A 56,287-nucleotide genomic window follows, 5' to 3' on the forward strand; every position below is an offset into this window, starting at 1 on the left:
GGAAGCCGCCGCCGTGGGCCCACAGGATCGCGCCGCCGAGCTCGCCCTCGGGCCGGTAGGCGCGGACGGGCACGGGCCCGTGCGGGCCGTCGACGGCGGTGTCCTCGACGGCGAGTCCGCTGGTGTCCCACGGCCCTTCGGCGAACGGCTCGCCTTCCCCGCTGAAGACGGCGGTGAAGTAGGGGTGGACCGGCATGGGGGCCTCCGTGGTGTGGCGCGTGGTGCGGCGGGTTGGGTGCGGTCAACTTATACCGCGTGAGACCGCTTTCCGCGGGGGCGGGTCAGGGGCCGAGGTGGATGAAGCGGGCCCAGTAGGCGGCGTCGCGCGGCTCCTCGGCGCGCAGGGCGCGGACGGCCTCGTGCAGGGCCCGGGCGGATCGGGCCGGGTCGATCCGGCCGTCTTCGATCACCTGCGTGTAGAAGTGCTCCGCGATCGCGGCGGCGGCGCCGTCGAAGACGGTCCACAGGGTGCCGACGACGTGGGGCCATCCGGCGTGGAGCATCGCGGCGGCGACGTTGACGGCCTCCTCCAGGTGCACCGCTCCCCCGGTGGCGGTCTGGCAGGCGGAGAGGAACGCGAGGCTGCGGGGCCGGGCGGGCAGGTCGGCGACGTCGTCGGCGCGGATGCGCCCGGCGGTCTGCCAGTCGTAGGGGACGAGGCCGCCCGCGGCGGGGTCGGCGAGGTCCTGGACGCCGTGGGTGGAGAGGTGGACGACGGCGTGGGCGCCGAGGGCCTCGATCATGGCCGTCCGGGTGGCGTCGGCGTCGTGGAGGGCGGCGACGTCGCCGCCGAGGAGGCCGGTGAGTTGCCGCCGTTCGCGGTCGACGCCGGGGAGGGTCGCGAAGCCGCCGGGCGTGTTCGGGATGGAGACGAGGAGCGCGGGCCCGGTGCGGCCCGGCGGGGTCTGGGTCCGGGCGTGGGCGAGGGCCCGGAGGGTCGGGGTGTAGGAGGAGACGGCGCGGCCGAGGACGGTGCGGCCGTCGTCGGTGTGGTGGTGTCCCGCGGCGTGGATCGGCAGGAGGGTCAGGGGTCCGGTGGGGCTCCACCAGATCCGCGGCAGCGGGCCGGGGCCGGGCGCGAATCCGAGGTGGTCGAGGACGGGTGCGGCGACGTGGCTCCAGAGCCATTCGAGGACTGTGTTGGCCTGGATCTCCAGTTCGGGGTCGCGGCGCGGGCCGCGGTTGCGCTGGAGCGCGGTCAGGTAGCGGTTGGTCTGCTCGGTGAGTTCGGCGTGCGTGAACGGCAGCGGCAGGCTCGTGACGCCGGTGTCGGCGGCGATGAGGGCGTCGCAGCGCCAGCGGCTGGCGTTGAGGACGACCACGGGTCCGGTCCCCGGGGGCGGCAGGAGCCGTTCGAGGGCCGGTGCGGCCATGAACTCCGCGGGGTGCGGGAGGGCCGGGCTGGCGGGGAGCGCCCGGATGCGTTCCAGGAGGGCGTCGAGGCGGCGGGCGGCGTCGTAGGAGGCGCGGTGGGCCCGGTCCGGTTCCAGGAGGCGGTCGGCCTCGGGTCCGCGGAGCGCGGTGAGGCAGTGGTCGAGTTCGGCGGCGAGCCCGGGGTGGGCGGCCTGGAGGCCGGTCGGGTCGGATCGGCGGTCGAGGAGCTGGCCCCACCGGACGCCGCGGCCCTGTTCGAGGAGGCGCACGGCTTCGGCGGGGTCGCCGGTGGCGAGGGCGCAGGCGGCGGCGTCCATCGCGAGGATCGCGGCCTCCTGTTCGAGGAGGTGGCGGCGGTCCGCTTCGGACAGGCCGTGCCAGGCGAGGCGCGGGAGCAGGCCGACGGCGGTGCGCAGCAGCGGGAGCGCGGCCTGCGGGTCGTCTTGGTGCATCAGGAGTCTCGCGGCGGCGTCGGCGGCGCGGATGCGCAGCGCGGGCGGGCCCGCGGTGTCGGCGGCCGCGGCGGCGAAGGTCTCGGCGGCGGCCAGGTCGTCGTCCCGTTCGGCCAGGACCCTGCCCAGCAGCCAGAGCATGTTGCCGCGGGCCGCGCTCCACTCGGGGGTGAGGTCGAGCGCTTCGCGCACGAGGTGTTCGGCGCGGTCGAGGTCGCCGGGGTCGCCGAGGGCGAGGTGGCGGCGGTGCACCAGCTCGGCGAGGTCGAGTCGGAAGATCGCGGCGGCCCGCTCGCGGCCGGGCGCTGCGGCGACCGCCCGCTCCATGAGCGCGACGGCGGCGTGCAGGTCGGTCTCGTCGCCGGAGTCCTGGAAGCGCACGAAGTGGGCGTTGGCGAGGACGGTGAGGCGGCCGGGGAACTCCTTGTGGCCTGGGGAGGTGAGCGAGACCGACTCGCGGCCCAGATCGATGGCGGCGGCGAGCGCGTCGGGGTCGCCGAACCGGTGGTGGCGTACCAGGGACACGGCGGTGAGCTCGTCCAGGGCCGCGGCGCGCCTCGGCTCGCTCGGCGGGGTCAGCGCGACCGCCGCTTCGGCGGCGCGCACCGCTTCATCGAGGTCGCGGGCGTCGGCGTTGAGGGTGAAGCGGGTGCGCAGTGCGGTCGCGAGGTGGGTGAGCCTCGCCGGTTCGCTGGTGGCCCCGCCGGTCGGCGCCTCCGCGGCCAGGCGCGCGGCCGCCACGGCGGCGTCGGCGCGGTCGAGGTCGCCGGTCGCCTCGGCGGACTCGCGGAGGGTCATCGAGTAGTCCATGAGGGCGTCGGCCCGCCGGAAGTCGAACTCGCCCAGGGCGTCCACCGCCGCGCCGCCCGCGGTGACGGCGGCTTCCAGGTCGGACGGTTCGCCGGTCTCACCGAAGACGGCCCGCAGCGCGTTCGCGGCGTTGCCGAGCACCACCCCGGCCTCGGGCTGGCCGTCGGCGAGGAGGTCCACGGACTGCCGGGCCAGCGCCACCGCCTCGGTGAGGTCGGCGGGGTCCCCGGCGATGTGGTGGCGGGTGCGCAGCGCGTTGACGAGGCTGGACATGCGGACGGCGAGCATCGGCGTCCCGGGCGGGGTCGTCGCGACGGCGTGCCGTGACGCGTCCACGGCGCGGTCGAGGTCGGCGCTGTCGCCGCCGATGCGGTAGCGGGTGAACCGGGCGTTGGCGAGTTCGGAGTGCGCCCGCGCCTCGTCCTGCAAGGGGCCCTGGGCGATCAGGGCCTCCAGGAGGCCCGCTGCGGTGTCGGCGTCGGCGAGGGACCGGGCCCGCATGGACCTGATGGCGAGGGCGTCGGCCAGGAGCAGCGCGAGGAGTTCGGCGAGCTGCGGCTGCGCGCTGAAGGCCGGCGCGGCGGCGCTCCAGGCGTCGACGGCCGCGTCGAGGGAGTCCGGGTCGCCGGTGGCCTCGTAGCGGGCCTGGTGCATGGTGCCGAGGTTGAACAGCGCGGGGTTCGGGTCGGTTTCGCCTGCGGCGCAGGCGAGCCAGGCGGCGATGGCGTCGTCGATGCGGCCGGTGTCGCGGCTCCCGTCGGCGCGGCGGTGCAGGGTGAGCGCGAGGTCGAACCGGTAGGCGCGGGCCTGCGGGTCGTCGTCGGGGGCGGCGGCGACGGCGGCCCGGAAGCAGTCGATCGCCGCGTCGAGGGTGCTGCGGCCGTGTGCGTCTCGGGCGAACTCGGCGAGGCCGCGCCGCCACCAGCGGTGGGCGAGGCCGGGGTGGTCGGGCGGCGCGAGTTCGAGCCAGCGCCGCCCGGTCTCGGCGGCTTCGGCGGCGTCGTCGGGGTCTTTGACGAGTTCGCATCGCCGCCACAGGGCGTCGGCCAGCGCCGCGAGCCGGTCGAAGCCGTCGGCGTCGGCGACGCGCAGGTAGGCGGCGGCGAGGTTGGCGGCGGCCGGGTCGGCGGTGTCGGCCGCGTACGCGTGGAGGGCGGCCAGCCTCAGGAGGCGTTCGCGCTGCGGGTCGTCGTCGTGGTCGATGAGGCCGCGGAGCGCCTGGGGGACGGCGGCGGGGTCGATCTGGCCGATGACCGCGAACATGCCTGCGGCGCTTGCCGCTTCGCCGCGTAGGAAGTGGAACAGGGCGATGGCGAGGGAGGCGCGGAGGGCGGTGGGGAGGTCGGTGATGCGCCGGAGGCGCAGTTCGGCGGCGAGGGCGGCGGCGCGCTCGTCGACGGGGTCGCCCGGTTCGCCGGAGACGGCGGCGGTGAGCTGGTCGATCAGGGCGGAGACCGGCGTCATGCCCGACCCCTTTCGTTCGGGAGTCCTTCCAGGCTAGGGGATTCGGGCGGGCCGTGCTCGCTACGATGGGCGGATGGCAAGTGACGCCGAGGCATCGCCTCCCGACACCGATCCCGTCCCGGCCGGGTCGGTCCCGCCGGAGCCCGCGGCGGGGACGCGGCCGCCGCCGGACGCGTCGTGGCTGCGGACCGACGAGGTCAGGGGTTCGGGCGCGGAGGGGTCGGACATGGCGCTCGACCGCCGGGAGCGGCCGGAGGGATGAGCGACGCGGCGCAGGGGCAGGTGTACACGGAGTACATCGCGGCCCAGTTGGCGGGCGAGCACGGGCGGCGGGTGAGCCTCCAGGCGAGGTCGCAGTGGCTCGTGAGCGCGGCGGCGGTGCTGCTGACGCTCATGACGGGCGTGGTCCTGTTCGCGCCGTTGGAGGTCGAAGGCGGCGCGCCCGGGTGGCTCCGGGCCGGGTACCTGGTGTCGCTGGCGGCGCTCGTCGTCGCCGCGGCGGCGGGGATCTGGGCGGGCCGGGCGTACCGGTACGAGGTGGCCGCCGAGGCGACGCTGTCGGCGATGCTCCGGGAGCACTGGGGCGACCATCCGGTGGACGCGGGGAACCTGGTGGGGCGCCTCCAGGTCGCGGAGCTGATCTCGCTGCGGCACGGCAACAACCTGATGGCGCGGTGGGTGCTGGCCGGGCAGGTCGCGCAGCTGGTGTTCCTGGCGCTGTTCACGGCCTGCGCGGTCCTGGACGCGGCCCTCGCCCGGTAGCGGCGGGAGCGTGCGCCCCCGCCGCGGCGCGGGTTCACCAGTCGACGTGGCCGAGGCGGTCGGTGAAGGTCGCGGTGGGGCCGTCGGCGTCGAGGAGGGCGAGGCGGATGAACGGGTCGGAGCCCTCGGTGACGGTGAGCTGGCCGCGGTGGCCGTTCATGTCGGTGGCGGCGAACTTCCCGGTGGCGACCTCCCCGGGGGTGACGGCGTTGAACTTGATGCCCGGGAACGCCTGGGCGTAGCGGACGGTGAGCATGTTCAGGGCGGCTTTCGAAGTGGTGTAGGCGAGTTCGTGCATCTTGGAGACGGCCTGGCCCGGGTCGGTGACGACGGCGAAGGACCCGGCGGCGCTGGAGACGTTGACGACGCGGGGGTTGTCGGCGGCCTGGAGGAGCGGCAGGAACGCGTGGGTGACGCGGACCGGGCCGTACACGTTGACCTCGAAGGCGGGTACCAGGTCGGCGGGCAGGGCCTCGCCGGGGTGGACGATCGCGCCGGGCGACCCGGCGTTGTTGACGAGGACGTCGAGGTGGTCGGCGTGCTCGCGGACGAGGCGCTCGGCGGCGGCCACGGACGCGTCGTCGGTGACGTCGAGCTGCACGAAGACGACGTCGATCCCGTCGGCGGCGAGCGTGTCGGCGGCGGCGCGGCCGCGGGCCTCGTCGCGTGAGCCGAGGAAGACCTTCCAGCCCTGGGCGCCGAGGCGGCGGGCGGTCTCCAGGCCGAGGCCCTTGTTCGCGCCGGTGACGAGCGCGGTTTGGATGATCGGAGTTTCCATGGCTACCATCTGCTTCCTGTCGGGGTTGCTCTCACTGCTCTGACGGATCGCAGCGGAGGAACCAGACGGATGCGCGAAGAAAACATCTCGGCTCTTGAGTTCGAGGGCCACCGGCCGCATCTGCGGGCGGTGGCGTTCCGGATGCTCGGCTCCCTCAGCGAGGCCGAGGACGCGGTGCAGGACGCCTGGTTGAAGGCGTCGCGCGCGGACGTGTCGGAGGTCGAGAACCTCGCGGGGTGGCTGACGACGGTGACGGGCCGGGTGTGCCTGGACCTGCTGCGGTCGCGGCAGTCGCGGCGCGAGGACCCGTTCGACGGCGAGGAGCCGCGGGTGCGCCTGGGGCGGCGGGCCGACCCGGAGGAGGAGGCGGTGCTCGCCGACTCGGTGGGCCTGGCGATGCTGGTGGTCCTCGACGCCCTGTCGCCGGTGGAGCGGCTCGCGTTCGTGCTGCACGACCTGTTCGCGGTGCCGTTCGCGGAAATCGCGCCGATCGTGGAGCGCAGCCCGGAGACCACGCAGCGGATCGCGAGCCGGGCCCGCGCCCGCGTCCGCGGTACCACCGCGGTCGACGGCGACCTGGCACGGCGGCACCGGGCGGTGGAGGCGTTCCTCCAGGCCGCCAGGGACGGCGAGTTCACCACGCTCCTGACGCTGCTGGACCCGAGCGTGACGCTGCGCCTGGACGAGGCGGCGATCCGGCTCAGCGGCGGCGCGGACCTGGTCGGCGCGCGGGCGGTCGCGGAGGCGTTCTCCGGTCAGGCGCGCCTGGCGCGGGCCGTGCTCCTGGACGGCGAGGTCGCGGTGGCCGTGGTGCCGCGCGGCAACCTGCTCATGGTGTTCACGCTCCGCTTCGAGGGCGACCGGATCGCGGAGATCCGCGCGATCGGCGACGAGGCGGCGCTCACTGCGCTCGAACTCCACGTCCCCTAGATTCACTGCATGACCGAACACGACGGCTACTTCGTCCGCCTCGACCAGAGCGCGGACGCCGCGCGTTTCCGGCCCACGCCCCACACCGGCGGCGCCTGGAACACGCGCGAGCAGCACATCAGCCCCATGAACGGGCTCATCGTCCACGAGGTGGAGCGGTTCTGCGCCGGGCGCGGCCCCGACGGGATGGCGGTGAGCCGCATCAGCGTCGACATCCTCGGGGTGCTCACGCTGGACCCGTTCGACGTCGAGGTGGCCGTGGTCCGGCCGGGACGCACGATCGAGCTCCTGGAGGCCACGGTGGTCTCGGGCGGGCGCGCGGCCGTGCGGGCGCGGGTGTGGCGGGCGGTCGTGCTCGACACGGAGAAGATCGCGGGCGGCGAGGACGCGCCGCTGCCCGGACCCGAGACGGCCGAACCGGTCGACCTGGAGCGGGTCTGGCCCGGCGGGTACATCCGCTCGATCGAGGCCCGCCCGGTCGGCACGCCGCGGCCGGGGCGGATCACCGTGTGGATCGGCGCGAAGGTCCCGGTGGCCGCGGGCGAGGACGCGAGCGCCCTCGCGCGGCTCGCGGGCCTGGTCGACACCGCGAACGGCGCGGCCGTGCGCGAGAGCCCCGAGGCGTGGCTGTTCCCGAACGTGGACTTGACGATCCACCTGTTCCGCCAGCCCGTGGGCCGGTGGCTCGGCCTGGACACCACGGTCGTCTTCGGGCCCTCGGGCCTGGGCACGACCTCCAGCGCCCTCCACGACACGGCCGGGCATTTCGGGCACGCGCAGCAGACGCTCACGATCCGCCCCCGGCCCGCCTCAGCGTGAGCGCGTAGGCCCGGGTACGACCCAGGTACGACCCGGGCCTCCCGAAGACCCGCGTCCAGGCCCACGCGGTGAGAGGTTCCCGTCCGTAGCGTCGTTCCCATGAGGCCGCGAGCAGAACGCGGCGGTGAAGGGAACGAGGGAACCGCGATGATCGAGGCACGCGAACTGACCAAGCGCTACGGGGACAAGACCGTGGTCGACCGGCTGAGCTTCACCGTGAAGCCCGGCGAGGTCACCGGGTTCCTGGGCCCCAACGGGGCCGGGAAGTCCACGACCATGCGGATGGTCCTGGGCCTGGACGCCCCCACGGCCGGGCGGGTCACCGTCAACGGCCGCGCCTACGCGGGGCACGGCGCCCCGCTCCACGAGATCGGCGCGCTCCTGGAGGCCAAGTCGGTCCACCCCGGGCGCTCCGCGGTCGGCCACCTGACGGCCCTCGCCCAGACCCACGGCATCGACCGCAAGCGCGTCGACGAGGTCATCGACCTGGCCGGGCTCGGCAGCGTCGCCCACAAGCGGGTCGGCGCGTTCTCCCTGGGCATGGGCCAGCGCCTCGGCATCGCCGCCGCGCTGCTCGGCGACCCGGAGGTCGTCATGCTCGACGAGCCGGTCAACGGGCTCGACCCCGAAGGGGTGCTGTGGATCAGGAACCTCCTCAAGTCCCTGGCCGCGGAGGGCCGGGCGGTGCTCCTGTCCTCGCACCTGATGAGCGAGACCGCGCAGATCGCCGAGCACCTCATCGTCATCGGCCGCGGGCGGCTCCTCGCCGACACCACCGTGGACGCGTTCGTGCGGGCCACGGGCACCGGCTCGGTGAAGGTGGGGTCCGACGAGGCCGCGCGGCTGCAAGCGCTGCTGGCCGGGCCCGACGTCACGGTGACCGCCTCGGACGAGACGGAGCTGCTGGTGTCGGGGCTGCACGCGCGCGAGATCGGGCGGATCGCGCTGCGCCACGGGGTGGCGCTGCACGAGCTGACGCCGCTCGGGGCCTCCCTGGAGGAGGCGTTCATGGACTTGACCACTGACGAGCTGGAGTACCGCAGTGCCCCGGCGGACGGAAGGAGCGCGCGATGAGCGCCATGACGATCGAACGCCCCGCGGAGGGCGGGCGGGAGCGCACGAGGGTGCGGCCGGTGCGGTTCGGCCGGGTCCTGCTCTCGGAGACGACGAAGTTCCGGACCATCCGGTCCACATGGATCTGCCTGTCGCTGGGCCTGGTCCTGCTCGGCCTGTTCGGGTCGATCGGCGCGTTCACCTACGACGGCGCCGGCGTCACCGACGGCCCGCCCGGGATCTCGGGGCGGCCGCTCGACGCGGTGAGCCTGGCGGTCATGGGCCTGTCGTTCGCGTCGCTCGTGGCGGGCGTGTTCGGGGTCCTGTCGACCGCGGGCGAGTACTCGACGGGGACGATCCGCTCGACGCTGGCCGCGGTCCCGAAGCGCCTGCCGGTGCTGTGGGCCAAGGCGATCCTCGCGGGCGGCGCGGTGTTCGCCGTCAGCGCGGTCGGGGTGCTCGCGGCGTTCCTGATCGGCTCGGTCGGGCTCGACGGCGAGGCGATCTCGCTGTCGCTCACCGACGACGGGGTGCTGCGGGCGCTGTTCGGCGCGGCCCTGTACCTGGGGCTCGTGGCGGTGTTCGGGGTGGCGCTGGGGGCGCTGCTGCGGTCCCCGGCGGGCGGGATCGCCGCGCTGGTGAGCGTCCTGCTGATCCTGCCGGGCCTGGCGATGCTGCTCCCCGACTCCTGGTACGACACGCTGAACCCGTACTTCCCGTCGAACGCGGGCGGCGCGGTCTACGCGCTGACGGAGACCTCCGACCGGCTCTCGCCGGGCGCGGGGATCGCGGTGTTCGCCGGATGGGTGGCGGTGACGCTCGCCGCGGCGGCGCTGCGGCTCAAGAAGACCGACGTGTAGCCGCATGAGGCGGGCCGCCCCGGGGAGACACTCCCCCGGGGCGGCCCTTTTGCCTGTTAAGCGACGAGGTTCGCGGCGAGGTCGGTGCCGAGGAACAGGCGCGGGGCGCCGTCGAGCGTGACGGTGGCCTTGCCGCCGCTGACGGCCACCGCGGAGCGCTGGCCGATGCAGTCGACGCGGGTCAGGCTCGTCCCGGCGGCCTTGACGGACAGCCCGGTCTTGGTGGGCCAGTGGTCCTCCCACACCTCGGGGGCGGCGAAGTCCCGCCCGGCGGGGTCGTGGTCGGTGTTGAGGACGTAGCCGTCGGCGCGGTGCCACAGGACCGCGGCCTCGCCCGCGGGCGTGTCGAACAGGAGGCCCTTGGCGAGCGGGTCGGCGAAGGCGAGCCAGCCGCGCGGGGTGGCCTGGTCGAGTTCCCTTGCGGCCGTGGCGTACGCGAGGAGCGAGGGCTTGAGGCTGGTGTCGCGGTTGACGAGCCCGAAGTGGTACTCGACGTCCTCGGGGTTGGCGACCTGCGGCTTGCCCAGGACCGAGTCGTGGAACTGGTACCAGCAGACGTTGCGGATGCCTTCGGCCTTGGCGAGGGCGAGGGTGAGGAAGACGTTCTCGGCGGCGGCCCGGTAGGTGTCGTTCCACCAGCCGTTGGGGCGGGTGCAGGCGTACGCCTCGGTCAGCCAGACCTCCTTCTCGCCGTGGACCGCCATGAGCGCCTGGAGCCTGCGCAGGCCGCCGAGGAAGTTCCAGTACGTGCCGGTGGGGCCCTCGTCCCAGTCGTCGCCGGAGGGGATGTAGTCGGGCGTGAAGTTGCCGCGCCCGGGGTGGTAGGCGAACCCGTCGATGAGGTCCCAGCCGCCGCCCGCGATGAAGTTCTCGACCCACGGCTCGTCCATGCCCGCGAGGCCGTTGTTGAGGAGCTTGACGTCGGCGCCGATCGAGGTGACGTAGTCGCGGACGGGCCGGATCGCCTTGTCGATGTACGCCTGGGCCGCCTGGCCGGTGTTGAAGGGCCGGTTGAGCTCGTTGCCGACCTCGAAGTACTCGGCCCCGGCGGCGACGGCGATGTCGGTGTTGACCTGCGCCCACGTGGCCGCGGCCTCGGCGTCCACGGTGAGGTCGGGTTGCAGCTCGACGTTGTGGGCCATGCCGCGGGCGTCGAACTCGGCGGGCGGCAGGCCGGGCCCGCCGTCGTAGGCGATGCGCACGCGGTTGACGCCCGCGAGCTGCCACAGGTCCATGAGCGCGTCGGCCGAGGGCACCTGGAGCCACGGGTAGTTCGCCATGCCGAACATGCTCTCGGACCCGGACTGGTAGGAGTGTGCGCCGAGGACGGCGATGTTGGTGCGCGCGAACGCCTCCTGGCCGCCGTAGGAGGCGGCGACCTCGGCGGTGGCGATGCCCGCGGCCGAGGTGGGCACGCTGATGACGTGGTCCCACGTGCCGCCCGCGGGCACGGACCCGGTGAGGTTCCCGAAGGTGAGCCGCGTGCCGTTGAAGTCCTTGACCCACCAGTCGAGGTCGACGGCGCGGGTCGTGTTGGAGCCGTTGGCGACCTGGACGTGGAGGCTCGCGGTCGCCCCCGCGGCGGCCCAGAGGTTGAACGGCTGCTCGGTCCAGATCTCGATCCCGAGGTCCTGGGCGGTGCCGATGGACGCGGTCGCGGAGGGCCGCTTCGCGCTGAAGAAGAAGTCGGCGGTCGAGACGATCGAGCCGTCCGATTGGGCGACGCCCGGGGCGTGGATCCAGGTCGCGTTGGTCCATGCCTGGCGGGAGTCGGCGAGGAGGAACATGCCGTGGAGCGCGCCCCAGGTGGAGGCGTGGGCGATGCCGGTCGTGTGCTCGTAGGGGATGCCGCCGCCGGTGTCGCGGACCCACTCGGTGACGGGCACGTACGCGTCCGCTTCGGTGGGGGCCTGGACGGCGCGGCTGAAGAGGAACCCCTCGGGGATGAGGGTGGCGGGGCCGGTGACGTGCCATTCGAGGTGCACGCGGTTGGTCGCGACGGTGAAGAGGCCGTACACGGCGACCGCGCCCGCGGCGGCGGGCATCGTGTAGTCCATCCGGATCGCGGGGGTGCCGTCGGCGAGGGCGGTGAGGACGGGGGTGCCGCCGGTGGAGAGCTGGATGCCCGCGGCGGTGTCCTTGATCTGGAACTTCGATCCCGCCGAGCGGGTGGTGCCGTTCCCGTCGCGGATCGCGAGGCGACCGCCCACGGAGGCGAGGATGCTGACGCCGCTCGCACTCAGCTGGACGTCGCCCTCGGCGGCCCAGGCTTCGACGGGGCTCGCCTCGGCCGCGAGCAGCACGCCCGCGGCGAACGTGGCGCCGAGGAGGCCGCGCCGGGTCAACTCTGATCGGTCAGACGTCATCGTCTGTCTCCCATGCTGGTTCTGATAATTCGCATTATCTGCGAGTGCCGCTCATCGTGCCGGGCCGGGCGCTGGCGTGTCAAGGGGTCTTGCGGATTTTGATGTTACGTATTATCGTTCCGAGGACCGCGCTGCTAATGCGCATTATCGAGATCGATGGGACAACGACAGATGACAGGGAAGCCCGGCAAGGTGACGCAGCGCGAGATCGCGCGCATCGCCGGAGTCAGCCAGACGACCGTCTCGATGGTGCTCAACGACCGGGACGGGTCCAACATCCGCATCCCCGACGCCACCCGCGAGCGCGTGCGCCGCGCCATCGAGCAGTCCACGTACGTCGCCGACCCCGCCGCCCGCCGCCTCGCCGGTCTCGACAACAAGATCCTCGGGGTCTTCACGTACGAGTCGGCGCTGACGCCCGAGTCCATGGACTTCTACGGCCCGCTGCTCAACGGCATCGAGCGCGCCGCCGAGAGCCTCGGCTGCGACCTGCTGTTCTTCACCTCCTCCCCCGTCGAGGAGGGTCGCAGGCGCCTGTTCCACCGCAACACGCGGCTGCGCCTGGCCGACGGCTGCGTCCTGCTCGGCCAGCAGATGGACGGCGAGGACCTCGAACGGCTCGTGGCCGAGTCGTTCCCGTTCGTCGCCGTCGGCCGCCGCGACGAGACCGACGCGCCCGTGCCGTACGTGGGGATCGACTACGGGTCCCTCACCGGGCGGCTCTTGGACCGCGCCGTCGAGCTGGGCCACGAGAAGGTGCTCTACCTGCACCGGGACCTGAACAGCCCCACCGCGAGGGACCGCCTCTCGGCGATCGGGCGGGCCCCCGGCGCGCTCGCCGTCGCCCCGTTCGCCGTCGGCGCGGACCTGTCGGACCTGCCGCAGGTCGTGGCCCGCTCCGGGGCCACGGCCGTGTTCGCCGAGGACGCCTTCCTCATCGAGGACGCCGCCCTGGTCCTCGGCGGGGCGGGCGCGGGACTGTCGCTCGCGGCCCTCGCCGAAGTGCGCGGCCACCGCATCGGCGGGCGCGCCCTCTCGGGCTTCCACACCCCGCGCCAGCAGGTCGCGGCCGAGGCGCTCGCGCTCCTCCAGCAGCTCATCTCCGCCCCCGCGGAGGAGCACGGCGGCATCGAGATCCAGCGGCTCCTCCAGGGCGAAGTGGCGTTCGGCGAGACCCTGACCGTGCGCGGCGGTGCCCGATGACGCACCTGAAGACCGACATCGCGGTCGTCGGCGGCGGGCTCGGCGGCGTCGCCGCGGCCCTCGCGGCCCTGCGCCGCGGCCGCCGGGTCGTCCTCTCCGAGGAGTACCCGTGGCTCGGCGGGCAGCTCACCAGCCAGGCCGTGCCTCCCGATGAGCACGTCTGGGTCGAGCAGTTCGGCGTCACCGCCACCTACCGGGCGCTGCGCGAGGGCATCCGCGCGTACTACCGCGACGCCTACCCGCTAACCGACGAGGCCCGCCGCGACCCGCAGCTCAACCCCGGGCGCGGGCGCGTCAGCCGCCTCTGCCACGAGCCGCGCGCGGCCCTCGCGGTCATCACGAAGATGCTCGCCCCGCATCTGTCGAGCGGGCGCCTCACCGTCCTCCAGCCGCACGTGCCCGTCGCGGCCGAGACCGTGGACGGCATCGTCCGCTCGGTCACCCTGCGCGACAAGGACACCAGGCACGACACGGTCGTGGAGGCCGCGTTCGTGCTCGACGCGACCGAGACCGGGGACCTCCTCCCCCTCACCGGCACCGCGTACGTCACCGGCGCCGAGGGCCGCGACGAGACCGGCGAGCCCAGCGCGCCCGCGACGGCGCAGCCGGAGAACATGCAGTCCATCGCCTGGTGTTTCGTGTTCGACCACGTCGAGGGCGACCACACCATCGAGCGGCCCGCCGACTACGACCACTGGCGGTCCCTGGCCCCCGCCTTCTGGGGCGACGCGATGCTCTCGTTCACCGCCCCCAGCCCGCGCACGCTCGAACCGGAGACCCGCACCTTCCACGTCAACCCGCCGTACGACACCGTCGGCGGCAAGGAGGCCCACGGGGACGACCCCGGCGACCTCGACCTGTGGGTGTTCCGCCGCATCGCCGCGCGCGAGACGTTCCTGCCCGGCAGCCTCGACAGCGACATCGTGCTCGCCAACTGGCCGCAACTGGACTACCTGGGCGGCAACGTCATCGACACGCCCGACCGGGACGTCCACCTGCGCGCCGCCAAGGCCCAGTCGCGGGCGTTCGTGTACTGGCTCCAGACCGAGGCCCCCCGGCCCGACGGGGGTACCGGGTGGCCCGGGCTGCGCCTGCGCGGCGACGTCGTCGGCACCGGCGACGGCTTCGCGCAGGCGCCGTACATCCGCGAGTCCCGGCGCATCCGCGCGATGCGCACCGTCGTCGAGCAGGACGTGGCGGTCGCCGTCCGCGGCCACGGCCGCCCCGCCCGCTTCGAGGACTCCGTGGGCGTCGGCATGTACCGCATCGACCTGCACCCCTCCACCGGCGGCGACAACTACATCGACGTCGAGTGCGCCCCCTTCGAGATCCCGCTCGGGGCCCTCGTCCCGGTCCGGACCCGCAACCTCCTGCCCGCCGCCAAGAACATCGGCACCACGCACATCACCAACGGCGCCTACCGGCTCCACCCCGTCGAGTGGAACGTCGGCGAATCCGCCGGCGAGCTCGCCGCGTTCTGCCTCGACCGCTCCCTGCATCCCGGGGACGTCCTCGCGAAACCCGAACTGGTCCGCCGGTTCCAGGCCGCCCTCACCGAGGCCGGCGTCGAAATCCATTGGCCCGAGATCATCGGCTACTAAAAGGAACACATCATGCCCACGACAGCAAAGAAGCTGGTCAGCGCCCTCGCATTGGGAACACTCGCGACCACGGCCGCCTGCGGCGGCGGCACTGAAGCCGCCACGGAGGACATCGAACTGCGCATGTCCGTCTGGACCTCCAACGAGGACCAGCTCGCGCTCTTCGACTCCATCGCCGACGCCTACATCGCCGACCATCCCGAGATCAAGTCGATCACGTTCGAGAGCCTCCCCTTCGAGGAGTACAACACCACCCTGACCACCCAGATCGCGGGCGGCAACGCCCCCGACCTGGCGTGGATGGGCGACCTCTCGGCCGACCTCATCGACTCCGGCGCCCTGGTCCCCCTCACCGAGACCCTTGAGGGCACCGAAGGCTGGGACTACGGCGACCTGCTCCCCAGCGTCACCGGCGAGTTCAGCCGGGACGGCGAGCTGTACGCCTACCCGTTCTCCAACTCCCCCTTCGCCCTGTACGTCAACACCGACCTCCTCGCCGAGGCCGGGCAGACCCTCGACCCCGCGGGCCTCACCTGGGACGAGGTGTCGGAGATCGGCGCGGCCGTCCACGACGCCACCGGCAAGGGCGGCTTCGTCGTCAACGACTTCAACTACTCCTCGTGGAACACCCTCGCCACCGTCTGGACCGGGTTCGGCGCCAGCGCGTGGAACGAGGACGGCACCGAGTGCGGGTTCGACAGCCCCGAGATGACCGAGGCGTTCACGTTCCTGCACAAGGCGATCTACACCGACGAGTCGATGCCCGGCCCCGGCACGACCGCCGACTTCTTCGCCGGTGACGCGGCCTTCGCGGTCGCTCAGGTCTCGCGCGCCGGGAACCTCGACGGGTCCTTCGCGTACGACATCGCGCCGCTGCCCGCGGGCCCCGCGGGCGACTACTCGGTGATCGGCCAGGCCGGCATGGGCGTCCTCGCCTCCAGCGCGAACGCCGAGGCGGCCACCGGGTTCCTCGCGTTCCTGACGAACCCGGAGAACGCGGCGCAGCTCGCCCAGTACTTCCCGCCGCCGCGCCAGTCGCTGCTGACCGGCGAGGCCCTCGCGGCCAACAACGAGAAGTTCACGGCCGAGCAGCTCCAGACCGTCGTGGTCGACCAGATCGCCGACGCGGTGACCCTGCCGAACCACACGAACCCGGCCGAGATCGCGCAGAAGGCGAAGACCGAGCTCGACGCGATGTGGGCGCCGGACGCCGACATCCCGGGCGTGCTCGCCTCGGTGTGCTCGGCCATCGACCCGCTGCTGGTCGCCGGGTAATGGCGATCGGCACCCGATCCGCTCCCGGGACGGCCTCGGCCGCCCCGGGGGCTCCCGCGCGGCGCGGGCGGTGGTGGACGCTGGGCCGCGCCGACGCGGCCGCGGGCTACCTGTTCATCGCGCCGCAGCTCCTCGGCGTGCTGGTGTTCGTGATCGTGCCGGTGGGGCTGGCGGTCTGGTACAGCCTCAACGACTGGAACATCTTCACCGGGGAGCTGACGTACGTCGGCGGCGGCAATTACCAGGCGGCCCTGGACGACCCGGCGCTGCCGAGCGTGCTCGGCGCGACCGCGGTGTTCTCCGGCGGCGTCGTGGCGCTCAACATCGTGCTGGGCCTGGCGCTGGCGGTGATGCTGAACCGGCGGTTCAAGGGCGCGGTGCTGTTCCGGACGCTGTTCTTCTCGCCCGTGGTGGTGTCGGTGGTCGCGTGGACCCTGGTGTGGGGGTTCCTGCTCCAGGACAACGGCGGCGTCAACGGGGTGCTCGCGGCGGTCGGCGTGGACGGCCCGAACTGGCTCCAGAGCGGCCCGACGGCGATGGTCGCGGTGACGTTCACGCAGGTGGTGCGCAGCGTCGGCATCAACATGGTGTTGTTCCTGGCCGCGCTGCAAGGGGTTCCCGGGGAGCTGTACGAGGCCGCGCGCCTCGACGGGGCGGACGCGCGGCGGATCTTCTTCAAGATCACGCTGCCGCTGATCTCGCCGACGCTGCTGCTGACGGCGATCATCACGATCGTGGGGGCGCTCCAGTCGTTCGCGCAGATCGCGGTGCTCACCGAGGGCGGGCCGGGCCTGTCGACGACGGTGCTCGTGTACTACGTGTTCCAGCAGGCGTTCAGCTTCAACGACATCGGCTACGGCTCGACGCTCGCGCTGATGCTCCTGACGTTCGTGATGGTGCTGACGGTGATCCAGTGGCAGCTGCGCAGGAAGTGGGTGTTCTATGAGGACTGACGCTCCCGCGGCCCGGTTCGGGCCGCTCGCGCGCCGGATCGCGCTGTACGCGGCGCTGGTCGTGCTCGCGGTGCCGTTCGTGGTGCCGACGCTGTGGATGGTCGCCTCGTCGTTCAAGCCGCTGAGCGAGATCTTCGCGTCCCCGCCGTCGTTCTTCACCGACTCCCCCACGGCGGCGGCCTACAGCGAGGCGTTCGCGTTCCAGCCGTTCGCGAGGCAGTACTTCAACAGCGTGTACATCGCGCTGACGGTGACGGTGCTGGTGCTGCTGGTGTCGGCGCTGGCGGGGTACGCGTTCGCGCGCATCCGCTTCCCCGGCCGGAACCTGCTGTTCGTGGTGGTGCTCGTCGGGCTGCTCGTGCCGAGCGAGGTGACGATCGTGCCGCTGTTCCAGATGTTCAAGCAGGCGGGGATGGTGAACACGCACTGGCCGCTGATCCTGGTGACGGCGTTCGCGGCGCCGTGCGTGCTCGCGACGTTCATCATGCGGCAGTTCTTCATCGCGCTCCCGGTGGAGCTGGAGGAGGCCGCGCGCCTGGACGGCCTGGGCCGCTTCGGGATCTGGCGGCGGATCTGCCTGCCGCTGGCGAAGCCCGCGCTGTCGGCGGTGGCGATCCTGACGTTCCTGTCCTCGTGGAACCTGTACCTGGAGCCGACGGTGTACCTGACGTCGCCGGAGCTGTTCACGCTCCCGCAGGCGCTCACCCGGTTCACCGACCCGTACGGCGGCGAGATGTGGAACACGCAGCTCGCGGCGGCGACGATGACCGTGGTGCCGGTGCTGGTGGTCTTCCTGATCGCGCAGCGCCAGTTCGTGGAGAGCCTGGCCCACTCGGGCCTGAAGGGCTGAGGCCCTTACGCCTTCACCTGGATGAAGGCGCGGGTGCCGGTGAGGCGCCAGTCGGGCGCGTCGGCGTCGAGCTTCGCGAGCCGGGCGGGGTCGACGCCGACGGCCAGGTCGGACTTGGCGGTCCGCAGGGCCGCCACCGGGCCCGGGAAGTACCCGGCGGCCTCGCTGAACGGGGTCGTCGGGTCCCATTGGCGGTCGCCCACGAGGCGGCGGTAGTTCAGGTCGCCCTTGAGGATGACGAGCTTCGCGGTCGCGAAGTCGTCGGCGAGGTCCGAGGGGATCGTCCGGTAGTCGGTGGGGTGGACGTACGCGCCGTGGGCGCGCAGCCGCAGCCAGCCGAGCCGGATCGCGTCCCGCAGGCGCCCGGCGAGGCCGCGCACGGGCTCGTGCGGGTCGCGGTCGAGGACGTCGAGCGTGTCGAGGACGTCCCGGCCGGTGGCGTCGGAGACGAAGTACGGGTGCGGCTTGAGGTGCAGCTCGACGGGGCCGGTGCCGGTCTCCAGGAGGTGGTCGACGAGCGCGAGGTCCGCGGTGATCTCGCGGCCGGCGTTGTCGGCGACGACGATGACGGGGGCGTCCCCGGGCCCGTCGGCCAGCGCCCACAGGGCGTCCGAGTCGTCGGCGACGATCTCGCCGGCGCTGGTGGAGGCGTCGGGGTTGTCGGTGCGGAAGCCGAGGTCGGCCTGGTTGCCCCAGAGGGCGGCGAGGAGGAGGGCGCGGCGGCGGTCGTCGGGGTGGGCGCCTTCGAGGGCGGCGTAGGCGTCGAGGTCGGCGCGCAGTTCGGGGCCGTCGAGCTGGGCGCGCTTCTGGGGCGCGAAGGGGTCGACGCCGCACCAGGGGCTGTCGTAGTGGTGGTACTCGACGGCGCGGAGGATGCGGCGGTAGAAGTACGACTCGGCCCACAGGAACGGCAGGGAGTCCCAGGGCAGGCCCGCGTGGGCCTCGGTTTCGAGGTGCCAGGTGTGGATCTCGGGGCCGCCGGGGGTGCGGGGCGGGACGGTTCCGGCGAGGGACTCGGCGAGGAGCGCTTCGAGGGCTTCGGCGATGTGGGGCGGGTAGGGGTGGTCGCCGAGGAGGTTGGCGATGAGCACGGGGTGGCGCTCGTGGAAGACCGAGCGGCTGAAGGAGCCGGGCCGGTCGATGCCGATGTGCGGGGGCAGTCCGGGCACTTCCACCACTCCGTTCGCTCGCGGTACGCGGCAATGATGCCATCCCGTGGCGTGCCGTTGTGCGGCTGTTCGGACGTGCGTGTCCCCCTTGGGATGTGACGCACCGCATCTTACCGATAACACTTTTATCGGTCAATCGGTCCGCCACCTGGGGGGACGTTGCTCGAATTGTTACCACCACCGGTCTATCCAACCATTTATCTATGGGTTAGATTTACCCCCGTCTCAACCCCGCGCCGACGGTGTAGTCGGCGCAAGACAGAGAGAGGCCGAGACATGGAGAACAAGATCAGCCGGCGCACCCTGGTCCAGGCCGCGGCCACCGCCGGCGTCGCGGTCCCCGTCCTCGCGGCGTGCGGAGGCGGCGACGACGACGGCACCGGCCCCCTGAAGATGGTCGTCTGGGGCGGCGACCTCGACAAGGAGACGTACCAGGCCCGCATCGACTTGTTCGAGAAGGCGAACCCCGACGTCAAGATCGAGCTCCAGCTCATCCCCTCGGACCAGTACGAGCAGAAGGTCCAGACGATGATCGCGGGCGGCGACGGCCCCGACATCATGCAGGTGGCCGAGGGCGTCAACACGTACTCCTCGAAGAGCCAGATCCTGCCGCTCGACGACTACGCCAAGGACGCGGGCCTCGACCTGGAGGAGCGCTTCGGCCCCGTCGGGACCCTCTACAGCTACGAGGACAAGGTCTACGCGATCCCCGACCGCTCGGGCGCGATGATCGTCTACTACAACAAGGACCTCTTCGACGCCGCGGGCGTCGAGTACCCGACGGCCGAGTGGACCCAGGAGGACGCCCAGGCGGCCATGGAGAAGCTGACCGTGGCGGGCACCCAGTGGGGCTACGGCGGCGCGGGCTGGTGGCCGCAGTGGTGGTCCTTCGCCTACCAGAACGGCGGGCAGATCATCGACGACGGCGGGCAGCCGACCGCGAACTCCCCCGAGGTCGTCGCGGCCCTCCAGTGGGCGAACGACCTGGCGCACAAGGACCACGTCGTGCCGACCGCCGCCGAGTACGCGGACATGGGCCCGGACATGGGCGGCGACCCCGCTTTCGCCGCGCAGAAGGTCGCGATCAACACGACCGGCTTCTGGGCCATCGGCGGCCTCCTCGAAGTGGACTTCAACTGGGACATCGCGCCGCTGTGGCGCGGCGCCGACCAGGCCGTCTCGGCCTTCGGCTCGGGCCTGGCGATCTCCCGCGACTGCAAGAACCCCGAGCGCGCGTTCAAGGCCATCGAGTTCCTGACGAACGCCGACGCGCAGGAGGTCATCATCGACAAGGCCCAGGACGTCCCGGCCAACCTCGAAGTGCAGCAGTCCGACGCGTTCCTGACCCCCTCGTGGGCGACCACGCCGCTGAACATGGCCGCGTTCGGCGAGTCCGCGGACTTCATCTTCCGCGCGCCGTTCATCCCGCAGTGGAACGAGATGCAGGCCGCGTTCAACGACAACCTGGGCACGTTCTGGAACGAGGGCGGCGACGCCCAGACCGAGCTGGACAAGATCCAGACGCAGCTCGAATCGATCATCACCGATTAATTAGGGCCCTGACGATGTCGAAGACCGTCGACGAAGCCCCCGGTGCGGCGCGCCCTGCGCGCCGCGCCGGGAGGCGCAGCAAAATGTCGTCACGCCGCAAGAAGGAGGCCTTCTACTTCTGGCTCTTCATCTCGCCGTGGCTGATCGGGTTCGTGGGGTTCCTGCTGGGCCCCATGATCGCGTCCGTGTACATCTCGTTCACCGAGTGGGACTCGTTCACGCCGCCCGAATGGGTCGGCCTGGACAACTACGCCAAGGCGCTCACCGGGGACCCGGTGTTCTGGAAGGCGCTGGGGAACACGTTCTACTACGCGCTCGTCTCGGTCCCGCTGGGCCTGGTGATCGGTGTGTGGCTGGCGAACCTGCTGAACAAGCGGGTGCGCGGCCGCAAGCTCTTCCGCACCTTCATCTACCTGCCGACGCTGGTGCCGCTCGTGGCGACCGCGATGGTCTTCAAGATGGTGCTGGCGCCCTCGGGCCCGCTCAACGAGCTGCTCGGGTGGTTCGGCATCCAGGGGCCCAACTGGCTCCTCGACCCGACCTGGGTCAAGCCCGCGCTGATCGTGCTGTCCGCCTGGGGCGCCGGCGGGGCCACCGTGCTCCTGCTGTCGGCCATGAACGGCATCCCGCGCGAGCTGTACGAGGCCGCCGAGATCGACGGCGCCGGCGCCTGGCGCCAGTTCTGGTCGGTGACGTTCCCGCAGATCACCCCGGTGATCTTCTTCAACCTGATCATGGGCCTCATCGGCTCGTTCCAGATCTTCTCGCAGGTGTACATCCTGACCGCGGGCGGTCCGGACAACGCCAGCCAGATGATGGTGCCGCTGCTGTTCCGCGAGGCGTTCTCGTTCTACCACTTCGGTTACGCGTCGGCCGTCGCCTGGCTGCTGTTCCTGGTCATCATGGCGTTCACGCTCATCGCGTTCCGCACGTCCCGCAGCTGGGTCTTCTACGAGCAGGAGGTCCGATGACCGCCATCGCCACCAAGCCCGCGTCCCGCAGGAAGCGGACCGGCGAGCGCGAACCGCGCCTGCTGTCGGTGTTCAAGGCCTCGCCCGCGACGTACGCGGTGCTCCTGGTCGTCTCCGCGATCTTCTTCGTGCCGTTCATCCTCATGGTCTCGATCTCGCTGGCGAGCGACCAGACGAGCGCGCAGAACGCGTTCACGGTCCTGCCCACCGAGTTCGAGTGGCGCAACTTCACCGAGGTGTTCACCGCGACCGGCCTGCCGGTCGGGCGGTTCGTCCTCAACTCGGTCCTCATCGCCACGCTCTCGGCGGTCGGCCAGGTGCTCTCGTCCTCGCTCGTCGGGTACGCGTTCGCGCGCCTGCGGGCCCCGGGCAAGGGCGTCATGTTCCTCATCGTGCTCGCCACGATGATGATCCCCGCGCAGATCACGATGATCCCGCAGTTCCTGCTGTTCAAGGAGCTCGGCTGGGTCAACACCTACCTGCCGCTGATCATCCCGAACTTCTTCACCAACGCGTTCAACGTGTTCCTGGTGCGGCAGTTCGTCTCCCGCATCTCCGGGGAGCTGGACGAGGCGGCGCAGATGGACGGCCTGGGCTACTTCGGGATCTACCGCAAGATCATCCTGCCGATGATGTGGCCGATCCTCACGGCCATCGCGATCTTCACGCTCACGCACGCGTGGGGCGACTTCATGGGCCCGCTCATCTACCTCAACTCCGAGGAGTCGATGCCGCTGGCGCTCGGCCTCCAGTACATGACGGGGACGAGCAACGAGATGCAGCTGCCGCCGTGGAACCTGGTCATGGTCGGGTCGATCATCCTGACGCTGCCGATGATCGCGATCTACTACCTCGGCCAGAAGTACCTCTACGAGATGAACCTCCAAGGCGGAAGTGCAGGAGTGAAGTAGTGACTGATCTGTCCACCTCGGCCGTCCGGCTCGACCCCACCGGGCTCGTGCTCGACGGCCGCGAGGAGGCGCTGCTGTGCGCGTCGCTGTTCTACTTCAGGCTCCCCCGGGAGACCTGGGAGGCGCGGCTCGCCGCGGTCCGCGCCACCGGTTACCGCGCCGTCGACGTCTACCTGCCGTGGAACTTCCACGAGACCGCCCCCGGCGTGTGGGACTTCGCAGGACGGCGCGACGTCGGGGCGTTCCTCGACCTCGCGCACGAAGCGGGCCTCGCGGTCGTCGCGCGGCCCGGCCCGTACATCTGCTCCGAGTGGGACGGCGGGGCGCTGCCCGCATGGCTGGGCCTCGACCCCGACCTGCGGGTGCGCCAGGCCGAACCGCGGTTCCTGGAGCAGGTCCGCGGCTGGTTCGACCGGGCGATGCCGCTGCTGGCCGAGCGCCAGTGGGGCCGCGGCGGCGCCGTCGTCGCCGTGCAGCTGGAGAACGAGCTCGACTTCTTCGACACCGCCGACCGGCACGCCTACATCACCGCGCTGCGGGACATGGCGACCGGCCACGGGATCGAGGTGCCGCTCATCGCGTGCGCGGGCCAGGGCGACCTGGTCGGCGCCAACGGCGGCGTCGAGGGCGTGGCCCCCGCGTTCAACTTCTACCCCGACGACCGCTCGCCGTTCGTCGAGGCCGAAGTGCGGCAGTATGCCGACCTCGTGGCCTCCCGCGGCCTGCCGCTGCTGGTCACCGAGACCAACCGCAGCCACGCCACGCTCCGGCGCCTCCTGGTCTCCGGCGCCCAGCTCATCGCGCCGTACCTCCAGGGCTCGGGCTACGACTTCGGGTACACGCCCTCGGTCGGCAACTGGGGCGACCCGGGCGGGTTCATGACCCACGACTACGACTTCGGCGGCTACCTCTCCCCCGTGGGCGAGGCGCGGCCGGAGACGGCCGAGGCCCGCGTGCTCACCGCGTTCGCGCGCACCCTCGGACCGGCCCTCGCGAAGGCCCGGACCACCGGGGCCGAAGGCGTGCAGAGCGTCTCGGTGACCACCAGCTCGTCGCCCTCGCAGCTCGTCCTCAACGGCGGCGGCACGGTCACCGGCGTCCCGAACCTCACCGAGAAACCCGGAACGGCCTGGGTCGGCGGGATCGAGGTGGCGCTCGCGCCGCGCTCGACCGCGCTGGTCGTGCGGGACCTGCCGCTCGCGGGCTTCGGCCTGCCGGGCGTCCTGGAGTTCGCGTCCGCGGACCTGGTGAGCGCCACCGCCAACGGGCTCGGATTCGCCGCCCGCGCGGCGAGCACGGTCGTCGTGGACGGCGAGACCGCCGCCTTCGACGCGCCCGAGGCCGGGAAGCCGTTGCGGCGCACCGTGGGCCGCGTCGAGGTCGTCGTGCTCCACCCCGAGGACGTCACCGACGCCGACGGCGCGCAGGGCGTCATCCACGGCCCCGCAGGGGAAGCCGCGGAGCTGACCGCCGCCTACCGCCGCGCGCTGCCGACCCGCACGGGCCGGACCGAGGCGCACGAGCTGCCGCCGGTCTCCGAGGCCGTGGGCGTCCACCGCGGGCGCACGCACTACGCCGCGGCGCTCGACGGCGTCGAGGAACTGCTCATCGAGGGCGCGGCCGACATCGTGGACCTCGCGCTCGACGGCGAGAGCCTGCCGACGCGGGTCGTCTACGGCGCCGCCGTCACCGTGGCGACCGCTGGCAGGACCAGGTTCGACGCGACCGTGGAGACCTGGGGCCACTGCAACTTCGACGACGCGCGGCTCCCGGGCCTCGCGCTCGGCTCCCTCCGCGGCCTCGGGAAGGTCTGGGCCGTCGCCGCACGCGAGGACGTCCATGCGCTGTGGACCGTGGACGGCGGCTCGCAGTGGGCCGGCGACCCCGCGCCCGTGCGCAGCCTCGGCGGCTGGAGCAGCACCCGCATCGGCCGCCCGGCGACCTACCGCCGCGCGCTGCCGGTCGACGGGACCAGCCACTACGCCTTCCACATCGGCGAACTCGCCCTCCCGGTCGAGGTCGTCGTGGACGGCGAGGCGCGCATCGTCAGCCCCATCGACCCGTGGGTCCACCTGGAGCCCGGGCAGGGACGGGACGTCGCGGTCACTGCGCCGCACTGGCCCGGCTCCGGCTCCGGCCCCGTGGAGCTGCTCCGGCTCGAAGCCGTGCGCGGCTGGCAGGTCGAGGCCCAGAACGACGCGGCGATCATCGCGCTCGCGGGCCAGGACGCCGAAGGGCTCGCCGTGGAACTCCCCCTGGAGCTCGCGCCCGGCGAGGAGGCGTGGCTCGACGTCCCCGTGCCCGACGGCGGCCTGTCGCTCCGGTTCGAGGGCGAGCAGGTCCGCCTGAGCGCCTTCGCCAACGGGGAGCTCCTGGGCCGGGTGTGGCTCGACGACCCGCACCGCCCCCGGTTCACCGGCGGCGACCCCGGTCGACTGTGGATGCCCGCCGGCTGGAACTCCGGTACCGTCAGAGTGCTGGCCCGCGGCACCGCCGGAGGCGTCCAGCCGCGCCTCTCACGCGTCACCGCAGCCCCCGCACCGGAGTAGATCCGAGCCCCCAGGAGACACCGACATGGCCCCCACCAGGCGCACCTCGCGCGACATCCGCAGCGAATCGCGGCTCGACGTCCTGCACGCACTGCTCACTGCGGGAGAGACGACCCGCAACGACCTCGCGCGCACCACGGGACTGAGCACGGCCACGGTCGCCACGGTCGTCAGCGACCTGCTCTCGGGCGGGATCGTCACCGAGGCCCGCGTCGCCTCCGGGCGGGTCGGTCGGCCCACGACACTCCTGCGGCTCAACCAGGATCGCGGCCGCATCGTCGGCGTCGACGTCGCGGAGACGTACATCAGGGCGGTCGTGTTCGACGCCGCCCTCGATGAGGTCGCCTCCGCCGAGGTCGCCGCCGACGAGCGGCACGACGACACCGAAGAGGTCGTGGACGGCATCGCCCGCGCCGTCGACGCCGCGCTGGCCGAGGCGCGCACGCCGCGGCACGAGGTGCTCGGCGTGGGCATCTCGCTCCCCGGCTCCATGCAGCGCTGGGGCGGGGCCTCCCCCGTCATGCCCAACGCCGTCTGGCGCCACCTCGACCGCATCCGCGAGCGCCTCGACCTGCCGGTGGTGCTCGACAACCCGCTCAAGGCCATCGCCACCGCCGAGCTCTGGTTCGGCCAGGGCCGCAGGCACTCCAGCACCATCACCGTGAACCTCGGCACCGGCGTGGGCGCCGGGATCATCCTCAACGGCGCGATCCTGCGCGGCGCCACCAACTTCGCGGGCGAGTGGGGCCACAGCCTCCTCGCCCTCGACGGGCGGCCCTGCCGCTGCGGGCGCCACGGCTGCGTCGAGGCGTACGTGGGCGCCGACGGCATCCAGCGCACCCTGGGAGCGGTCGCCCCCGACCACCCGCTCGCCTCGGTCACCCATCAGCGGGACTTCATCGGCGCCTTGGCGACCGCGCTGGAGCCGCCCGAACCGGACCCGGCCGTCACCGAGACGATCGAGCGCACCGCCCGCTACCTGGGCGCCGCCCTCGCCGACCTCGTCGCGATCGTCAACCCCGAGACCATCACCCTCACCGGGTGGACCGTCTGGGCCCTCGGCGACCACCTCGTGCCCGCCGTGCGCCGCAGCGTGGTCGAGGAGGCCCCCGGCGACTCCGCGGCCGACCTGGAGGTCGAGGTGTCCACCGTGCGCGGCAACTCGGTCGCCACGGGCATCGCCACGATCGCCTTGGAGCGCTTCCTGAGCGACGTCGGTCTGGTCACCACGAGGGTTCCCACGGCCCTGTGAGGTGTGCGGTCCGCCCGACCGGGTAACCGGAGGACGGAAGACGACGCGCCGACCGGCGCGTTCCGCGACCGAAGGAGGTCTGCCTTGAGCAGCATCACCGAATCAGTCGACGTCGAAGTCCCGGTCTCCACGGCGTACAACCAGTGGACCCAGTTCGAGACCTTCCCGTCCTTCATGGACGGCGTGGACGAAGTGCAGCAGATCGGCGAGACGCTCACCCACTGGCGCATGAGCATCGGCGGCGTCGCCCGCGAGTTCGACGCGACGATCACCGAGCAGCACCCGGACGAGCGGGTCGCCTGGAAGTCCATCTCCGGGCCCTCCCACGCGGGCGTGGTCACGTTCCACCGCCTCGGCGACGACACCACCCGCGTCACCGCGCAGATGGACATCGACCCCGACGGCTTCGCCGAGACCGTCGCCGACAAGGCCGGGTTCCTGACGCACCGCGTCAAGGGCGACATGCAGCGGTTCAAGCTCTTCATCGAGGACCGCGGCACCGCGTCCGGCGGCTGGCGGGGCGACGTCGAGCCGCCCGGCCTGCCGCTCTGACCTAACCCGCTTCGAGAGCCTCGGCGAGTTCGCCGAGGCTCTCGCACTGCCAGTCGAACGCGTCGTCCGGGCCGGGCGGGTCGCCCACCGGGCGGCGCACGTAGGCCGTCTTCATCCCGATCGCCTGCGCCCCGCGCAGGTCCCACGCGTGCGCGGCGACCATGAGCACGCGCTCGGGTGGGCTGCCGACGGCCTCGACGGCGAGCCGGTAGACCCCGGGCGCGGGCTTGTACGTGCGGGCGTCCTCGGCCGAGAGCGCCTGGTGCCAGCGCAGACCGGCGTGCGCGGTGAGGTGGAGCAGCGCGGAGCGGTTGGCGTTGGAGAGGGCCAGGACGGGGAACGTGCGCGCGAGCCGTTCGAGGCCCGCGGCGGCGTCGGGCCAGGCGGTGTGGCGACGCCCGGCGCGCGCGAGCCGCGCGACGGCCGCGGCGTCGGCGACCTGGGCGTGCTCGGCGACGATCGCGGCGGCCTCCCCGTCGAGGACGTCGGCGGTCGCGAAGGGCCGCTCCCCCTTGACGATGCGGTCCTGCTCGCGCTCGATGTGCCGCTGCCACAAGGCGAGCAGCTCGGCGGTGTCACCGGCGGGCGCGGCCTCGGCGATGGCGGCGGTCAGGCCGCGCGGCTCGTCGACCATGGTGCCGAGGACGTCGAAGACGACGGCGTCGATGTCGGTTGCTCGGGTCATGCCGCAACGATAGGGGCCACGGAGCCGCGGATGACGAGGTGGGCGCCGAGGGTGGTGTGCGGGGGCGGGCCGCCGTTGCGGGCGTGTTCGAGGGCGAGGCGCACGGAGGTGCGGCCGAGTTCCTCGTGGGGCTGGTAGACGGTGGTGAGGTCGATGTCGGCGGCGGGCGGGAGGTCGTCGAAGCCGATGAGGGAGATGTCGCTTGGGATGGCGAGGCCGTGCTCCACGAGGGCCTGGCGGGCGCCGGCGGCGATCTGGTCGTTGGCGGCGAACGCGGCGGTGAAGTCGGGCGGCCCGGCCGAGAGGCGGGCCTGCATCATCCGGTAGCCCTCGTACCGCTCGAAGGTGCCGTCCACTTCGAGGCCGGGGTCGTGCGGCACGCCGTGGGCGGCGAGGGCGCCTCGGTACCCGGCGATCCGCGCGTCCGGGGTGGTGTAGCCGGGGCGGCGGCCGAGGAACAGGATGCGCTTGTGGCCGTTGGAGAGCAGGTGGCTCGTGGCGGCGAACGCGCCGCCGGTGTTGTCGTACTCGACCACGACGGCCGGGGCGTCGGGGCCCAGCGGCGGCCGCCCGCACAGGACGAGGCGGGAGCCGACGGCGGCGAGCGCGTGGGCGTAGCGGCTCATGCGGGCCTTGTACTCGTCGTCGGCGTTGACGTTGCCGACGAGGATCACGGCCTCGGGGTGCTGCTCGCGCATGAACTGGACCATGGCGAGCTCGCGTTCGGCGTCGCCGCCGCTGGTGCCGATCTGGCACAGCCGCCCGTCCTCGGCGGCCTGGGTCTGGACGCCTTGGGCCACATGGGCGTAGTGCGGGGAGATCACCGAGTTGACGATGATCGCGATGCTCTTGCGGGTGGTGCCTTGGAGGGCGCGGGCGTGGTGGTTGGCGACGTAGTCGAGTTCCTCGACGGCGCGCATGACCTTGCTGCGGGTGGCGGGGGCGGCGGGGTAGGTGCCGGAGAGGATGCGCGAGACGGTGGCGACCGAGACGCCCGCGCGTTCGGCGACCTCGCGGATCGTGGTCTGGCGTCTGCCGTCTTTGTTCTCGCTCGCCTTGCGCGCCAAGCTGTCCGCCTCAGTCTCAGGGGTTGTTTCAGGGTTTCTGCAAACGGTTCCTGAAACAATGATCGCCCGTGCGGCGCACCGGTGTCAAGGACGGGGCCGCGAAGGGCGGGGCGGGGGCGACCCCTCAGACGCCCCCGCCCTCGTGAATCGCATATCCTATAGGATATAGGATATAGGACCCACGGCCGGAGTTACTGCTCGCTGGCGAACAGGGTCTCCGCCTCGGTGAAGAACAGGTCGGCGGCGTCCTCGGGGGTCATGGTCGCGTACTGCACCTGCTGGTAGATCTCGGTGAACTTCGCTTCGACGGCGCCCGCGGCGGCGGGCGGGACGACGGGGGCGCCCGCGAGGTGGCCCTCCACGGTGGCCTCGTAGTCGATGACGGCCTGGGAGGCCTCGTCGAGCTCGACGCTGTCGAGGGCGGTCTTGGTGGCGGGGATGCCGCGGTTGGTGCCGAGGATCTTCGCGGCCTCGGGGTCGCCGAGGAGGAATTCGATGAGTTTGGCGGCGGCCTCGGGCTGCTCGGTGTTCGCGCCGACCACGTACTGCATCGCGGGGCGCAGGTGGAGCGCGAGGTTGGCGGGGTCGGCGGTGGGCGGGGCGATGATCCCGAGGGTGCCGCCGCCGTCGGTGACGGTGGACCAGTAGCCGTTGACGGCGGTGTCCCAGCGCATCTCGGTGGCGATGGTGCCCGCGGCGACGCCGGGGGCGTTCTCGGCGGCGGTCTCCTCCGGGGAGGGCACGGACCCGTCGGCCTGGAGCGGCGCGGCGATGGTCCACCACTCCACGAGCTGCTCCTTGGTGAAGTTCAGGCTCGCGGCGTCGTCGGAGTAGAAGCTGTCGCCCTGCTGGCGCAGCCACAGCTCCGCGAGCAGGTAGGAGCCGGTCCAGTCGCTGCCGCCCCACTTCCCCTCGCCGAGGGTCGCGGTCAGGGTGCGGATGAGTTCGACGTAGTCGTCCCAGGAGTACCCGGCCTCGGGGACGGCGATGCCGTGCTCCTCGAACCAGTCGGGCCGGTAGATGAGGCCGAAGACGTTGGTGCCCACGGGCACGGCGATGAGCTGCCCGTCGAGCTCGGCGGTGTCGAGCACGCCGTCGCGGAAGTCGGAGGTGTCCACGACGCCGTCGAGGGGCAGGAGCATCCCGGTGCCGCCGAACTGGCGCAGGCGCGGGTAGTCCATCTGGAACACGTCGGGCAGGTCGCGGGAGGCCATGCGGCCGGTGAGGCTCTCCCAGTAGGCGGGGTAGTCGGCGAAGTTGGCGGCGACCTTGATGCCCTCGTTCTTCTCCATGAAGAGGTCCACGGCCTGCTTGGTGATGTCGGCCCGCGCTTCGTCGCCCCACCACTCGAAGCTGATCTCGATGGGGTCGTCGGCGGTCCCGGCGGGGCCCTCGCCGTCGCCGCAGGCCGCGGCGGCGGCGAGGGCGGCGGAGGCGGTGGCGCCGGTGAGGAGGGTTCGGCGGCGGATCGGGTTGCTCATCGTTGAACTCCTTTGCGAGGGGGTGGGGTGGGGGTTAAATCGTTTTAACTTGTGTCGCGGTCACCTTAGATCGCACGTTTGAAGGCTGTCAAGTCTCGGCCTGTCAAGCGGTCTGCTCCTCGCTCCCGGCGAAGAAGCGCGCCCGCAGCACGTGGCGGCCCGGCTCCAGCACGCCGGTGAGGACCGGCAGGACCGTTGCGGGCCAGTACATGTGGGTGCCGGGCATGGGCCAGACCAGGGACGCGGCGCGGTTGCCCGCGTCGTCCACGGCCTCGCTCCTGATCCCGCCGGAGACGACCGAGGCCCGGTCGTTGGCGACCGCCGCCTCATGGCCGTCGCGCGGGACGCACCAGCCGCCCTCCCCCGTGTGCAGCCGCCGCCCGGTCGTGACGGTGTGCGTGCGGGTGTGCCATCCGTCCTGCGACGCTTCGAGTTCGGAGGCCACCGTGACGTCGGCGAAGGGCCGCCACGTGACGGTGAGCCGCCCGCTCCAGTCCACCGCGCACGACTCGGCGCCCTCGCGCCCGCGCCAGTGGACGCCGTCCTCGGAGAGCACGAGCGCCCCGTCCGGCGCCGCGGCTTCGAGCCCCGGCCCGTCCACCGCGTGCGAGAACCCCGCGAGCGAGGAGTACGCAAGGCGCGCATAGGTGTCCTTGCCGCCGCGCATCTTCTCGCGCCACGCCTGCCCGTTCAGGCGCGTCACGTGCCCGCCCGCGTCGCGCACATGCACCGCGCCCGCGGCGGGGCTCGGCTCGGTGACGGGCCCGGGGACCTCCGCCTCGGCGGTCCAGAACGGATGGTCCTCCAAAGCGAGCAGCCCGGTGAAGACCTTCGCGGCCCACCACGGCGACCCGGCCGTCAGGTACTGCTCCGCGAGGAGGTCGTTCGGGTAGCCGTACCCCACCGTCAGCCGGTGGTCGGGGGTGAGGATCGGCTTGTCCCACCACCATTCGAGCAGGCGGCGGCTGAACCCCGCGGCCTCGCCCCACGGCACGGCCTCCACGTCGGCGGCGGCCAGCGCGCCCCACAGCGACCCCTGGGCGAAGCGGTAGCCCATGCTGCGGCCGTAGGGGACGGCCGCGCCGTCGGCGGCGAACCAGGAGCGGAACGCGCGGGCGAACTCGGCGGCGGGCTCCACGAACCGGTCGTCGCCGCCGAGGCGGTAGTGCAGGAGCGCGTAGGTGTGGATCGCGAAGGGGTTGTAGTAGTCCACGCGCCCTTGGGGTCCGTCTTTGAAGACGCCGTTGCCGAGGTGGAACTCGCCGATGCGGTCGAGGTGGGCGCGGGCGACCGCGGGGTCGCGGTCGGCGCCGACGGCGTCGAGGCCGTGGCCCACGAGCACCGGGAAGTAGTGCCAGTTGTTGTCGACCACTCCGGTCGTGTAGGCCTGCGTGAGCCAGGCGATGACGTGGTCTTTCGCCTTGGGCTCCAGGGGTTCCCAGAGCTTCTCGGGGGCGGTGGCGAGGGCCCAGCCGAGGGCGGCGGCCTCGACGCAGCGCTGGTCGCCGTCGTGGAAGTCCCCGGCGTACCAGTCGTCGCCGGGGTCGACGGCGCGGGCGAGCGCGGCGGTGACGGCGTCCCAGAGGTCGTCGGGGACGGCGTCGGCGGCCGCGGCCAGGCCCCAGAGCGGGCGCATGAGCTGCTCGAACCAGTTCTCGGCGTGGGAGTGGTTCGACATGGTCACGGGCATCGCGTCGGGGCCCTGGACGGCGAGGTCGGCGCCGGGCCGTCCGATGGCGAGGGCGGCGCGGCGCCAGCCGTTCCGGGTGTGGTCGAGCGGGCCGAAGGCCCGCAAGGGAGTGGTCACAGCAGGTTCAATCCATGGGGTCGGGCGGGGCCGCCGGGGCGGCCCCGCGGTGCGTCAGTAGGTGATCGGCGGCGCGGGCGGGGTGGTCATGCCCGAGCCGAGGTAGTAGTCGACGTGGTGGGACTGCATGTAGCCGTGGACGGTCATGCAGTTGCGGTACTCGGGGTTGTGCGCGAGCGTGTAGAGCCGGGTGGTGGTGGGCTTGTCGGTGGTGAAGACGATGAGCTGGTCGTAGGCCGTGTTGGTGTAGACGGCCTCTTCGCGCCAGTCGCCGAGGAGGTCGCCGACGAGGGTGGGCCCGCCTTGGGCGGCCTTGGCGGCGCCGTAGTTGGTGACGGTCTCGATGCGGGGCAGGCTGTTCGTGGGGGTCGGGTTGAGCGGGTCCCATTCTTCGAGCTTGCCGTCGTTGAGCAGTTCGATGGAGGTGTCGCCGTCCCACCAGAGGCCGAGCTGGGGCCAGGGGCGCAGTGACGTGTTCGGTTCGGTGAGGGTGTTGGAGGCGGCGTTGTAGAGGCCGTCGAAGGACCAGACCTCCATGCCGGGGTGGCGGGGGTCGACGTCGCCGGCCATGCCGCGGCCGACGTCGGCGGTGCCGGAGAGGACGTGCTGCCAGATCATCTGGCCGGTGGCGGCGTCGTAGTAGTACTCGCGCAGACCGGAGGCGTTGTCCTGCTGCACGCCGTAGCCTTCGAGGCCGGGGTTGGCGGGGTCCATGTCGGCGATGTGGAACCGGTCGCCGTGCTGGACGCCCTGACTCGCGAGGGAGTAGCGGAGGGTCCCGTCGCCGTTGAGCACGAACCCGATGTGGGCGATCTCGTCGGTGCCGTTCCCGTCGACGTCGACGATGCGGATGTTGTGGCCGTCGGCGGCGTCGGTGGAGCCGCGGTTCCACTTCCACTGCTGGGTGAGGTTCTGGCCGGACCAGGAGTAGGCGGCGATCATCATGTTGAACGCGCCGCTGCCGATGCGGTTCTTCATGGACACGACGAGGGACGGGCGCTGGCCGTCCAGGTATCCGACGCCGAACTGGGCGGCCATGGGGCCGTCGGCGAGGTGGTCCTGGGGGATGCCGGCGTAGTTGCGGAGCGCGCCGGTGCGGCCGTCGAGGATGGCGATCCACTGCCGGTTGTCGTCGGCGTGCGTCCAGGTCTGGCCGTCCCCGAAGACCACGCCGTCGGCGATCTTGAGGGCGACTTCGGCGTAGCCGTCGGAGTTGAAGTCGTAGACGGTGACGCCGTCCCAGTGGCCCACGTCGATGGTCGCGGACCCGGGCTCGATGTTGTCCTGGTTGGTGGAGTTGGGGCCGAGGTTGACGCTCCAGAGGAACTGGCCGGTGCCGGTGTACGCCTCGATGGACTGCGGTGAGGTCTGGCGGTCGACGACGTAGTCGTACTCGCCGTCGCCGTTGAGGTCGCCGGTCCAGGTGAACTTGACGGGGCCGCCGGAGCGCAGGGGGATGCGGACGGCGGGCTCGTCGGCGTGGTTGGCGGTGAGGGTGAAGGCGCCGCTGGGGGTCTGCTCGGCGCCGCCGACGACGGGGACGACGCGGTACGAGTTCGCCTGGGTGAGGACGGCGGCGGTGTCGGTGTAGTTGGTGCCGCCGGTGAGGACCGAGGAGTTGAGCTTGGTCCAGGCCCCGCCGTTCGCGGAGCGGTAGACGTTGAAGCCGATGCCGCCGGGGTCGAGGCCGAGGAGGCGCCAGGACACGAAGACGCTGGAGCCGTTGCGGACGGCGACGACGCTGCGGCCGAGGTCCTCCATGGTGCGCACGGTCGCCTGGGCCTCGACGGCGTCGGGCTCTTCGGCGTGGGTGGTCGGGGCGCTCACGGCGAGGGCGGCGGCGGCCGCGAGGCCGATCACCGCCCCGATCGCCGGGAGTCGCTTAAACGTTTTCATGATCGCTCCAAGTATGCCGGTGGATTGCGCGCGCCGCCAGACCCCGTAGCCGACATTCGTGTCGGCTCCATGCGGGCTACGCTCGATCGGTTGACGATACATCGATGTGTGACTATATTGAACCCCCTAAGTTAAAACGATTTAAGTCAGGACCCGTCCGCTCCCCCTTGGAGGCAACGTGACCAGCCCTTCCCCCGCCCCCGAACCCGCATCCGAACCGCTGTCCCGCACCGGGTTCAGCCGCCGCGGCGTCCTCGCCACCACCGCGGGGGTCGCGGCGGCGGCCGCGCTCTTCGAGGCCGCTCCCGCGCACGCCCAGACCGGCCCGGCCACCGACCCCGGCCCGGATTCGGTGCGGCTCAACTGGCTCGAAGGCGCCCCCGCCGAGTCCCCCGGCTCCACCTGGGGCGTCCCGTGGGGCCCCGGCCGCTTCGCCGCGGACCAGCGGTTCAAGCTCACCGGCGCCGACGGCGCGGCCGTGCCGCTCCAGACCTGGCCCCTCGCCTACTGGCCCGACGGCTCCTTGAAGTGGACCGCCCACGCCATCGGCCCGGCCGCCGTCCAGGAGTCGTTCACCCTCGAAGCGGGCGAGCCCGCCGAGGCCGAGCACACCGTGTCGGTCGCCAAGTCTCGCAACCACATCGACGTGGACACCGGCGTCGTGCAGGTCCGCATCGGCAAGTCCGGCGCCGACCTCATCAAGCACGTCAAGCGCGGCGACCGCACCATCGCCTCCGAAGGCCACCTGGTGAACATCACCCAGACCGAGGCCCCGAGCACCGAGTCCGGCTCGATCACCCGCGACCGCTACGCCAGCGACATCGACGAGGTGAGCATCGAGCAGGACGGCCCGCTGCGCGCGGTGATCCGCATCGACGGCACCCACCGCAAGACCCGCGGCCGCGGCCGCTCCTGGCTGCCGTTCACCGTGCGCCTGTACTTCTACGCCGGCGGCGAGTCGTTCCGCATGGTCCATACGTTCGTCTACGACTCGGACGGCGACGACTCATTTCTAGCCGGGCTCGGCGTCCGCTTCAAGGTCGCACTCTCGGACGCGATGTACGACCGGCACGTGCGGTTCGTGGGCGAGGGCCACGGCCAGCTCACCGAGGCCGTCAAGGGCGTCACCGGCATGAGGCGCGACCCTGGCGAGGCCGTCCGGAACGCGCAGATCGCGGGCACCGCCCTCCCCGATCCGTCCACTTGGGACCAGCGGGTGACGACGCGGCTCCAGTGGATCCCCGACTGGGGCGACTACTCCCTCACCCAGCTCACCTCCGAGGGCTACCAGATCAAGAAGCGCACCAAGGAGGGCCACGCCTGGGTGCCCGTGGACCAGGGCCGCCGCTCCTCCGGCTTCGGGTACGTCGGCGGGCCCTCCGGCGGGTTCGCGTTCGGCATGAAGGACTTCTGGCAGCGCCACCCCTCCGGGCTCGACATCCGGAACGCGCACACCGACGAGGCGAGCGTGACGGTGTGGATGTGGTCCCCCGAGGCCCAGCCGATGGACAACCGCTTCTACCACGACGGCCTCGGCCAGGACACCTACGCGAAGCAGCTCGACGCCCTGGAGATCACCTACGAGGACTGGGAGGCCGGCTTCGACACCCCCTACGGCGTCGCCCGCACCACCGAGCTCCTGTTCTGGGCCCTCGACGCCACCCCGAGCCACGACCGCCTGGGCGCCATGGCCGACGCGGTCCGCGCGCAGCCGCAGGTCGTGGCCCCGCCCGAGCACCTCACGGCCGCGGGGTCCTTCGGCGGGCTCGTCGGGCCCGTGGACCGCTCGCACCCGTTCAAGGAGTTCACCGAGGACGTGCTCGACGCGAACTTCCAGTACTACAAGGCGGCCCAGGACCAGCGGCACTGGTACGGCTTCTGGGACTACGGCGACGTCATGCACTCCCAGGACGGCGACCGGAAGGTCTGGCGCTACGACGTCGGCGGCTACGCGTGGGACAACTCCGAGTTCTCCACCGACCAGTGGCTGTGGCAGTACTACCTGCACACCGGCACCGCCGAGTCGTTCCGCTTCGCGGAGGCCATGACCCGCAAGACCACCGAGGTGAACACCTACCACCTCGGCGACTGGGCGGGCCTGGGCACGCGCCACGGCGTCATGCACTGGGGCGACTCGTCCAAGCAGGTGCGCATCTCCAACGCCAACTACTGGCGGTACTACTTCTACCTGACCGCCGACGAGCGCGTCGGCGACATCCTCCACTTCCTGCACGACTCCGAGAAGACCGCGCTCGTCCTCGACACCGGCCGCAAGATCCGCGACCCCGAGGCCGACCCGTGGGTCCCCGACCCCACCGCCATGGACATCGGCTTCGGCACGAGCTGGGCGGCGCTCGCGGCCGCGTGGCTCACCGAGTGGGAGCGCCGCGGCCCCGAGTGGGAGTCGTGCCGCGACAAGGTCCTCGGCACCATGGAGACGATCGCCGCCCAGCCCAACGGGTTCGCGCAGGGCAGCGCCCCGTACAACATGGAGACCGGCCGGTACGCCATCGCGGAGACCCCCGTGGTCGAGCGCTCCAACCTCTCCTCCGGGTTCGGCCGCTTCGAGATCGTGGCCGAGCTGCTCCAGCAGGTCGACATGCCCGCGTTCGAGGCCGACTGGCTCCGCTACTCCCGCTTCTACACCGCCACCCGCGCCGAGCAGGAGGCCGAGTACGGCGCGCGCTTCGGCGACCTGTTCCTGTGGGCGTTCTGCCGCGGCAACGCCCAGGTCTACGCCCGCACCGGCGACGAGGACCAGGCCCGCCACACCTGGAAGGTCTTCCGCACCCAGGCCGAGTACTGGCGCGGCGACTCCGCCACGTGGCCCGCGTTCGAGCGGGTCGAGACCACATTGAACCCGACCGACTGGTGGCCGCGCATGGCGACCAACGACGCCGCCCAGTGGGGCATGGCCGCGATCCAGAACCTCCACCTCGTGGGCGACTTCGTCCCCGACGAGTAGGCGCACGACCTGCCGCCGCGGCGCCGGAGACGGCGCCGCGGCCTTCGCGGCGGCATGCGGGGAACGGTGGTGGTCGCTCCCTACAATGACCCCGTTTCTCCGTCATTGCCCGGCAGGAAAGTGAACGAATCCACCATGAAGATCAGAGCGGCTCTGTGCTGCCTCGCCGCCTCGGGACTCCTCCTGAGCGCGTGCAGCGAGGACTCCGGCACCATCGACGAGCCCGACGGCTCCGCGACCTCCCAAGCGGCCGAGGAGGAGACCGAGGCCCAGGCGTTCGACCCGCCCAAGGCGTTCGACGCCGACGCGGGCGTGGCGCTCCCGGCCGAGGCCGTGCAGTCCAAGATGAACATCACCGGCGTCAACGTCCAGCCGCTCCCGGTCGCACTCGTCGGCACGAACGCGTTCATCGCCTCCGTCGAGCGCCTCCAGGTCGTGGACACCGCCACCGGCGAGGCCCTCCCCGACGTCGTGCCCGCGTCCGGCACGCCGATGAGCCCGCAGTTCGCAACGGGCATGGTCGGCGAGAACATGAACGAGCCCCCGCTCGTGGTCGAGTCCGGCGGCGCCTCCATCGTCGTCGCGCCGTTCCTCGTCACCGGTGCCGACGGCAACGACGACCTCGACGTGGTCGGCGTCGACGGCGCCACCGGCGAAGTCGTCTTCGACGTCGCGGTCGACGTGCCCGGGTCGGAACTCGGCGGCTACTCCTTCGCCGCCGCCGTCGGCGAATCCGCGGGCGTCGTCGTCATCAACGTCAGCGACCAGTACACCGTCGCCTTCGACACGGCCACCGAGGCGAAGGTCTGGGACAACCCCACGGCCCCCTCGGCCGTCACCGGCGACGTCGCCATCATCTCGGCCGTCGCCGGGGACTACACCTACGACGCGATCACCATCGCCGACGGCACCCCGCTGTGGCAGGGCAAGGACCTCGGCATCGCCGACGTCGACTTCGCCTCGATCCAGTCCGCGGGCCCGGACTACTTCCTGATCCTCGGCTCCAACCTCACGCTCACGAACGGCAACATGCCCTACGACTCCCTGTTCGCGACCGCCACCGGCGAGGTCGTCGCCCAGGAGGAGCGCGACATGGCCGGCGTGGAGTGCCGCCTCGACGGCCAGGAGACCGTCGTCTGCTTCTACCGCGGCCCCGACAACTGGGTGGCGGCCATGGACACCGCGACCGGCGAGTGGCTCTGGGACAGCGAGACCGGCATCCCCGGCATCAACGTCACCGCCGTGTGGCACGGCATCGCCTACGGCTTCGACGGGACCGTCCCGGCCGCCCTCGACGTGCGCACCGGCGAGCGCATCGAGCCCGCCCCGATGGTCGCGCCGTACGTCGTCAACGAGTACACCGCGGTCGCCGACACCACCACCGGCACGTGGGGCGACGGCGGCGTCTCGGCCTACCCCGCGATCGGCTAGGCCCGGAGAACTCCGCAAACAGGCATGAACCGCCCCTTCGGGGGCGGTTTTTTCGTGCCCTCAAACTCGAACTTAATAAAATCAACCTTCTAGAGTTGACACCTTGAGATTCTCAAAGTACAAATGAAGAAGGAACACCACCACCGACGAAGAAGGGGCCGAGATGGACTGGCAGGAGCTGACCGACCTGACGCGAGGGCAGGAGTTCGTCGTCGAGCGCGTCCGCCTCACCGAGAGCGGGATCGCCGTCGAAGGCGAGTTCGAGCCGCCGCAGCTGGCCCAGCTCAGCGCCGAGGACCAGGTCTTCGTGGCCGCGTTCGTCAAGTCGCACGGCTCGATCAAGGAGATGGAGCGGACCTTCGGGGTCAGCTACCCGACGGTCAAGGCCCGGCTCAACCGGATCGCCGAGCACCTCGACTTCGTGGACGCCGCCCCCGCCCCCGCCGGCGCCGACGTCATCGAGCGCCTGCGCCAGGGGGACATCAGCGTCGAAGAGGCGCTGGCGGAACTTGAGAGGTCCCGATGATCCCCCAACTGGTGACGGCGCGCTGGCGCCGCAAGGACGGCCGCCGCCGGCGGCTGTTCCTGCCCGTGATCCCGATCGTGCTGCTGCTGTCGCCGCTGCTCGTGCTCGCCGCCATCGGCGGGATCATCGCCTGCCTCATCTTCGATCTGCCGCCCTTCCGAACACTCGCCGGCGTCGGGCGAATCTTCTGGGCGCTGCCGGGCGCCCGCTTCGAGATCGAGCAGGGCCGCACGGCCGTGTTCGTCTCCGTCAGATGACGACACCCAGGAAACCGACAACACCCAGGAAACAGCGAAGGAAACCGGGAACCATGAACGAACAGCGCCGCCAGATCCTCCAGATGCTGGCCGAAGGAAAGATCACCGCCGACGAGGCCGAGCGCCTCCTCACCGCCGTCGAGACCGAGGAGCCCGAGGCCGCGCCCGCGGTCCGCGGGAAGCGCCCGAAGTTCCTGCGCCTGATCGTGGACGCGAACGACGAGCACAGCGGCGAGACCAAGGTGAACATCCGCGTGCCGCTCAAGCTGCTGCGCGCCGGGATGCGGCTGGCGGTCTTCGTGCCGCCGCAGGCGCTCGAACGCGCCAACGAGGAGCTCGTCAAGCAGGGCGTGCCGATCGACCTGACCGAGATCAAGCCGAACCAGCTCGAAGACCTTGTGGACGCGCTGGACGAGCTCACCCTCGACGTCGACCAGACCGACACCAAGGTCCGCATCTTCTGTGAGTGAGCGGCCGTGCTCGACCTGGGCCTGCTGCTCACCCTCTACCCGCCAGTGAACCGAGGAGCCATGAACACCCCCGAACCCGCGATCCGCATCAGCGGACTCCAGAAGTCCTATAAGGACCTTCACGTCCTCAAGGGCGTCGATCTCGACGTCGCCCGCGGCAGCATCTTCGCGCTGCTCGGGTCGAACGGCGCCGGCAAGACCACCGTCGTGCGCATCCTCTCGACCCTCCTCAAGGCCGACCAGGGCACCGCGGTCGTCAACGGCTTCGACGTCGCCGCCGAACCGGAGAAGGTCCGCGAGTCGATCAGCCTCACCGGGCAGTTCGCCGCGGTCGACCCGATCCTCACCGGCCGCGAGAACCTCGTCATGATCGCCAAGCTCCGGCAGGTCAAGGGCCCCAAGGAGGTCGCCGACGGCCTCCTGGAGCGCTTCGGCCTCGCCGGGGCGGGCGGGCGGCGCGTCGCCACCTACTCGGGCGGCATGCGCCGCCGCCTCGACATCGCGATGAGCCTCATCGGCGAGCCGCCGGTGGTCTTCCTGGACGAACCCACCACCGGGCTCGACCCGGAGGCCCGCATCGAGGTGTGGAACATCGTCCAGAACCTCGCCGACAACGGGACCACGGTCCTGCTGACCACCCAGTACCTCGACGAGGCCGAGAAGCTCGCCGACCGGATCGCGATCCTCCACCAGGGCGTGATCATCGTGAACGGGACGCTCGCCGAACTGCGCGAGCTGCTCCCCTCCGCGACCGTGGAGTACGTGGAGCGCCAACCGAGCCTGGAGGAGATCTTCCTCGCGATCGTCGGCGACAAGTCCCCCGTCAACGGCGAGAACACCAAGCAGGGCAAGGAGGAGCAGCGATGAGCACGCACACCGTCAGCAACGCGGGCGTCATGCTCGGGCGCTCGATGCGCCACATCACCCGCAGCCTCGACACGATCATCACCGTCACGATCACGCCGATCGCGATGATGCTCCTGTTCGTGTACGTCTTCGGCGGCGCCATCCAGGCGGGCACCGACAACTACGTGAACTACCTGCTGCCCGGCATCCTCCTGATCGCCATCGCGAGCGGCATCGCCTACACCGCGTACCGCCTGTACGGCGACCTCCAGTCGGGGATCTTCGAGCGGTTCCACTCCATGCCGATCGCCAGGTCGGCGGTCCTGTGGGGGCACGTGCTCACCTCGCTCGTGTCCAACCTGATCTCCGTGGTGGTCATCGTCCTGGTCGGGCTGCTCATGGGCTTCCGGACCTCCGCGGGCCCGCTCGCGTGGCTCGCGGTCGCCGGAATCCTCGTCCTGTTCACGCTGGCCCTGACCTGGCTCGCGGTGATCGCGGGGCTCTCGGCCTCCTCGCCCGACGGCGCCTCCGCGTTCTCCTACCCGCTGATCTTCCTGCCGTTCATCAGCTCGGCGTTCGTGCCCACCGACACGATGCCCGGCCCGGTGGCCTGGTTCGCCCAGCACCAGCCGGTGACCTCGATCGTGGACACGATCCGGGCCCTGTTCGCCCAGCAGCCGGTCGGGAACGACATCTGGATCGCGCTCGCCTGGCTGGTCGGCATCCTCGTCGTCGCCTACGCTTTCGCCATGGCCGTCTACCACCGCAAGATCGCATGACCGACACCGACGCCGTCGCCGGTTGGCTCGCGGAGGCCCAGGCCGCCGTGGTGCTGACCGGCGCCGGCATCTCCACCGAGTCGGGGATTCCGGACTTCCGAGGGCCGCAAGGGGTCTGGACCAAGAACCCCGCGGCCCAGTTCATGTTCACGATCGACAACTACCTGGCCGACCCCCAGGTGCGCCGCCAGGCTTGGGAGGCGCGGCTCGCGAGTCCGGTGTGGACCGCCGAGCCGAACGCGGGCCACCGGGCCCTGGTCGAGTACGAGCGCACCGGACGCCTCCGCGCGATCCTCACCCAGAACATCGACGGCCTCCACCAGGCCGCCGGGTCGACCGAGTCGCGGGTGGTGGAGCTGCACGGCACGGTCCGCGAAGTCGTCTGCCTCGACTGCGGCGACCGCAACCCGATGCCGGAGGTCCTGCCGCGCATCGAAGCGGGCGAGACCGACCCGCCCTGCCTGGAGTGCGGCGGCATCCTCAAGTCCGCGACCATCTCCTTCGGACAGGAACTCCTCCCCGAGGTCATCGAGACCGCGGTGGCCGCGACACGCGGGGCGGACCTGTTCGTGGCCATAGGAACCTCGCTCGGCGTCTACCCGGCCGCCGGGCTCTGCGACTACGCGATAGCACGGGGCGTCCGGCTTGTCATCATCAACGCCGAGCCGACTCCGTACGACGATGACGCGGATGCCGTTCTGCGCCAACCGATCGGAGAGGTACTGCCGCGTCTGGTGGCCGGGGCTGCGTAATTTTTGCGCTGAATTGTTGCGGCCACCCAATGCACAAAGGAAGTAACCGCCCGTGGCGGCTCTCGTTTGGCCTGGGGACATGGGACCCTAAATGTCCCACCAGGTACGACGGAGGCGCACATGGCGAACCATTCGGCTCTCACCGGCTGGCAGATCCGCATCCACATCGCGGACGCACGAATCAGGATGGGGCTCACCCAAAGGGCCCTCGCGATTCTGCTGGGCATCAGTGAGGGGACGATCCGCAACTGGGAGAACGGTGTCACGATCCCGACCTACGCCGAGATGATCGGCATCGGTCAGACGCTCGGGATGAGCCCGGAGATCACCCAGTTCCTCGCCAACATCGCCAGGGACAAGACGAGCCTCAACCTGGAGACCGATCCGCGGTACAACGCACTGGGCCTCGCCAAGGCCGAACTCCACTACGGCTCCATCTGGAAGTACGAGTCCCACCTCTTCCCGGGCATCGTGCAGACGCGCGCGTACGACAAGCAGGTGCTGCAACCGGCCGAGGGCATGACCGACGAGGAGACCGAGTTCGGCGCCGACTTCAAGCAGGAGCGGCAGGAGGAGATCCAGCTCCGCACCGACAACTACCGGATGAGCATCATCATGGGGGCGACCTGCTTCTACGACCTCAAGGTCATGGAAGCCTCCGACCGCCGCGACCAGATCGAGGCCCTGCGAGAGTGGAACTCCCGGCCCAACTGGGAGATCCGCGTCATGAACGGGCCGAGCAATCTCGGCAGTCCGTTCAGCGTCTACGTCCCCGGGAAGAGTCCGACCGCCGGGCCGCCGTTCACCTACGTTCAGATCCATGACCGGAGCTGGTGCATCGAGGAGCTGGCGCGGGCCACGGGATACCATGGGCGCATCAAGGGGAACTGGACCCGCTGCGACCAACTGGAGGAATTCCTCGATGCAGAACGTAACCGCTTGGCGTAAGAGCACCCGCAGTGGCGGCGGTGGCAACTCGGACTGCGTGGAACTTCGCCGTTCATGGCGGAAGAGCAGTCTCAGCAGTAGCGGTGGCGGTGGCAACTGCGTGGAAATCGCTCCTTGCAAGGATGCTGGATTCCATCTTCGGGACTCGAAGCTCGGCGACGGCTCTCCGCTGTTCGACCTGGGTGAACGCGATCTAGTAGCCCTCATTCGAACGCTCTGAGCGCCATAAGGATCAGCATCTCGACATCCTCGTCATCCATAGGGCGGCCGATCATGCCCATGCGGTGAAGCAGGGTCCCCGTGATGACGTCGATGAACAACAGAATCCGCTGTTCGGACTCACCGAGATAATCCTTCAACATCTCCAGATAGGGCGCCTGGAAACGGGTGCTCAGCAGTTCCCGTAGAGCCGGGTCGTTGACCGCGTCGCTGAAGACCCCAGCGAAGGCGGCGCCGACACCCGGCTCTCCGATTTTCCCCGCGAGCCAGCGCACCGCGCCCGCGAGCGTCGCCGACTGGTCCTCCCCCAGCTCGGGCATCGGGCTGAAGACGTCCAGCAGGCAATCGATGATCAAGGCCCCCTTCGAGGGCCAGCGCCGGTAGAGCGTGGTCTTCGCAGTCCCCGCCCCCGCCGCGATCCGATCCATGGTCGCCCCCGCATACCCGAGCTCCGCGACCGTCCGCAGCGTCGCCGCGAAGACCACGGCGTTCAAATCCGACCGGGGCCGCCCGGCCGAAGAGGCAGTAGATGATGGCACCCGGACAGGCTAGCGCCAACGGCCGGGCCGACAGCGCATCCGCCTCGATCGGGTCCGCGGAGACAGGACGGCTCAGGCGTTCACGGCGTGTTCGACGAACTGGCCGCAGGCGCGGAATCCCAGGCGGCGGTACACGGGCTCGCCCTCGGCCGACGCCTGAAGGACCGCGATGCGGTGGTTTCGCTCGCGGGCCGATCGGAGGGCCGCGAGCGTGATGGCGCCGCCGTACCCGCGTCGGCGGTGGGCGGCCAGGGTGGCGATGTTGTAGATCCCGGCGACTCCTGCGTGGTAGAAGACCTCCGCGGAGCAGACCGGACGGTTCTCCATGTAGCCCACCAGGTACCGGGCCGGGCTGGTCGCAGCGAGCGCCTGCGGAGCGGCCCGGGAGAAGAAGTCGCGCACGGTCGCGGCGGGCGGGTCCCAGTTCGCGGCGATGACCGTGGCGTAGTCGGCGAGCTGCTCTCGCGTGGTCACGTTGCGGATGTCCAGGCCCTCGGCCGTAGGAGGCGGCGGGGCGTCGTCCAGTTCGGCCCACATGGCCGTCTCGCGTTCGGACTCCGGCAGACCGGCTGCCGTGAGTCGGGCGGTGAGGTCGGTGGGTGTCGAGGCGGGCCCTACCCACCAGGAGAAGCCGCGCCCGGTGTCGGCGAGTGTCCGGATGGTCTCGGCGATGCGGGCCGCAGCATCGGCGGCGGTGAAGCGGGCCGCGGCGACGATGTTGAACGTGTCGTCGTCCAGGCCGCTGTCCGCGATCAGGAGGTCGCCGGTCTCCGCGACGGTCGCGCCGGGCAGGTCCCGGTGCAGGTGGCAGGCGTGTTCGGCGAGGTTCCGTTCCATCCTGTCCATCAGGTCAACTTCATTGGGGAAAGAGTCGCGCATAAGGATGAATCCCAGCACGGCCGAGCGGGGACCGCACGTCATTTGAACGCGGTCGTGTGGCATGCCCTCCAACATTACGCTACCATCAGTAGCGTATTCGAGATCGGAGGAAGCCATGACCCTGAAACCCCACCTCGGCGTCCGAATCCTGATGAAGGACAAGGTCGATTGGTCGGCGATCGGCCCCGAAGAGGTCGTCGCGATGCGCGCGAAGTCCGAGAAGCTCATGTCCTCGCCCCTGCTGCGGTTCGTGACCGGGCGGCCCGACCCGGGCGCTCGGGTCGAGGAGCGGTTCCTCGACCTGCCCGGGCGGCGTTTGCGCCTGCGGGCGTTCCGGCCCGTGCGCGCGGAGGGGCCGCTGCCGCTGGTGCTGTCGTTCCACGGCGGCGGGTTCATCGGCGGACTGCCCGAGCAGAACGACTGGGTGAACAGCGGGATGTCGGCCGCGCTGGGCGCGGTCGTGGTCGGCGTGGACTACCGCCTCGCTCCCGACCACCCGGCACCGTCCGCAGTCGATGACGGCATCGCGGCCATCGAAGCACTCGCCGAAGACCCCTTCGGCTGGAACCTCGACCCCGAGGCCATCGCGGTGTTCGGGGAGTCCGCCGGGGGGACGATCGCCGCCCTCCTGGCCCTGCGCTCTCGCGAGACAGGCCCCCGTGTTCGGGCTCAGGTCCTCGCCAACCCGGCTACGGACTGGTCAGCGACAATGACCGACTACCCCTCGGTAGCGCGCAACGCCCACCACCCGGGGCTGTCGGTCCCCAAGTTCCTCAAGTCCGCCGAGCTGGCGTTCCCGGCCGGGATCGACCAGGCGGCCTACTCCCCCGCGGTGTTCCCGGACCTCCAAGGCACCCCGCCCACCCTCGTGGTGGTCGGCGCCCTCGACGCGGCCCTGGACCACGGCACCCGCTACATCGACCGCTTGCGGGCCGATGGAGCAGAAGCCCGAATCGCGGTGTACCCCAGAGCAACTCACGGCTTCATCAGCACCCCAGGCCTGGTCCCCGCCGCAAAACTCGCCCGGTCCGAGACCGTCTCGTTCCTTGCCGAACACCTCCGCGCGCAGGTTCCGCGCTAGGGGCGCCGCCCGTTGCAGTTGCTTCGCTGAACTCAATGTGCGGCCCTCCTGTCCGCCATGGCGGCTTCCCGCCGTCTTGGTTCCCCGGGCCAGGACGGATTCCTGTCGGGGGTGTCGCCGCTCCATGCGGGCGCGGTGGCACCCGGCAGGGTAGTGGCATATGGCATGCGGCCTGTGCAGTACGGTGCCGTGCAGTGCCGCGCGCTGAAAGCATTGCCGGTGCCGGGTCCTCTAATGCCCGGCTGGTGGCGCCGCTGCTCGCGCTGGCGTACTGGCTACTGGCGTACTGGCGTTGTGCTCGGCCGTGAACGGTCGCTTCGGTGGTCCGGTCGTGTGCCTCGTAGCGGACACTGCCTGCGGTCGGGGTGATCCCTCCCCCAGGTCCCCCGCCCGGTGACGCCCTCGCGGGTCGTCGGCTGCTGCGGGTCCCGATAGCACCATCAGGATGAGATCTACATGCGATGGCCCCGGTTCATTGCGGGCCTGCGCGCCTCGGAAATTGTCCGGTATGCCGGTCGGCCAGAGGCTTGGCTTAGTCTGCTTACACCGCCCGACACCTGTACGATTTCCCTGTCCTTGTGCGTACCCCAATTCTCCCTCGCACAACCCCGACTGTCATCACCCACACGCGTACAAACCACTCACATTCCGCCCCCGAACCCCAACCGCCCCAAGGCAACCCGCCCGACCGAACCACCCTCCCACCCCTTCGTCGCCGCCCGCTCGAACCCCGCCCACGACCTACCGCAAAGCCGCGCTCCCTCCCCGCCCCCACCTGCCGCCTACGCGCCGCGAGCGCGAATCTCGGCGTAGACCCTCGTGTTCCTATAGGCCGTGAAGGTGGCCTCCTGCGGGCTGGCCGTTCGCGCGATGAGGTCGCAGGCTTCTTGGAAGCGGTCCACGGCCTCGACGGTCCGGCCCTGGAGGAAGACGGCCGTGCCAAGCTCGAAGACGGTGCGGTGCCGGAGTTTGCCGAGGTGCTTGTCCTGGTCATCGCCGTCGGCCCCAAGTCGTTGCAAAGCATCACTCAGCACGCCCTCAGCATCCTCCGGCTTGCCGTTGGCGAGCTGGCATGCCGCAGTCGTGACCGCGAGGAAGCCGGTCTCCCAGTCGGCGTCGCCGGGGATGGCCTCGGCGGGGTCCCCTGGCCGGCGGCGGGCCTCCTCCAGGAGCGGGAGGGCGGTCTCGACCTCCCCGGCCTCCATGAGGGCGGCGCCCACGAGCTGGGCGAAGAGGAGCTGCTCATCGTCGTTGAGGCCCAGGGAGTTCCGGTCGCGCACGAGCGAGCCGAGGGTCTCGGCGAACTGCTCGTGGCGGCCGGAGGCGCGGAGGCGCTCGGCGAGGTCCTGCATGGCGAAGGCGTACGGGAGACCGCCGAGTTCGCGCATCTGCTCGGCCTGGAAGCGGATGCGCGCGATCTTGCGGAGGGCGCGGGCGCCGCCGATCGGGCGCTCCTCGGCCTGGATGATCTTGAGGCCGCCGACGACCGGGGACTTCGGGCCGTGGATGACGCTGGCCTCGCGGATGACGTACCCGAGGTGGTCGCGCAGGCGGCGCGCGCCGGTCCCCGCGCGGAAGAGGGCCTCGGCGTAGCGGGCGCGCACGTCGGTGAGGAGCGGGTCGAGGCGGGAGAGGTGCGACTCGGCGGCGTTGAGGGCGCGGACCGCGTACCGCACCCGGGCGCGGTCGGAGACGCTGTAGCCGTGGTCCTCGTCGTCCTTGACGAACTCCTTGAGCTGCGTCGTCTTCAGCTCGTAGCGCTCCTGGTCGGTCTTGCCGTACACCACTGTGGGCCTCCCCGGTCGTCCGCGCTCCACGGTGGACGCACGGCGGCGGGCCCGGTCCGGCGGCGACCGGTCCCGCCGACGTACTCGATGCTAGATGAACCTCCAGAGGTGGTCGGCGGTGCCGTTGTCGTCCCACAGGACGATCTGCGCGCCGGAGGCGGTCGAGGCCCCCGAGACGCCGAGGACCCGGCCCCCGTTGGCGCACTGGATGCGGAAGGCGTTCCCGCTGCCCCAGCGCAGGCGCCAGCGGTGGTCCGCAGTGCCGTTGTCGTCCCACTGCACGACGCGGGAGCCGTTGGCGGTGGCGGCGTTCTCGACGCCGAGGACCTTGCCGCTGTTGGAGTTGCGCAGCTTGAAGTAGCCGCCGGTGTCGAGGGCCGCGGTCCACAGGTGGTCGGCGGTGCCGCTGTCGGCCCACTGGATGGCGAGGCCGCCGTTGGCGGTGGACATGTTCTGCACGCCGATGACCAGGCCGCTGTTGACGTTCTGGATGCGGCGGGCCCCGGCGGGGACGAAGCGCCAGCGGTTGTCGGCGGTGCCGTCGTCGGGGGCCTGCACGGCCTGGGCCCCGGCGGCGGTGGAGGCGCCGGAGACGCCGAGGAGCTTCGAGCTGTTGGAGTTGCGGAGCTTGTGCGTGCCGTCGCCCTGGTCGACGGGGGTCCAGAGGTGGTCGGCGGTGCCGTTGTCGGACCACTGGAGGGCCGGGGCGTTGTCGGCGGTGGACATGTCCTGGATGCCGAGGACCTTGCCGCTGTTGCGGTTGCGGATCTTCAGGGCCGAACCGGAGACGACCAGCTCCCAGAAGTGGTCGGCGGTGGAGGTGTCGTTCCACTGCACGGCCAGGCCGCCGTCGGCGGTGGACATGTCGCGCACGCCGAGCACGAGGTTCGAGTTCGCGTTGTAGAGCTTGTAGGCGGGGGCGTCGGTGCTGCCGCCGCCGGTGTTCCAGTAGACGGTGTAGTTGTGGCCGTGGGCGTCGTAGAACGGGCCGAGGTTCACGCTGGCGCCGTTCGCGGTCGCGGTGAACGCGAGCGAGGAGGCGCTGGTGCGCTGGATCGACTCGGGTTCGAGCACGGGCAGGGCACTCAGGGCCGTGGACCCGTAGTTGCCGGAGAGGACGGTGGGGCCGAAGACCGCCGCCGCGACTTCAGCGTTGTCATTCGAGGGCTCGACGACGAGCCGCATGGGGAGCTTGAGGGTCACCGTGTCGCCGGAGGCCCAGGCGCGGGTGAGGGTCGCGTACGTGCCGGGGGTGGTGTCGATCGACTGGACCGCGCCGTTGACGGCGACCGTCGCGCCCTGCGTCCACGAGGGGATGCGCAGGCGCATCGTCCACGAGCCGCCGGTGGGGCCGGTGACGGTGAGGGTGGTCGTGTCGGAGACGGGGTAGGCCGTGGACTGGGCGACGGTGATGCCGCGCTCGGACCAGGTGAGGGTCGAGGGCGTGAAGAGGTTGACCCACAAGGTGGTCCCGGCGTACCAGTACACCGAGTCCATGAGCTTGGTGAACGTCTCGATGCCGGTGCCCTGGCAGCACCAGAACGAGTTGTAGTCGGTGGACCAGGTGCCGCCGCCCCAGGCCGGGCCGACCCCGCGGCGACCGCCCGCCTTCAGGGGCGTGAAGTAGGTGATGTGGCCGTGGGCGCTGCCCGGGTCCTGCCAGCCGATGAGGTGGTTGAGGAGGGCCCGCTCGAAGAAGTCGAAGTAGGAGGCGTCCTCGGGGTCGAGCTGCCACAGTTCGCGGGTCAGCTTGAGCATGTTGTAGGAGTTGCAGCCCTCGCAGGTGTCGTTGTCGAGGTAGGACGCGATGGCGTTCGCGGGCCGGAAGTGCTCGGCCTCGGAGTTGCCGCCGATCGCGTAGGTGTGGGCGCTGGTGACGATCGACCAGAAGTTGTCCGCGATGTTGCGGTACCTGGTGGTGCCGGTGGCCTTGTACTCGCGGGCCGCGCCGATCGCCTTGGGCACCTGGGTGTTCGCGTGCAGGCCATTGAGCGCGTCGGTGCCGTTCGCGAGCGGGTCGAAGACGGAGGCGTGGTCGAAGCGCTGGGCCGCGGCGAGCCAGCGCGCCGTCCCCGTCTGCTGGTAGAGGTCGGCGAGGACGGCGTTCATGCCGCCGAACTCGGTGCGCAGCACGTTCTGCATCTGGGTGGAGGTGAGGCGGGCGGTGCGGGTGTCGACCCAGCCGGCGAGGGCCAGGAGCACGTCGCGGGCCTGGTTGTTCTCGTTCAGGCGCCAGACGTCGAGGAGGCCCGCGAGGGTCTTGTGGACCACGTAGTACGGGACGTTGCCGTTGGAGAGGGTGCCGTTTTCGAGGGCGTTGAAGTCGGATTCGGGGAAGCCGCAGAGGTAGCCGGCGCTGAAGCCGACGGCGGCGTTGTTGTTCTGGCACTTGGCGAGTTCGGCAACCATCGTGTTGGCGCGGTCGCGGCTCGCGGTGTCGCCGAGGACGGCCCAGGCCTGGGCCCAGGCGGTGAGGAAGTGGCCCTGCATGTGGGTGCGGAAGGGGAAGGTGGGGGCGTCCCAGCCGCCGTTGGCGGCGGCGCCGCCGGTGGAGAGGCCGTGGTTGGCGCGGAAGTTGTAGAGGAGGCGGCCCGTGTCGACGTCGCGCAGGTATGAGAGGGTGCGGTTCTGGTTGTCGAGCCAGCGCCCGGCGTCGAGTCTGACGCGGCCGAGTGCGAAGGGCTGCACGAGGTTCCCGATGTCGGTGCGCACGGGGGCGACGGCGGCGTGGGCGGTGCCGGGGGCGGCCACGGCGGTCGCGACGGCGGCTGCGCCGGCGGCTTGGAAGAGGCGGCGTCGACTCAGAGGTGAGGACGGCATAGAGTGCTCCTATCTGGAGTATGTGCACGGTCACATTGATACCAATATATTTATCGATAACACTCGTGTCAACCTGTCCCTCCCTGGATTTGTTGTCGTCATTGACAAATAGGCCCCGCGGTGATTAACCTGCGGGAGTACCCGAACGGTGACGGGACAGGGCAACGGAGCGCAGTTCTCGGAGGGGAACGCATGATCGAGACGACCACCATCCGCGACGACCAGGGCGGCCTGCTGGTCTCCACGGCCCAGGTCGCGACCCACAGATCGGCAAGCTACGCCGACCTGCTCGCGGAGCACCTGGGCCGCAAGGTCCCCGTCGAGCCACTGCCCGGCGGCTACCGGCTCCACTTCGGCATCGGCGAGGGCCTCCTCAACTTCGGCCCCGAGTCCCTCTCCCTCCTCGTGACCGCCGACGACGGCGCGTCCCTCTCCAACCTCCGCGACGCCCTCGCCGTCCACCTCGAACGCCTCGGCCACCGCGACAACCTCCGCGTCGTCTGGCGCTGACCGGGGATCGGCGCCGCCCGCGTCCCCGATGCGGGACAATACGGGCGACGAAGGGGGACAGCGGTGGTGGCGAAGCAGCGGCCGATCGGAGCGCACGTGCCGGTGGGCGGGGGCCTGGTCAAGAAGGGCCTGGCCGAGGCCGACGCGATCGGCGCGGAGGTCGTCCAGATCTTCATCGGCTCCCCGCGCGGGTGGGCCCTCCCGAAGGTGGACGCCGCGGCGGCCGAGAAGTTCCGAAGCGAGTGCGCCGACCGGGGCCTGCCCGTCTACGTCCACGCCTCGTACCTGATCAACCTGGCGTCCCCCGACGAGGACGCCCTCGACAAGTCCGTGGAGCACCTGCGCGCCGCGCTGGCCGCTTCCGCGAAGCTCGGGGCGCTCGGCGTGGTCGTCCACGCCGGGTCCTCCAAGAACGGCGACCGCGATGCGGCCCTGCGCCGCCTCGCGGGCGCGTACGGGGCCGTGCTCGACGGCGCCCCCGACTCGGTGCGGCTCCTCGTCGAGCCCACCGCGGGCGCCGCCAACTCGATGGCCTCCACGTTCGAGTCCACCGCCGAGTACCTTGACGCCGTTGGCATCCCCGAGGTCGGCCTGTGCCTGGACACCTGCCACCTCCACGCCGCGGGCGAACCCCTCGCCGACGCCAAGGCCCTCGCCGCGTCCCTGCGCACCCTCACCGACGACATCGGCCCCGACCGCATCGGCCTCGTCCACTACAACGACTCCAAGGACGCCCGCGGCTCCCGCCGCGACCGCCACCAGACCCTCGGCCAGGGCGTCCTCGGCGACAAGGGCCTGCGCACCGCCGCCCGCACGCCGCTGCTCAAGCACGTCCCCCTCGTCACCGAGACGGACACGCGCGAGCACGACGTGGCCTACGCGAAGAAGCTCGCTAGAGGATGAGGAGCGCCGCGCCGACCGCGGTCATCGCGAGCGTCGCGATCTCGAACTGGCGCTGCTCGACCCGTTTGACGACCGCGCGGCCCGCCAGCGCGCCGACGGCGACGGCCGGAAGGAGGCAGGCGGTGAGGGCGAGCGTGCCCCAGTCGATGAGGCCCAGGCCCACGCTGATCGGGACCTTGAACAGGTTGATCGCCAGGAAGAACCAGGCCATCGTGCCGAGGAACTGGAGCTTCGAGAACCCGGCGAGGAACAGGTACAGGACCATGACCGGCCCGGCGGCGTTGGCGAGCATCGTGGCCGCGCCCGCGGCGGTGCCGGTGAGGCCCGCCGCGCCGTGGCGCAGGAGCGGCGGCAGGTCGGGGGTGGCGTCCTTGTCCTTGCGCGCGGACTTCATCACGAGCTGGAGCACGAGCAGCGCGAGCAGGATCCAGCCGATGAGCGGGCGCACCGCGGCGTCGTCCGTGTAATTGAGGATGAACGCGCCGCCGACGACGCCCGCGACCGCCCAGGGCGCGAGGCGGGCGAGCATCCGCCACTCGACGTGGCGGGAGTAGTAGCGGATGGCGAACAGGTCACCGAGGATGAGCACGGTCAGGAGCGCGCCGGTCGACTCCTTCGCGGGCATGACCGCCGCGAACAGCACGATGGCGATCGAGGAGCTGCCGCTGATCCCGGCCTTCGCGAAGCCGACGAGGAGGGCGCCGGCCGCGAGCGCGGTCCAGGCGAGGGCGTCGTGCGGTAGGGCGGTCACGGTTCCCGATCCTCGCATGTGCGATCATCCGGCGACCGCGAGAAAGGGACCGCATGACATTGACCACCTGGTACTTCGAGATGCGCGACCGCGCGGACCTGCACGCCGCGAAGGCCCCGGCCGAGGCCGTGTCCGTGGTGCGGGCCGAGATCCCGAGCGTCGAGTACAGCGCTTTCCTGTACACCGCGGTCGGCGCGGACTGGAACTGGACGGACCGCCGCGTCTGGTCCGGGGACGAATGGCGCGCCTACCTGGAGCGGCCGGGTGTCGAGACCTGGGTGGGGTACGTGCGCGGCACCCCGATCGGGTTCGCGGAGCTCGACGGCTCCAACGCCGGTGAGGTCGAGCTCGCGTACTTCGGGCTGCTGCCGGGGTTCATCGGGCAGGGCTTCGGCGGGCACCTCTTGAGCGAGGGCATCGCGCGGGCCTGGACGCTCCACGAGCGGTGGCCGTCCCTGGCCGCGCCCGCGCGGGTGTGGGGCCACACCTGCACGGACGACTCGCCTGTGGCGCTGCGCAACTACGAGTCCCGGGGCTTCCGCGTGTACCGGACCGAGGAGACCTAGACCGGCCTGACCGGTTGGCGCAGCACGGTTTTCAGCTTGGCGGGCTCGGTGCGGCGGGGGTCGCTGAGGTAGACCTCGTGGTGGTCGCCGTTGAAGGTGAGGCCGTGCTCGGGCATGTAGGCGTTGTGGAGGCGGTCGAGCGTCGGCCCCTCGTCGTCGTAGGAGCCGTGGTGGAGGATCTGGACGCTGGGGCCCTCGTTCAGGGTGAGGACGCGGAGCTTCTCCAGGGCCGGGTTGTCCTTCTTCTCGGCGGCCTTGGCGACCGCTGCTCGGACCTGGTCGTCGGTGATCCACTCGGGGAGGCTGATGATCATGGTCCAGTCCCAGTCCTTCTTGCGGCGCTCCACGAACGCCGCGAGGTCCGCTGAGCGCCAGAGCCCTTCGAGCGGGCCCACGGTGAAGTCGCGGCCGTCCGCTTTGCTCGCGAACTTCAGGGCGTACGCGGTGCTGTAGAGGGCTTCGACGGCGTCGCCGTAGGCGGCGCCCGCGTTCGGGTCGCCGTGGCCGTCCACTGCGAGGTAGCGCAGTTCGGGGACCTCGACGAGGGCGAAGTCCTTCGCCGAGGGGGCGTAGAGGTCCTTGCGGGCCTTCTTGACGTCGTACTTGTCCATGGCGGTCTCCTGCTCGTAGGTCGTCAGCGTGGTGTCGGCCCAGGCGATCTCGGCGGTGAGCATCGCCTCGCTGTAGTCGAAGATCCCGCGGGCCGCGGCGGGGAGGGGTTCTTGGGCAGCGCGGATCGCGCGCAGTTCGGCGAGGCGCTCGGCGAGCGCGGTGCGGCGCTCGGCCAGCCCCGCGGCCACCTCCGCGTCGGGCAGCGCGGGGCTGTTCGCCATCGCCACGAGCACGCGGGCGCGCACCGGCGAGGGCGCAGCGAGGGCCTCCCGGGTGGCGGCGGCGCACTGCTCGCGTCCGGTGTCGGTGGCCTGGAAGGGGACCCGCGACTTCGCGGCGGCGCGCGGGCCGACCGCCTCGATGAGGCCGCGCTTGGCGAGCCGGTCGAGCACGTAGTAGATGGAGGAGAACCCGAGCGCGGTCCAGTTGCGCACGCCGCGCTCCTCGATCACGTGCTCCAGTTCGTAGCCGTGGCGCGGGTGCTCCACGAGCAGGCCGAGGATCGTCAGCTCGGCGTCGGTGAGGGCGTCCATGCGCCTATTCTAGTACTAGAATCATGGCGGCGGAGGTGTACGGTCGCCTTCGTCATTTCCGCCCCCGACCCCTGCGAGGAGAACCCGTGTCCGGCAGGACCAAGTTCTACGGCATCATCGCGCTCATCATGGCCCCGTTCATGTTCTACGGCGGTTTCACCATGACCACCTCGGACGACGTGGACTGCGGCGGCCAGACGATGGCCGAAGGCGACATCTGCACCACGTACGACGACGGCAGCTCCACCGACCGCACCCTGGACGAGCAGCGCAGCGACAACAAGGGCACCGGCGTCGTCCTCTTCGTCGTCGGCGCCGGCATGCTGGGCTTCGGCATCTTCACCGTCGCCCAGATCGCCCGCGGCCGCAAGAATCCCGCCCCGGTGATGCACCAGGCCCACCCCGGCCAGTACGCCCCGCAGCCCGGCTACCCGCAGCAGCCGCAGCCGGGCCAGTACCCGCCGCCCGGCGCGTACCCGCAGCAGCAGCAGTACCCGCAGCCGGGGTACCCGCCCCAGCAGCAGGGCCAGTGGCCGCAGCAGCCCCCGCCGGGCTACGGCCCCCGCTGAGACGCGAAACGGCGCGCCCGGTCTCCGGGCGCGCCGTTCTGTGTTCCGCTACGCGCGGCGGGCGCGGACCGCGGCCGCGAGCTCGCCGAGGAGGCGCTCGGTCTCGTCCCAGCCGACGCAGGCGTCGGTGACCGACCGGCCGTACACGAGCGTGTCGAGCGGGCCGGGCTCCTGGCGGCCCGGCTCGATGAACGACTCGATCATGACGCCCGCGATGCCGCGCTCGCCGTGGGCGATCCGGTCGGCGAGCTCGCGCACGACCTCGGCCTGGCGCACGTGGTCCTTCCCGGAGTTGGCGTGGCTGGCGTCGACCACGAGGTGCTCGGCCATGCCGTGCTTGGCGAGGAGCGCCAGCGCGTCGCGCACGTCCTCGGGCCCGTAGTTGGGGCCGCCGCGCCCGCCGCGCAGGATGATGTGGCAGTCGGGGTTGCCGCTGGTGGAGACGATGGAGGCGCGGCCGTCCTCGTCCACGCCGAAGAACGTGTGCTCCCCCGCGGCCGAGCGGCAGCCGTCGATCGCGCCGCCGAGGTCGCCGTCAGTGGAGTTCTTGAAGCCGATGGGCATCGACAGGCCGGAGGCGAGCTGGCGGTGGACCTGCGACTCCGTGGTGCGCGCGCCGATCGCGCCCCACGAGACGGCGTCGGCGATGTGCTGCGGGCTCAGCGGCTCCAGGAACTCGCAGCCGACGGGCAGGCCGGTGTCGAGCACGTCGAGGAGCACGCGGCGGGCCAGGCGCAGGCCGGTCTCGATGTCGTGGGTGCCGTTCAGGTGCGGGTCGTTGATGAGGCCCTTCCAGCCGACGGTGGTGCGGGGCTTCTCGAAGTAGACGCGCATGACGACGAGGAGGTCGTCCGCGAGCGGGGCCGCGGCGGCGGCGAGGCGGCGGGCGTAGTCCTGGGCGGCGGCCGGATCGTGCACGGAGCAGGGGCCGACGACGAGGAGGAGCCGGTCGTCGTCGCCGGTGAGGACGTCGTTGACGGCGGCGCGGCTGTGCGCGACGAGGGCGGCGCGGTCGGGTCCCAGCGGCAGTTCGCCGCGGAGGACGGCCGGGGCGACGAGCGGCTGGAAGCCGCGCACGCGGAGGTCGCTGGTCTGCGGGGCGTTGGCTGGCGTGCTCATCGAGCGGGAGTCTCCTCTGGTGTGCAGAGGCGGGTGGGAATCCACTCAGAGCTGCCCGGTGCCAGGCCCGCCTCAACGACGAACGGCAGAGACGGATGTCTCTGCCGCGTGGCTCCGGGTGTCCGTGTGGTCAGCGCAAGTGACCGCGGGCTCCACCCGGAGCCTGCGTAAAGCGCTGATACCAGCGGACGGCGGACATGCGGGAACCGTAGCACACGGTTCCCGCACGCCGCGAACTCGACTAGTAGGACAGGCCGTGCCCGAACCGGAAGCGCGGGTCCTCCGTGTCGAAGGGCACGTCGGGACGGCTGGCGGCGACGGCCTCGGTCGAGGAGGGCACGTCGAACGGGAGCCTCCCGCGCGGCTGGTCCTTCCCGGTGAGGACGTCGAGGAGGGCCGCGGAGCTGGTGCCGTAGGTGGCGGTGAGCGCGGCGGCGGTGTCGGCCACCGGGCCGAGGACCGCGGGGCGGTCGAGGAACACGTCGACCGCGGTGGGGACGGCGGCGGCGACCTTCGCGAGGTGCGCGAGCGTCTCGTCCGGGAAGTCGAGCGACCCGGCGTGGAAGAAGTTCTCGAACACCGTGCCGCGCTCCTCGAAGGGCGCCTGGAGCCGGATGACGGCCGCGTCCGCCTCCTCGGGGGTGGGCACGACGGTGCCGTACGCGGCGGCCGTCTCGGCGTCGATGCCCTCGACGTACAGCTTGAGGCCCTTGCGCAGCGGCAGCGTCCCGTCGTTGGTCAGCAGCGTGACGGAGGCGCGCTGAGCGGCCTCACCGGCGGCGAGGAACTCGGGCGAGCCGACGGTGCGCTCGGCGGCGTCCTCGTCCACGAACGGGTGGTCGAACAGGCCGAGGACGAACTTCTCGCGCAGGAGGCGGCGCGCGGAGGCGTCGAGGCGCTCCTCGCTCACTTCACCGGCTTTGACGATGTCCACCAGGAGGTCCGGGATCGCCTCGCCGCCGAACTGGTCGGCGCCCGCGTCGA

50 protein-coding genes (2 of these 50 cut by a window edge) are annotated in these 56,287 nt (G+C 71.4%); 32 read left to right on the plus strand and 18 right to left on the minus strand.

The window, feature by feature from the left end:
* Together ACFFXY_RS23940 and ACFFXY_RS23945 are read right to left on the minus strand one after the other, a co-directional pair.
* Nucleotides 1-196, minus strand: the start of a protein-coding gene (locus tag ACFFXY_RS23940; protein ID WP_382356555.1) for an alpha/beta hydrolase. It extends 671 nt beyond the left edge of the window; 196 of the gene's 867 nt are visible here — the first part of the coding sequence; the start codon lies at nt 194-196; the stop codon falls past the left edge of the window.
* An 85-nt stretch (nt 197-281) separates the two neighbouring features.
* Nucleotides 282-4,100 carry a CHAT domain-containing protein gene (locus ACFFXY_RS23945; RefSeq protein WP_382356557.1) on the minus strand — a complete coding sequence of 1,273 codons (3,819 nt, stop codon included), beginning with the start codon at nt 4,098-4,100 and terminating at the stop codon, nt 282-284.
* A gap of 73 nt (nt 4,101-4,173) precedes the next feature.
* On the opposite strand from ACFFXY_RS23945, the gene ACFFXY_RS23950 reads away from it, so the two are divergent.
* Both ACFFXY_RS23950 and ACFFXY_RS23955 read left to right on the plus strand, forming a co-directional pair.
* Nucleotides 4,174-4,362: a hypothetical protein gene (locus ACFFXY_RS23950; protein WP_382356559.1), complete on the plus strand. Its 189-nt coding sequence runs from the start codon at nt 4,174-4,176 to the stop codon at nt 4,360-4,362.
* Nucleotides 4,359-4,862, plus strand: a complete 504-nt coding sequence (locus ACFFXY_RS23955; protein WP_382356561.1) for a hypothetical protein — start codon at nt 4,359-4,361, stop codon at nt 4,860-4,862. Before ACFFXY_RS23950 ends, ACFFXY_RS23955 begins: the two co-directional genes overlap by 4 nt.
* Before the next feature lie 34 nt (nt 4,863-4,896).
* Here ACFFXY_RS23955 and ACFFXY_RS23960 read toward each other — a convergent pair whose 3' ends face one another.
* Entirely contained in the window at nt 4,897-5,640 is a 744-nt protein-coding gene (locus ACFFXY_RS23960; RefSeq protein ID WP_382356563.1) for an SDR family NAD(P)-dependent oxidoreductase, read from the minus strand.
* A gap of 69 nt (nt 5,641-5,709) precedes the next feature.
* Between ACFFXY_RS23960 and ACFFXY_RS23965 the strand changes: the two genes are divergently transcribed.
* From ACFFXY_RS23965 to ACFFXY_RS23980, 4 genes are all read left to right on the plus strand, one after another.
* The gene (locus tag ACFFXY_RS23965; protein WP_382356565.1) at nt 5,710-6,570 is read left to right on the plus strand and encodes a sigma-70 family RNA polymerase sigma factor; all 861 of its coding nucleotides are present in this window, start codon (nt 5,710-5,712) and stop codon (nt 6,568-6,570) included.
* A gap of 9 nt (nt 6,571-6,579) precedes the next feature.
* Nucleotides 6,580-7,389 carry a thioesterase family protein gene (locus ACFFXY_RS23970; RefSeq protein WP_382356567.1) on the plus strand — a complete coding sequence of 270 codons (810 nt, stop codon included), beginning with the start codon at nt 6,580-6,582 and terminating at the stop codon, nt 7,387-7,389.
* A gap of 147 nt (nt 7,390-7,536) precedes the next feature.
* Complete coding sequence (locus ACFFXY_RS23975) at nt 7,537-8,463, plus strand: ATP-binding cassette domain-containing protein (RefSeq protein WP_382356569.1); 927 nt, start codon at nt 7,537-7,539, stop codon at nt 8,461-8,463.
* The gene (locus ACFFXY_RS23980; protein WP_382356571.1) at nt 8,460-9,302 is read left to right on the plus strand and encodes an ABC transporter permease; all 843 of its coding nucleotides are present in this window, start codon (nt 8,460-8,462) and stop codon (nt 9,300-9,302) included. The genes ACFFXY_RS23975 and ACFFXY_RS23980 overlap by 4 nt, the downstream gene beginning before the upstream one ends.
* A gap of 56 nt (nt 9,303-9,358) precedes the next feature.
* On the opposite strand, the gene ACFFXY_RS23985 is transcribed toward ACFFXY_RS23980, so the two are convergent.
* Complete coding sequence (locus ACFFXY_RS23985; RefSeq protein WP_382356573.1) at nt 9,359-11,668, minus strand: hypothetical protein; 2,310 nt, start codon at nt 11,666-11,668, stop codon at nt 9,359-9,361.
* A 171-nt stretch (nt 11,669-11,839) separates the two neighbouring features.
* On the opposite strand from ACFFXY_RS23985, the gene ACFFXY_RS23990 reads away from it, so the two are divergent.
* The 5 genes from ACFFXY_RS23990 to ACFFXY_RS24010 are packed head-to-tail and all read left to right on the plus strand — an operon-like array spanning nt 11,840 to nt 17,550.
* Complete coding sequence (locus ACFFXY_RS23990) at nt 11,840-12,871, plus strand: LacI family DNA-binding transcriptional regulator (RefSeq protein WP_382356575.1); 1,032 nt, start codon at nt 11,840-11,842, stop codon at nt 12,869-12,871.
* Nucleotides 12,868-14,472: an FAD-dependent oxidoreductase gene (locus tag ACFFXY_RS23995; RefSeq protein WP_382356577.1), complete on the plus strand. Its 1,605-nt coding sequence runs from the start codon at nt 12,868-12,870 to the stop codon at nt 14,470-14,472. Before ACFFXY_RS23990 ends, ACFFXY_RS23995 begins: the two co-directional genes overlap by 4 nt.
* 12 nt (nt 14,473-14,484) lie before the next feature.
* Nucleotides 14,485-15,747 carry an ABC transporter substrate-binding protein gene (locus ACFFXY_RS24000; protein ID WP_382356579.1) on the plus strand — a complete coding sequence of 421 codons (1,263 nt, stop codon included), beginning with the start codon at nt 14,485-14,487 and terminating at the stop codon, nt 15,745-15,747.
* The gene (locus ACFFXY_RS24005; RefSeq protein WP_382356581.1) at nt 15,747-16,700 is read left to right on the plus strand and encodes a carbohydrate ABC transporter permease; all 954 of its coding nucleotides are present in this window, start codon (nt 15,747-15,749) and stop codon (nt 16,698-16,700) included. Before ACFFXY_RS24000 ends, ACFFXY_RS24005 begins: the two co-directional genes overlap by 1 nt.
* Nucleotides 16,690-17,550: a carbohydrate ABC transporter permease gene (locus ACFFXY_RS24010; protein ID WP_382356583.1), complete on the plus strand. Its 861-nt coding sequence runs from the start codon at nt 16,690-16,692 to the stop codon at nt 17,548-17,550. Before ACFFXY_RS24005 ends, ACFFXY_RS24010 begins: the two co-directional genes overlap by 11 nt.
* Before the next feature lie 5 nt (nt 17,551-17,555).
* Here the strand turns inward: ACFFXY_RS24010 and ACFFXY_RS24015 are convergent, their stop codons facing one another.
* The gene (locus ACFFXY_RS24015; protein ID WP_382356585.1) at nt 17,556-18,719 is read right to left on the minus strand and encodes a damage-control phosphatase ARMT1 family protein; all 1,164 of its coding nucleotides are present in this window, start codon (nt 18,717-18,719) and stop codon (nt 17,556-17,558) included.
* 276 nt (nt 18,720-18,995) lie between these two features.
* On the opposite strand from ACFFXY_RS24015, the gene ACFFXY_RS24020 reads away from it, so the two are divergent.
* The 6 genes from ACFFXY_RS24020 (at nt 18,996) to ACFFXY_RS24045 (ending at nt 26,505) form a co-directional block, all read left to right on the plus strand.
* Nucleotides 18,996-20,270 carry an ABC transporter substrate-binding protein gene (locus tag ACFFXY_RS24020; RefSeq protein ID WP_382356587.1) on the plus strand — a complete coding sequence of 425 codons (1,275 nt, stop codon included), beginning with the start codon at nt 18,996-18,998 and terminating at the stop codon, nt 20,268-20,270.
* An 83-nt stretch (nt 20,271-20,353) separates the two neighbouring features.
* Entirely contained in the window at nt 20,354-21,241 is an 888-nt protein-coding gene (locus ACFFXY_RS24025; RefSeq protein ID WP_382356589.1) for a carbohydrate ABC transporter permease, read from the plus strand.
* On the plus strand, nt 21,238-22,152 hold the full coding sequence (locus ACFFXY_RS24030) for a carbohydrate ABC transporter permease (RefSeq protein WP_382356591.1): 915 nt from the start codon (nt 21,238-21,240) through the stop codon (nt 22,150-22,152). The genes ACFFXY_RS24025 and ACFFXY_RS24030 overlap by 4 nt, the downstream gene beginning before the upstream one ends.
* Complete coding sequence (locus ACFFXY_RS24035) at nt 22,152-24,701, plus strand: beta-galactosidase (protein WP_382356593.1); 2,550 nt, start codon at nt 22,152-22,154, stop codon at nt 24,699-24,701. Before ACFFXY_RS24030 ends, ACFFXY_RS24035 begins: the two co-directional genes overlap by 1 nt.
* A gap of 25 nt (nt 24,702-24,726) precedes the next feature.
* Entirely contained in the window at nt 24,727-25,953 is a 1,227-nt protein-coding gene (locus ACFFXY_RS24040) for an ROK family transcriptional regulator (RefSeq protein WP_382356595.1), read from the plus strand.
* Nucleotides 25,954-26,037: 84 nt separating this feature from the next.
* Nucleotides 26,038-26,505: an SRPBCC family protein gene (locus ACFFXY_RS24045; RefSeq protein WP_382356597.1), complete on the plus strand. Its 468-nt coding sequence runs from the start codon at nt 26,038-26,040 to the stop codon at nt 26,503-26,505.
* Between the two features lies 1 nt (nt 26,506).
* On the opposite strand, the gene ACFFXY_RS24050 is transcribed toward ACFFXY_RS24045, so the two are convergent.
* From ACFFXY_RS24050 to ACFFXY_RS24070, 5 genes are all read right to left on the minus strand, one after another.
* Nucleotides 26,507-27,190: a haloacid dehalogenase type II gene (locus tag ACFFXY_RS24050; protein WP_382356599.1), complete on the minus strand. Its 684-nt coding sequence runs from the start codon at nt 27,188-27,190 to the stop codon at nt 26,507-26,509.
* Nucleotides 27,187-28,257 carry a LacI family DNA-binding transcriptional regulator gene (locus tag ACFFXY_RS24055; RefSeq protein WP_382356601.1) on the minus strand — a complete coding sequence of 357 codons (1,071 nt, stop codon included), beginning with the start codon at nt 28,255-28,257 and terminating at the stop codon, nt 27,187-27,189. Before ACFFXY_RS24055 ends, ACFFXY_RS24050 begins: the two co-directional genes overlap by 4 nt.
* Nucleotides 28,258-28,448: 191 nt before the next feature.
* The gene (locus ACFFXY_RS24060; protein WP_382356603.1) at nt 28,449-29,738 is read right to left on the minus strand and encodes an ABC transporter substrate-binding protein; all 1,290 of its coding nucleotides are present in this window, start codon (nt 29,736-29,738) and stop codon (nt 28,449-28,451) included.
* Nucleotides 29,739-29,841: 103 nt separating this feature from the next.
* Nucleotides 29,842-31,545: a DUF2264 domain-containing protein gene (locus tag ACFFXY_RS24065; RefSeq protein ID WP_382356605.1), complete on the minus strand. Its 1,704-nt coding sequence runs from the start codon at nt 31,543-31,545 to the stop codon at nt 29,842-29,844.
* Between the two features lie 54 nt (nt 31,546-31,599).
* Entirely contained in the window at nt 31,600-33,441 is a 1,842-nt protein-coding gene (locus ACFFXY_RS24070) for a rhamnogalacturonan lyase family protein (RefSeq protein ID WP_382356607.1), read from the minus strand.
* A gap of 220 nt (nt 33,442-33,661) precedes the next feature.
* On the opposite strand from ACFFXY_RS24070, the gene ACFFXY_RS24075 reads away from it, so the two are divergent.
* The 10 genes from ACFFXY_RS24075 to ACFFXY_RS24120 all read left to right on the plus strand — a co-directional run bounded on the left by ACFFXY_RS24075 (nt 33,662) and on the right by ACFFXY_RS24120 (nt 42,635).
* Nucleotides 33,662-36,406 (plus strand): exo-rhamnogalacturonan lyase family protein, encoded by a 2,745-nt coding sequence (locus ACFFXY_RS24075; RefSeq protein WP_382356734.1) that lies wholly within the window; start codon nt 33,662-33,664, stop codon nt 36,404-36,406.
* Between the two features lie 135 nt (nt 36,407-36,541).
* Nucleotides 36,542-37,837, plus strand: a complete 1,296-nt coding sequence (locus ACFFXY_RS24080) for a hypothetical protein (RefSeq protein WP_382356609.1) — start codon at nt 36,542-36,544, stop codon at nt 37,835-37,837.
* A 163-nt stretch (nt 37,838-38,000) separates the two neighbouring features.
* A complete protein-coding gene (locus ACFFXY_RS24085; RefSeq protein WP_382356611.1) occupies nt 38,001-38,363 on the plus strand; it encodes a DUF2089 domain-containing protein in 363 nt (120 codons plus the stop codon).
* Nucleotides 38,360-38,620: a hypothetical protein gene (locus tag ACFFXY_RS24090; RefSeq protein WP_382356613.1), complete on the plus strand. Its 261-nt coding sequence runs from the start codon at nt 38,360-38,362 to the stop codon at nt 38,618-38,620. The genes ACFFXY_RS24085 and ACFFXY_RS24090 overlap by 4 nt, the downstream gene beginning before the upstream one ends.
* Before the next feature lie 53 nt (nt 38,621-38,673).
* Nucleotides 38,674-39,090, plus strand: a complete 417-nt coding sequence (locus ACFFXY_RS24095; protein ID WP_382356615.1) for an SHOCT-like domain-containing protein — start codon at nt 38,674-38,676, stop codon at nt 39,088-39,090.
* 60 nt (nt 39,091-39,150) lie between these two features.
* The gene (locus ACFFXY_RS24100; protein ID WP_382356736.1) at nt 39,151-39,957 is read left to right on the plus strand and encodes an ABC transporter ATP-binding protein; all 807 of its coding nucleotides are present in this window, start codon (nt 39,151-39,153) and stop codon (nt 39,955-39,957) included.
* Nucleotides 39,954-40,715: an ABC transporter permease gene (locus ACFFXY_RS24105; protein ID WP_382356617.1), complete on the plus strand. Its 762-nt coding sequence runs from the start codon at nt 39,954-39,956 to the stop codon at nt 40,713-40,715. Before ACFFXY_RS24100 ends, ACFFXY_RS24105 begins: the two co-directional genes overlap by 4 nt.
* On the plus strand, nt 40,712-41,467 hold the full coding sequence (locus ACFFXY_RS24110; RefSeq protein WP_382356619.1) for an SIR2 family NAD-dependent protein deacylase: 756 nt from the start codon (nt 40,712-40,714) through the stop codon (nt 41,465-41,467). The genes ACFFXY_RS24105 and ACFFXY_RS24110 overlap by 4 nt, the downstream gene beginning before the upstream one ends.
* Nucleotides 41,468-41,587: 120 nt before the next feature.
* Nucleotides 41,588-42,415, plus strand: a complete 828-nt coding sequence (locus ACFFXY_RS24115) for a Scr1 family TA system antitoxin-like transcriptional regulator (protein ID WP_382356621.1) — start codon at nt 41,588-41,590, stop codon at nt 42,413-42,415.
* On the plus strand, nt 42,390-42,635 hold the full coding sequence (locus ACFFXY_RS24120; protein WP_382356624.1) for a DUF397 domain-containing protein: 246 nt from the start codon (nt 42,390-42,392) through the stop codon (nt 42,633-42,635). The genes ACFFXY_RS24115 and ACFFXY_RS24120 overlap by 26 nt, the downstream gene beginning before the upstream one ends.
* Here the strand turns inward: ACFFXY_RS24120 and ACFFXY_RS24125 are convergent.
* Together ACFFXY_RS24125 and ACFFXY_RS24130 are read right to left on the minus strand one after the other, a co-directional pair.
* Complete coding sequence (locus ACFFXY_RS24125) at nt 42,619-43,128, minus strand: TetR/AcrR family transcriptional regulator (RefSeq protein WP_446685447.1); 510 nt, start codon at nt 43,126-43,128, stop codon at nt 42,619-42,621. The genes ACFFXY_RS24120 and ACFFXY_RS24125 overlap by 17 nt on opposite strands.
* 117 nt (nt 43,129-43,245) lie before the next feature.
* Entirely contained in the window at nt 43,246-44,010 is a 765-nt protein-coding gene (locus ACFFXY_RS24130) for a GNAT family N-acetyltransferase (protein WP_382356740.1), read from the minus strand.
* Nucleotides 44,011-44,167: 157 nt separating this feature from the next.
* Here ACFFXY_RS24130 and ACFFXY_RS24135 point away from each other — a divergent pair, with 157 nt between their 5' ends.
* Nucleotides 44,168-45,133, plus strand: coding sequence for an alpha/beta hydrolase (locus ACFFXY_RS24135; protein WP_382356626.1), 966 nt, complete (start codon nt 44,168-44,170; stop codon nt 45,131-45,133).
* A 782-nt stretch (nt 45,134-45,915) separates the two neighbouring features.
* On the opposite strand, the gene ACFFXY_RS24140 is transcribed toward ACFFXY_RS24135, so the two are convergent.
* Nucleotides 45,916-46,920: a hypothetical protein gene (locus ACFFXY_RS24140; RefSeq protein WP_382356628.1), complete on the minus strand. Its 1,005-nt coding sequence runs from the start codon at nt 46,918-46,920 to the stop codon at nt 45,916-45,918.
* A 90-nt stretch (nt 46,921-47,010) separates the two neighbouring features.
* Nucleotides 47,011-49,740 (minus strand): beta-L-arabinofuranosidase domain-containing protein, encoded by a 2,730-nt coding sequence (locus ACFFXY_RS24145; protein WP_382356630.1) that lies wholly within the window; start codon nt 49,738-49,740, stop codon nt 47,011-47,013.
* Between the two features lie 192 nt (nt 49,741-49,932).
* On the opposite strand from ACFFXY_RS24145, the gene ACFFXY_RS24150 reads away from it, so the two are divergent.
* Together ACFFXY_RS24150 and ACFFXY_RS24155 are read left to right on the plus strand one after the other, a co-directional pair.
* Entirely contained in the window at nt 49,933-50,250 is a 318-nt protein-coding gene (locus ACFFXY_RS24150; protein WP_382356632.1) for a DUF2218 domain-containing protein, read from the plus strand.
* A 63-nt stretch (nt 50,251-50,313) separates the two neighbouring features.
* On the plus strand, nt 50,314-51,153 hold the full coding sequence (locus tag ACFFXY_RS24155; RefSeq protein ID WP_382356634.1) for a deoxyribonuclease IV: 840 nt from the start codon (nt 50,314-50,316) through the stop codon (nt 51,151-51,153).
* Here ACFFXY_RS24155 and ACFFXY_RS24160 read toward each other — a convergent pair.
* A complete protein-coding gene (locus tag ACFFXY_RS24160) occupies nt 51,143-51,904 on the minus strand; it encodes a sulfite exporter TauE/SafE family protein (RefSeq protein WP_382356636.1) in 762 nt (253 codons plus the stop codon). The two genes, ACFFXY_RS24155 and ACFFXY_RS24160, sit on opposite strands and share 11 nt — an antisense overlap.
* A 53-nt stretch (nt 51,905-51,957) precedes the next feature.
* Here ACFFXY_RS24160 and ACFFXY_RS24165 point away from each other — a divergent pair, with 53 nt between their 5' ends.
* Entirely contained in the window at nt 51,958-52,470 is a 513-nt protein-coding gene (locus tag ACFFXY_RS24165; protein WP_382356638.1) for a GNAT family N-acetyltransferase, read from the plus strand.
* On the opposite strand, the gene ACFFXY_RS24170 is transcribed toward ACFFXY_RS24165, so the two are convergent.
* Entirely contained in the window at nt 52,467-53,615 is a 1,149-nt protein-coding gene (locus ACFFXY_RS24170) for a GyrI-like domain-containing protein (RefSeq protein ID WP_382356640.1), read from the minus strand. The genes ACFFXY_RS24165 and ACFFXY_RS24170 overlap by 4 nt on opposite strands.
* Nucleotides 53,616-53,701: 86 nt before the next feature.
* Between ACFFXY_RS24170 and ACFFXY_RS24175 the strand changes: the two genes are divergently transcribed.
* A complete protein-coding gene (locus tag ACFFXY_RS24175; protein WP_382356642.1) occupies nt 53,702-54,184 on the plus strand; it encodes a hypothetical protein in 483 nt (160 codons plus the stop codon).
* A 48-nt stretch (nt 54,185-54,232) separates the two neighbouring features.
* Here ACFFXY_RS24175 and ACFFXY_RS24180 read toward each other — a convergent pair whose 3' ends face one another.
* Nucleotides 54,233-55,303, minus strand: a complete 1,071-nt coding sequence (locus ACFFXY_RS24180; RefSeq protein WP_382356644.1) for a 3-deoxy-7-phosphoheptulonate synthase — start codon at nt 55,301-55,303, stop codon at nt 54,233-54,235.
* Between the two features lie 241 nt (nt 55,304-55,544).
* Nucleotides 55,545-56,287: the final stretch of a glycoside hydrolase family 3 protein gene (locus tag ACFFXY_RS24185; RefSeq protein ID WP_382356646.1), read on the minus strand. Its footprint extends 1,015 nt past the window's final position; the window shows 743 of its 1,758 coding nt (coding positions 1,016-1,758); its start codon lies off the right edge, out of view — the gene reads right to left on this strand; the stop codon is at nt 55,545-55,547.

This window comes from Glycomyces mayteni (assembly GCF_042428885.1).
Taxonomy (GTDB): Bacteria; Actinomycetota; Actinomycetes; order Mycobacteriales; family Micromonosporaceae; genus Glycomyces; species Glycomyces mayteni.

Bases quoted from the DNA above. Each gene is read 5' to 3' on its own strand.
- ACFFXY_RS24060 (WP_382356603.1), bottom strand. From the start codon at position 29,738: ATGAGCAACCCGATCCGCCGCCGAACCCTCCTCACCGGCGCCACCGCC.
- ACFFXY_RS23995 (WP_382356577.1), top strand. From the start codon at position 12,868: ATGACGCACCTGAAGACCGACATCGCGGTCGTCGGCGGCGGGCTCGGC.
- ACFFXY_RS23970 (WP_382356567.1), top strand. From the start codon at position 6,580: ATGACCGAACACGACGGCTACTTCGTCCGCCTCGACCAGAGCGCGGAC.
- ACFFXY_RS24025 (WP_382356589.1), top strand. From the start codon at position 20,354: ATGTCGTCACGCCGCAAGAAGGAGGCCTTCTACTTCTGGCTCTTCATC.
- ACFFXY_RS23960 (WP_382356563.1), bottom strand. From the start codon at position 5,640: ATGGAAACTCCGATCATCCAAACCGCGCTCGTCACCGGCGCGAACAAG.
- ACFFXY_RS23950 (WP_382356559.1), top strand. From the start codon at position 4,174: ATGGCAAGTGACGCCGAGGCATCGCCTCCCGACACCGATCCCGTCCCG.
- ACFFXY_RS24095 (WP_382356615.1), top strand. From the start codon at position 38,674: ATGAACGAACAGCGCCGCCAGATCCTCCAGATGCTGGCCGAAGGAAAG.
- ACFFXY_RS23980 (WP_382356571.1), top strand. From the start codon at position 8,460: ATGAGCGCCATGACGATCGAACGCCCCGCGGAGGGCGGGCGGGAGCGC.
- ACFFXY_RS24145 (WP_382356630.1), bottom strand. From the start codon at position 49,740: ATGCCGTCCTCACCTCTGAGTCGACGCCGCCTCTTCCAAGCCGCCGGC.
- ACFFXY_RS24020 (WP_382356587.1), top strand. From the start codon at position 18,996: ATGGAGAACAAGATCAGCCGGCGCACCCTGGTCCAGGCCGCGGCCACC.
- ACFFXY_RS24080 (WP_382356609.1), top strand. From the start codon at position 36,542: ATGAAGATCAGAGCGGCTCTGTGCTGCCTCGCCGCCTCGGGACTCCTC.
- ACFFXY_RS24010 (WP_382356583.1), top strand. From the start codon at position 16,690: ATGAGGACTGACGCTCCCGCGGCCCGGTTCGGGCCGCTCGCGCGCCGG.
- ACFFXY_RS24030 (WP_382356591.1), top strand. From the start codon at position 21,238: ATGACCGCCATCGCCACCAAGCCCGCGTCCCGCAGGAAGCGGACCGGC.
- ACFFXY_RS23985 (WP_382356573.1), bottom strand. From the start codon at position 11,668: ATGACGTCTGACCGATCAGAGTTGACCCGGCGCGGCCTCCTCGGCGCC.
- ACFFXY_RS24180 (WP_382356644.1), bottom strand. From the start codon at position 55,303: ATGAGCACGCCAGCCAACGCCCCGCAGACCAGCGACCTCCGCGTGCGC.
- ACFFXY_RS24165 (WP_382356638.1), top strand. From the start codon at position 51,958: ATGACATTGACCACCTGGTACTTCGAGATGCGCGACCGCGCGGACCTG.
- ACFFXY_RS23965 (WP_382356565.1), top strand. From the start codon at position 5,710: ATGCGCGAAGAAAACATCTCGGCTCTTGAGTTCGAGGGCCACCGGCCG.
- ACFFXY_RS24120 (WP_382356624.1), top strand. From the start codon at position 42,390: ATGCAGAACGTAACCGCTTGGCGTAAGAGCACCCGCAGTGGCGGCGGT.
- ACFFXY_RS24090 (WP_382356613.1), top strand. From the start codon at position 38,360: ATGATCCCCCAACTGGTGACGGCGCGCTGGCGCCGCAAGGACGGCCGC.
- ACFFXY_RS24085 (WP_382356611.1), top strand. From the start codon at position 38,001: ATGGACTGGCAGGAGCTGACCGACCTGACGCGAGGGCAGGAGTTCGTC.
- ACFFXY_RS24050 (WP_382356599.1), bottom strand. From the start codon at position 27,190: ATGACCCGAGCAACCGACATCGACGCCGTCGTCTTCGACGTCCTCGGC.
- ACFFXY_RS23955 (WP_382356561.1), top strand. From the start codon at position 4,359: ATGAGCGACGCGGCGCAGGGGCAGGTGTACACGGAGTACATCGCGGCC.
- ACFFXY_RS24005 (WP_382356581.1), top strand. From the start codon at position 15,747: ATGGCGATCGGCACCCGATCCGCTCCCGGGACGGCCTCGGCCGCCCCG.
- ACFFXY_RS24115 (WP_382356621.1), top strand. From the start codon at position 41,588: ATGGCGAACCATTCGGCTCTCACCGGCTGGCAGATCCGCATCCACATC.
- ACFFXY_RS23975 (WP_382356569.1), top strand. From the start codon at position 7,537: ATGATCGAGGCACGCGAACTGACCAAGCGCTACGGGGACAAGACCGTG.
- ACFFXY_RS23945 (WP_382356557.1), bottom strand. From the start codon at position 4,100: ATGACGCCGGTCTCCGCCCTGATCGACCAGCTCACCGCCGCCGTCTCC.
- ACFFXY_RS24135 (WP_382356626.1), top strand. From the start codon at position 44,168: ATGACCCTGAAACCCCACCTCGGCGTCCGAATCCTGATGAAGGACAAG.
- ACFFXY_RS24170 (WP_382356640.1), bottom strand. From the start codon at position 53,615: ATGGACGCCCTCACCGACGCCGAGCTGACGATCCTCGGCCTGCTCGTG.
- ACFFXY_RS24070 (WP_382356607.1), bottom strand. From the start codon at position 33,441: ATGAAAACGTTTAAGCGACTCCCGGCGATCGGGGCGGTGATCGGCCTC.
- ACFFXY_RS24110 (WP_382356619.1), top strand. From the start codon at position 40,712: ATGACCGACACCGACGCCGTCGCCGGTTGGCTCGCGGAGGCCCAGGCC.
- ACFFXY_RS24040 (WP_382356595.1), top strand. From the start codon at position 24,727: ATGGCCCCCACCAGGCGCACCTCGCGCGACATCCGCAGCGAATCGCGG.
- ACFFXY_RS24000 (WP_382356579.1), top strand. From the start codon at position 14,485: ATGCCCACGACAGCAAAGAAGCTGGTCAGCGCCCTCGCATTGGGAACA.
- ACFFXY_RS23990 (WP_382356575.1), top strand. From the start codon at position 11,840: ATGACAGGGAAGCCCGGCAAGGTGACGCAGCGCGAGATCGCGCGCATC.
- ACFFXY_RS24150 (WP_382356632.1), top strand. From the start codon at position 49,933: ATGATCGAGACGACCACCATCCGCGACGACCAGGGCGGCCTGCTGGTC.
- ACFFXY_RS24100 (WP_382356736.1), top strand. From the start codon at position 39,151: ATGAACACCCCCGAACCCGCGATCCGCATCAGCGGACTCCAGAAGTCC.
- ACFFXY_RS24105 (WP_382356617.1), top strand. From the start codon at position 39,954: ATGAGCACGCACACCGTCAGCAACGCGGGCGTCATGCTCGGGCGCTCG.
- ACFFXY_RS24130 (WP_382356740.1), bottom strand. From the start codon at position 44,010: ATGGAACGGAACCTCGCCGAACACGCCTGCCACCTGCACCGGGACCTG.